The sequence below is a fragment of the Paraburkholderia fungorum genome, from assembly GCF_046027605.1.
Taxonomy (GTDB): Bacteria; Pseudomonadota; Gammaproteobacteria; order Burkholderiales; family Burkholderiaceae; genus Paraburkholderia; species Paraburkholderia fungorum_F.
Window position 1 is genome coordinate 1 of sequence record NZ_JAQQEF010000007.1, and the last position, 55,641, is coordinate 55,641.

Genomic DNA, 55,641 nt, shown 5'->3' on the forward strand with positions numbered 1-55,641 from the left:
AGGCCTCTTTTTCGTTTCGTCAACAACATTTTTTGCTTTCGCTTAAAACTTGTTGGCGCTACGGCCGCTGGTTCCTACCGCGGCGCTCGTTCACAAACGAGGAGGCGAACTATAGGTGAACATCAGCCACGTGACAAGGGTTTGACCAAAATCTTTTTTGGACGACTTACTTCCGGGTTGATTTCACCAAGGCAACCACCGGAATCGCTGCGGCCATAGCGGTATATCCGGCGTCGCTCGGATGGATATGATCACCACTGTCAAAAGCACGCTGCAGACGACTCGGTTGCGCCGGGTCACGGAGCGCAGCATCGAAATCTACAACGCCGTCGAAAGCGTGGCTGGCTCGAATCCACTGGTTGACCGCAAGCCGGATCGTCTCCCGCGGTGCCGGCAGCGATGCGGGCGTCAAGGTTGCGCCGAACACCTTCACGCCGCGGTGCCGTGCAGCCGCAATCACCCGCTGGTAGCCGCCAATCAGGTCGGCGGCCGTCACCGAGGTATGCGGGGAGTCGCAGTCAAGGCCATTACGAGCCGGCATCTCCGCAAAGTTGATATCGTTGATACCGATCAGCAGAATCGCCGTCTTGACGCCCGGGCGTTCCAGCACGTCCCGGTCGAAACGCCGCACGAGCGCGTCGCCGTAGCAGAGTGAGTCGCTCAGTAAGCGATTGCCGCTGATGCCCAGATTCACGATCGCCGTCGAATGGTCGCCGCTGCTGGCGAACCGACGCGCCAGCGCGTCCGGCCACCGTCGATTCTGGTTCAGGCTGGAGCGCATGCCGTCGGTGATCGAGTCGCCGATCGCGGCGACCGCAGCCGACGACGGCGCGTCCACCGACAACCCAGTCACCCACACATATTGCGTGAACCGGCCGCGGAATGATTCAGCAGAAGCGTCGGCGGTGTGATTTCCCGGTGCGGAAACGAAGTTCAGCTGGCTCGAGACTCGATGCCACGCCACGATCCGTTGTTCCGGCCCCATGAACGCACTAATCGCATAAGGCGCACCTTCGGCAATGTCGACAGGAGCCGGGTCGCTGTCCAACTCCGCACCCGGCGGTATGCTCACCGAGCTCTTGCCGCCAAACGTCACGCGCGCCTCGCCATTGCCTAGTGTCGCCGCGCCGCCCGCGGAGCGCGCGATGCGGAGTTCCTCGATCACGAGCGCTGTTTTGCCGTACTCATTGCTGAGATGGACTCGTGCGGATTTGCCCGACAGCGTCGGATAAATAATCTGCCGCACCGTGCGCCCTGCTACCTCTGGGGCACGATATAACGGCGGCAAATCCGACCGTTGCGGGATCGGCTGCAACGCCGTCGCCCATGCGGAGACCCAGTGTGTCGGGGCATCGGCGGCAAAAACAGTTGAGGAAACGGCAAATTGGCAAAGCAGCGCCGCGCCACATGCGGCGGCCAGGGTGCGAATGGTCATTCAGATGGTCGGTTCGAGGCGAAACGTGCATTGTGCCCGATCGCCATAACTATCGCGGCGGACCGTGCCAGCCCGATTCGGGCGATCACCGCCCTGGCAGTGGCGTTGCGGGCCGCATCGGAGCGCGAGAGCGATAAGGGTATTCAGTAGAGCACCTGGAGCCAGACGCCTTCGGGCCGTCCGGCACTAGAGCTCGAGGGACCACGGCGTAGCCCCTGCAAAGCAGCCGACCGGCGCCGACGCACAATCTCAGCCGAAATCAAGTCGCCCGCGCCGCAGCTTTCGATGCAAGCACAAAGGTATTCCAGATCAACCTGCTCCCGACGTTCCAATCATTTTCAGCGCAAGCGCTTCGGCCACTTCGATCCCGTCGATGGCTGCCGAGTAAATTCCGCCGGCATACCCGGCGCCCTCACCGGCCGGATACAAGCCCTCGACATTCATACTTTGATAGTCATCCCGGCGCCGCACGCGAATCGGCGACGACGTTCTCGTCTCGACACCTGTCAGCACGGCGTCATGCATGGCAAACCCGGCGATCTTCTTGTCCATCTCGGGCAAGGCTTCGCGGATGGCATCGATCACGTAGTCGGGCAGCGCCGTGCTGAGATCGGTCGGATGCACGCCCGGCTTGTAGGACGGCACGACCGAACCCAGCGACGTAGACGGCCGACCGGCGATGAAATCGCCCACCAGCTGCCCCGGCGCCATATAGTTGCCGCCGCCCAGTTCGAACGCCCGCTCTTCCCACTTGCGCTGGAAGGCGATGCCCGCGAGCGGGCCGCCCGGATAATCGTCCGGCGTGATGCCGACGACGATTCCGGCATTCGCATTGCGCTCCGCCCGTGAGTACTGGCTCATGCCGTTAGTGACCACGCGGCCCGGCTCGGACGTCGCCGCGACCACCGTGCCGCCAGGACACATACAGAAGCTATAAACCGCGCGCCCGTTGCTGCAATGATGCACGACCTTATAGTCGGCGGCGCCCAGCTGCTTGTGGCCGGCGAACTTGCCGAAACGGCTGCGATCGATCAAGCCTTGCGGATGTTCGATCCGAAAACCGAGAGAAAACGGTTTCGCTTCGATATAGACGCCGCGGTCGCTCAGCATCTGAAAGGTATCGCGCGCGCTATGGCCAACCGCCAGCACCACATGCTCACAGCGTAAATCCTCGCCTGTCGACAGTTTGAGTCCGCGGACCTTGCCCTGATCGATGTCGATATCGTCGACTCGCGCCTCGAAACGCACCTCGCCGCCCAGCTCGTGAATGGTCGCGCGCATCTTTTCGACCATGCTGACGAGCCGGAACGTGCCGATATGGGGCCGGCTCAGATAAAGAATGTCCTCAGGCGCGCCCGCGCGGACGAATTCATCGAGCACCTTGCGGCCATAGTGCTTCGGATCCTTGATCTGGCTATAAAGCTTGCCGTCCGAAAAGGTCCCCGCGCCGCCTTCGCCGAACTGCACGTTCGATTCAGGGTTGAGCACCGACTTGCGCCACAGCCCGAAAGTATCCTTGGTGCGCTCGCGCACGGCCTTGCCGCGCTCGAGAATGATCGGACGGAAGCCCATTTGGGCGAGAATCAGCCCGGCAAACAGGCCGCAAGGGCCCATGCCAATCACGACTGGACGCGGCGAAGTTAGCTGCGCCGGCGCTTTGGCGACAAAACGGTACGTCATGTCCGGCGTCACGCCGCAGTGCGGCACATCGGCGAGCCGCTTCAGCGCGGCTGCTTCATCCTTTACTTCGACGTCGACGATGTAAGTGAGCTTGATGTCGGCGCGCTTGCGCGCGTCGTGCGCGCGGCGGAACACGGTGTATCGGATGAGCCCGTCGTCGTCCACGCCGAGTTCAGCGAGGCGCGCGCGGACGGCGGCTTCGAGAACGCTTTCGGGATGATCGAGCGGGAGTTTGATTTCGCTTAGACGTAACATGTGTACCGGGGGCTGCAGGAAGGCCGCAAATCGCGGCCAATTCGCAATTTTATAGGTTAAGCGTCGGCGCGGGGCGACAGCGCAAGCGAAACGCCTCCGCCGCTGCCGCCTCGTCCCCCTATCGACAATCACGGTCCATCTTAAAAAATTTATTAACCGACCGGTCGGTTGGTTTATACTGCGCAGACACAGACAACTTCCGCTGAGAGCGTCCCCATGTACACGCAATCCCTGGATATCCCCGGCAACGTTGCCCCGCTCGATACGGCAGCGAGTTCGCCCGAGCAGGCGCAATTCGACGCGGTCATGGCCGCGGACGGCAAGATCGAGCCGCAAGACTGGATGCCTGACGCCTACCGCAAGACGCTGGTGCGGCAAATCTCGCAGCACGCGCATTCGGAAATCGTCGGCATGTTGCCGGAAGGCAACTGGATCACGCGCGCACCTAGCCTGAAGCGCAAGGCGATCCTGCTGGCCAAAGTGCAGGACGAAGCCGGCCACGGCCTCTATTTATATAGTTCGGCGGAAACGCTCGGCGTGTCGCGCGATCAGTTGATCGCAGCGCTGCACTCGGGCAAGGCCAAATATTCGAGCATTTTCAATTACCCAACGCCGACCTGGGCGGACGTGGGCGTGATCGGCTGGCTGGTGGACGGCGCGGCGATCATGAATCAGATTCCGCTGTGCCGCTGCACGTACGGCCCGTACGCGCGCGCAATGATCCGTATCTGCAAGGAGGAGTCGTTCCACCAGCGTCAAGGCTTCGACGCGCTGATGTCAATGATGAGCGGCACTGATGCGCAACGAGAGTTGGTACAGCAAGCCGTGAACCGCTGGTGGTGGCCGGTGCTGATGATGTTCGGCCCGAGCGACAAAGACTCGATCCACAGCAACCAGTCGTCGAAATGGGGCATCAAGCGCATCTCCAATGACGATCTGCGGCAGAAATTCGTCGACGCTACCGTCGATCAGGCCAAGGTGCTCGGCGTCACGCTGCCGGACCCGGACCTGAAGTGGAACGAAGCCCGCGGGCACCACGACTACGGCGACATCGACTGGGATGAATTCTGGCGCGTCGTGAATGGCGACGGCCCGTGCAATCGCGAGCGCCTTGCGACTCGCGTGAAGGCACACGACGACGGCGCCTGGGTGCGCGAAGCCGCCCTCGCCCACGCCGAAAAGCAGCGCCAGCGCGCACAACAGCAAGCTGCCTGACCGCAGCCGCGACAAGCCCGACAAAGTATCAGGAGATCTGCAATGAACAAGGAATGGCCGATTTGGGAAGTCTTCGTGCGCAGCAAGCAGGGACTCGACCATAAACACTGCGGCAGCCTGCACGCCGCCGACGCGCCGATGGCGCTGCGCATGGCGCGCGACGTCTACACGCGCCGCCAGGAAGGCGTGAGCATCTGGGTGGTGCCGTCGTCGGCGATTACGGCGTCTGCGCCGGAAGACAAAGCGGAGCTGTTCGAACCGGCTGGCGACAAGATTTACCGCCACCCGACGTTCTACACGCTCCCCGACGAAGTCAACCACATGTAAGCGCGGCCATGAATATCACGCCCCAACATCTGCAGTACGTGCTGCGCCTTGCGGACACCGCGCTGATCCTCGGTCAGCGCAATGCCGAGTGGTGCGGCCACGGCCCGATCCTCGAAGAGGACATCGCGCTGTCGAATATGAGTCTCGACCTGATCGGCCAGGCGCGCCTGCTGTACACGCACGCAGCCTCGCTGGAACAGCAGCTCACCGGCAAGAGCCGCACGGAAGACGATTACGCGTATTTTCGCGCCGAACGCGAGTTCGCCAACTACACGCTGGCCGAGTTGCCGCACTACGGCCCGCTCGCCGGCACCGCGCAAGCCGAGAAGGACTACGCGGTCACGATCGTGCGCAATTTCCTCTACTCGACGCTGATGGCCCATGTGTGGACCGCGCTCACGGCGTCCAAAGATGAACAGCTCGCCGCGATCGCCTCGAAGTCGATCAAGGAAACCAGCTATCACGTGCATCACGCGCGGGAATGGCTAATCCGTTTCGGCGACGGCACGGACGAGTCGCATCGCCGCGCCCAGGCCGCGCTCGACTATCTGCTGCCGTACACGCGTGAGTTTTTCAGCGCGGATGCCGTGGAAGACGCAATCGCCGCCGCCGGCATCGGACCGCTGACGCCGGAGCTCGAAGCTGCATGGCTCGAAGACGTCCGGGCCACGCTCGACGAAGCCACGCTCAGCCTGCCGGAACAGGTCAAACACATCACGACCGGCAAGCATGGCGAGCACTCGGAACACATGGGCTTCGTGCTGGCCGAAATGCAAAGCCTCGCACGCCAGCATCCCGGCGCCACCTGGTAAGCGCGTCAGCGCAACCCAACGGAACTCGACGATGACGACCTCGACTGCGACTGTCACGCCCACCGCCGACGCCACGCTCGAACGCGCATGGGCGGTGCTCGAAGCGGTGCCCGACCCGGAAATTCCGGTGGTGTCGATTCGTGAACTCGGCATTCTGCGCGACGTGCGCCGCGCCGGCGACGGCGCGCTCGAAGTCGTGATCACGCCAACCTATTCCGGTTGTCCGGCGATGTCGCAGATCGCCGAGGACGTTGCCCATGCGCTCGATGTGGCCGAGCTAAAGCCCTATCGGATCGCCACGGTGCTCGCGCCGGCCTGGACCACCGACTGGATGACTGCCGAAGCGCGCGAGAAACTGCGCGCCTACGGCATTGCGCCGCCCACGGGCAATTGCGGCAGCGCGGCGCCTTTGTCGCAGGAAAAAGTGATGCGCTTCGTGCCGCGCGCGCTGCCTGCGCCTTCGTGTCCCCGTTGCGGCTCAGCGCATACCGAGCGTCTCGCCCAATTCGGCTCGACGGCCTGCAAGGCCTTGTACCGCTGTCTCGACTGCCGCGAACCCTTCGACTACTTCAAACCATACTGATATGGCTACCCCGCAATTTCATCCGCTGCGTATCCGCGAAGTGCGGCCCGAAACCGCCGACGCGGTCTCGGTCGCCTTCGAAGTCCCTGTCGAACTGCGCGATCACTATCGCTTCACGCAGGGCCAGTTCGTCACGCTGAAGACGCACATCGACGGTGAGGAAACGCGCCGTTCGTATTCGATCTGCGTCGGCGTCACCGATTACGACCGTGACGGCGAACTGCGCATCGGCATCAAGCGCGTGCGCGGCGGGCGTTTCTCGAACTTCGCGTTCGACACGCTGCAACCCGGCCACACCATCGACGTGATGACGCCGGACGGCCGCTTCTTCACCCATCTGAACGCCGACCAGGGCCAGCAGTACATCGCGTTTTCCGGTGGCTCGGGCATCACGCCGGTGCTTGCGATCATCAAGACCACGCTGGAAGTCGAGCCGCGCAGCACCTTCACACTGGTGTACGGCAACCGCAGCGTCGATCAGATCATGTTCGCGGAAGAGCTCGAGGATCTGAAGAACCGCTTCATGAATCGCTTCGTGCTCTATCACGTGCTGTCCGACGATCTGCAGGACGTCGAGCTGTTCAACGGCGTGCTCGACCAGCAGAAGTGCGCGGACTTCATCGAGAACCTGCTGCCGGCCGATGCAATCGACGAAGCCTTCATCTGCGGCCCCGGCCCGATGATGGATGCCGCCGAAGCTGCGTTGAAAGCCGCGGGCGTGCCTTCGGAAAAGGTCCATGTGGAGCGCTTCGGTTCGCCGCTGCCGCAAGCGGGCGTGCCGCCGGTCGAAATCACCGACGACACACCAGCCGCCGACCTCGAAATCGTCCTCGACGGCAAACGGCGCAAGCTGCGTCTGCCGTATCAGGGCGTGAGCGTGCTCGACGTCGGCTTGCGCGCCGGCCTCGCGCTGCCTTATGCGTGCAAGGGCGGCGTCTGCTGCACCTGCCGCGCAAAGGTGCTCGAAGGTGAGGTCAAGATGGAAAAGAACTACACGCTGGAAGAACACGAAATCCGCGACGGTTTCGTGCTGACCTGCCAATGCCATCCGATCAGCGACCGCGTGGTAGTGAGTTACGACGAACGTTGAGTCGAGCGCCGCGGGTGACCCTGCGACGTCCGCGACGCTTTCAGCAGGTCCGCGATCCGCTTACACTAGGGGCCGCTCGTGATCGGACATCTGTTCCGATCGACGAGCGGCCTCTTTTGTCGTTTGCGTTCTTATTGCGTTTTTGCCAGCCCAAGCCACTGCCGATGAGCACGATCCATCTCACCAACGGCGACGTCGCCGCCGAATCACTCCGCGCCGCGCTAGCCGAGGCGGGCCGCGACGATCGCGTGCATGCGTTGCGCGACGATCTGGCGGTCGGTCCGCTGCGCGGTATCGATGATGGACCCTACGTGCGGGCGGAATTCTGGGACCGTGTCAGCGCGGACACCAGGCGCGACTTTCTTCGGGAATTCCGCGAACAGGCGGCAGCGCTGGAGAACATCGCGCGGGGCGACGCGAATCTGGTGGTCTGGCACGGCGAAAGCGCAGCCGATCAACTTATGCTGCGCCGCGTCTGCTACCACCTGCGCAACAGTCCGCAACGGCTGAATGAAGTGCGTCTGTCGATTCGCGACCTCACCGATCCGGGCGCATGGGCGCACAGCCGCAAAGATCGTGCGACCTCCGTCGGCATGTTCGCGCCGGCTGTATTGCAGGGGCGTCTGTCGGATGCGGCGCCGATTTCAGTTCTGCGCATCAGCCGGCTCGCGCTCGAATGGCAGGAAGCCAAACACGCAAACGGCGAGACGCGGCGCTGGCGCGACAACACATTCACGAGCGGCAGCTTCGCCGATCTGGACGCGCTGATTCTCGAACACGTCACCGGCGACTGGCAACCCGCCGCGCGTGTTGCCGCCGAACTGATGATTGCCGAACTCTGGTATCTGGTAAGCGACAGCATCGTGCTGTGGCGCTTCCGCGAACTGGCCGCGACGCGCCGTATCAAGCTGCGTGGCGACGCGAGCGCGTGGCGCACGCTGGACCTGTGCGCTGCGCTTGCCCCCTGTCCACACTAATAAAATAGACAACTATGGCCCGCACCCGAGCCCCCGACCACGAAACCCAGCGCGATCAGATTCTCGAACTAGCCGCGGCGAAATTCGCGCAGACCAGCTACCCCAGCACCTCGATGGCCGACCTCGCCGCCGCGAGCGGCACCTCGAAAGCGCGCCTGTACCACTACTACGCCAGCAAGGAAGCGATCCTGTTCGATCTGCTGGACCGGTACACGAAGCGGCTGATGCTGATCATCGCCGAGGTGGAGGGCGCGAGCCAACGTCGCGGACTGTCCGAGCGGGAAACCTTCGCGGAGCTGATCCGCGCGTTTCTGTCCGAGTACGAGACGTCGCACAGCCGCCACGTCGCTCTGCTGAACGACGTGAAGTATCTGGTCGACACCCAGCGAGAAGTTATCCTGAATCGCCAGCGCGACGTGGTCGCGGCGTTTGCGCGACAGTTGGCGCGCGCCTACCCGGAACGCGCCACGCGCGAAAACCAGACCGCCCTCACGATGATGGTGTTCGGCATGATCAATTGGACATTCACCTGGCTCAAGCCGGACGGCCCCATGGGCTACCGGGAATTTGCCGAGCAGGTAATCAATATGGTGGACCATGGACTCAGCGCCGCCGAAGTCTGATTGCGCATGGCAGCATCACCAACAGGGACAATTGCCGCGAGTTGTCCATCTGCGACAACTTGCCACGAACGCTCGTTCAATTTATTTTTCCTTAAAAATCAATAACCTAAAAATAGGTTACCGATTTTTTAGGCACTCGCTTCAGTTTTTATACGGGTTTTCCCTAGTGATGAGCCAGGGTTTCCGCTAAAATCGTTTTTGCGGTGCAGCACACCGCTCGATTAAAAGGAGAACCTGACCATGAACATGATTACACCCCGCGCCGCTGAGCCGATCGTCGCGCACGGTCGCCTGTCGCAGCCAGCCGGTCGTGCACCTGCTCTGGTCCGCGAACTCACCGCCGTCGACCGTGAACGACTGCTGACACACTTCCTTTCGCTCAACGAGGACGACCGCCTTTTGCGCTTCGGCCAGATCGTGCCGAACCACGTCATTGAAAACTACGTCCGCGCGATCGATTTCACGCGCGACACGGTTTTCGGCGTCTTCAATAGTCAGTTGAAACTCACCGGCGTCGGCCATCTCGCGTATCTGCCTGCCGAAGGCGACAAGCGCACCGCCGAGTTCGGCGTGTCGGTGCTGGAAAGCGTCCGCGGGCAAGGTATTGGCTCGAAGCTCTTCGAACGCGCCGCCATCCGCAGCCGCAATACCCATGTCACTACGCTTTACATGCATTGCCTGTCACGCAATTCGACCATGATGCATATCGCAAAAAAGGCCGGCATGAAAATCGAATATGCGTATGGCGAAGCAGACGCCTATCTGACGCTGCCGCCGGCGGATCAATCGAGCATCATCGCTGAGATGCTGCAGGAACAGGCCGCTGTGTTCGACTATGCACTCAAGCGCCAGGCGCGTCACGCGTCGGTATTGTTCGAATCGTTCTTGCCTGCAGCCGAGGCCGCTTAACCGGTCTGCGCTTCGGCAAAAAAAGGGCGGCCTTATGGTCGCCCTTTTTGTTTGTGACTCGCACCGCCCGCTGTAGCCCCACGCTCACAAAATCGGCAGCGCCGTCGTCTCCTTGAATTTCTCGAGCGAAAAGCTCGTCTTCACGTCGATGACAGATGGATGGTGCAGCAACTGGTCCTGCACGAAACGTGAAAAGTGCGCCATATCCTCGACCTGCACCCGCAACAGGTAATCCATGTCACCGGTCATGGCGTGACATGCGACCACTTCCGGCCATGTTTGCACCGCTGCGCGGAACAGATCGGCATGAGTGGTGCCGCCACGCGGACGGAGCGCCGGATCGCTACGCTTTTCCAGCCGCACGTTGACGTATGCCAGCAGATCGAGTCCAAGCTTTTGCGCATCGAGCAGCGCGACATAGCCGCGAATCACCCCGCTCTCCTCCAGCCTGCGGATACGCCGTAGACACGGACTCGGCGACAGATTGATGCGTTCGGCGATCTCCTGATTCGACAGCCGGCCATTTTCCTGAAGAATCGCCAGTATGCGTCTGTCGATGGCATCTATCTCTATATTGGCCATTTCCTGCCGTCCATGTAATAGATTGAGCTAGAAAATAGCGCAAGCGTAGCGTTGAGCGATTAAGTTCGCAAGTTTTCGCCGCTCACCGGCCATTACACTTGCGTCATTCAGTTCAGTCGCGCTCAATTGCGCACCCCGCGCCAGCGGTTAGCTTTGGATGGAAGGAGACAGACAATGCAGGTTTCAACTTGGGAAAACCCGGTCGGCACCGACGGCTTCGAGTTCATCGAATACACCGCGCCGGACCCGAAAGCGCTCGGCAAGCTGTTCGAACAGATGGGCTTCACCGCCGTCGCCCGGCATCGCCATAAAGACGTGACGCTGTACCGCCAGGGCGAAATCAATTTCATCGTCAACGGTGAACAGGATTCGTTCGCGCAACGTTTCACGCGCCTGCATGGTCCGTCGATCTGTGCGATCGCTTTCCGTGTGCAAGACGCAGCGAAGGCCTACCAGCAGGCTTTGGAAAAAGGCGCGTGGGGTTTCGATAACAAGACCGGCCCGATGGAACTGAACATCCCGGCAATCAAGGGCATCGGCGACTCGCTGATCTATTTCGTCGACCGCTGGCGCGGCAAGAACGGCGCTGAGCCGAACAGCATTGGCAACATCGATATTTACGACGTCGATTTCGAGCCGATTCCCGGCGCGAATCCGAATCCCGTCGGCCACGGCCTGACCTACATCGATCACCTTACACACAACGTCCATCGCGGACGCATGCAGGAATGGGCGGAATTCTACGAGCGTCTGTTCAACTTCCGGGAAGTGCGTTACTTCGACATCGAAGGCAAGGTGACCGGCGTCAAATCGAAGGCGATGACCTCGCCGTGTGGCAAGATCCGCATTCCGATCAATGAGGAAGGTTCCGACGTGGCGGGTCAGATTCAGGAGTATCTGGACGAGTACCATGGCGAAGGCATCCAGCACATCGCACTGGGCAGCAACGACATCTACCGCACCGTGGACGGTTTGCGCGCGTCGAACATCTCGCTGCTCGATACGATCGACACGTACTATGAACTGGTCGATCGCCGCGTGCCGAACCACGGCGAGCCGCTCGACGAATTGCGTAAGCGCAAGATCCTGATCGACGGCGCACCCGACGACTTGCTGCTGCAGATCTTCACCGAAAACCAGATCGGGCCGATCTTCTTCGAGATCATCCAGCGCAAGGGCAATCAGGGCTTCGGCGAGGGCAATTTCAAGGCGCTATTCGAATCGATCGAGCTGGACCAGATTCGCCGTGGAGTGGTTCAGGACAAGGCCTAAAGGCTGAAGACCGGCGCGGAATCTGAGAGATATAAAAAAGGCGAGGATCTTGCGATCCTCGCCCTTCGTCGTTTGTGCCGTTCTCCAAAGCCCGGAAAACGGCCGATTTTCAACCGACGCACCGCATCAGCGACGCATCACGAATTCTGGTCTTCCTCGTCTGCCTTGGTGGATCGCGCAAGGCGCTCCACCGCAATACGCGCGGGCGCGACTTGCGCCGTACTGGTGATCGCGTTCGACAACGTCCCTGCACTGCTCGAATTCGAGCGCACGGGCGCGCTCATGGCAAAGAATGCGGCCGAAACCATCAGGAAGGTCTGGATGTTTCTAGTGTTCATGCGTACTCCTTTTCTAACTGCCCTGCTGTCCTGAAGCCCCGCCGAATGCGGAGCGTTGCGCAGACATTGCTCGCAGGTGGGGTGTTAGACAGGCATTTCCACTGCGGTTCCGCAGATTTGTAGTTTTTACAGCTTGTTACAGTGGCATTGCGGCGCTGGATGCAATTCGGTGAAGCTCGATGCCAGGACCTTCCCCGGCGCGCTGCGGCGGGTTTTTACCAGTGCTACCATCACTTAAAACACGTCAATATGGCGACCCCGGCCCCAAGCATTCACAAGATGCCGCGGCCCCAAAAAAGCTTTGGTGATCCCAAACTGGTTGGAGGAGTACACATAATGAATGCCCCGCTAGACGCAGGTCAGCGAGCCTCGCTCGAAGCCGCGCTATCTTCCGTCACGCTCGACGACAAATACACTCTGGAGCGCGGCCGCGCGTACATGAGCGGCATCCAGGCGCTGGTGCGTCTGCCGATGCTGCAGCAGCAACGCGACGAGGCCGCAGGGCTCAATACCGCCGGCTTTATTTCCGGTTACCGCGGATCGCCGCTCGGCGGACTCGACCAATCCTTGTGGAAGGCGAAACAACATCTCGCCGCGCATCGCGTCGTGTTCCAGCCCGGCGTCAACGAAGACCTCGCGGCGACCGCCGTATGGGGTTCGCAGCAGGTCAATCTGTACCCGAGCGCCAAATACGATGGCGTGTTCTCGATGTGGTACGGCAAGGGCCCAGGCGTCGACCGTTCCAGTGACGTCTTCAAGCACGGCAATTCGGCCGGTTCGGCGCAACACGGCGGCGTTCTCGTGCTCGCCGGCGACGATCACGCCGCCAAATCCTCGACGCTCGCGCACCAGTCGGAACACATCTTCAAGGCGTGTGGGCTGCCGGTGCTCTTTCCGTCGAACGTGCAGGAATATCTGGACTTCGGCCTGCACGGCTGGGCGATGAGCCGCTATTCCGGCCTGTGGGTAGCCATGAAGTGTGTGACCGACGTGGTCGAATCGTCGGCTTCGGTCGATATCGATCCGCATCGCACGAAAATCATTCTGCCCGACGACTTCGCCATGCCCGAAGGCGGCCTGAATATTCGCTGGCCCGATGCGCCACTGGTGCAGGAAGCGCGTCTGCTCGACTACAAGTGGTACGCGGCGCTCGCCTATGTGCGTGCGAACAAGCTGGATCGCGTCGAAATCGATTCACCGCATGCGCGCTTCGGCATCATGACCGGCGGCAAGGCGTATCTCGATGTGCGTCAAGCACTCACCGATCTCGGTCTCGACGACGAAACCTGTTCGCGCATCGGCATCCGTCTGTATAAGGTCGGCTGTGTGTGGCCGCTCGAGGCGCAAGGCGCGCAAGCGTTCGCGCGCGGTCTCAAGGAAATTCTGGTCGTTGAAGAAAAACGTCAGATCCTCGAATACGCGATCAAGGAAGAGCTGTACAACTGGCCCGATGCGCAGCGTCCGCGCGTGTTCGGCAAGTTCGACGAAAAAGACGGAGCGGGCGGCGAATGGTCGGTGCCGATGGGCAACTGGCTGCTGCCGGCGCACTACGAGCTGTCGCCCGCGATCATCGCCAAGGCAATTGCCACGCGGCTCGACAAGTTCGACCTGCCGTCCGACGTACGCGCGCGCATTGCGACGCGCATCGCGGTAATCGAGGCGAAGGAAAAAGCCTTGGCGCGTCCGCGCGTCGAAGCTGAGCGCAAGCCGTGGTTTTGCTCGGGCTGCCCGCACAACACGTCGACCAATGTGCCGGAGGGTTCACGTGCGATGGCCGGTATCGGCTGCCACTACATGACCGTGTGGATGGACCGCAGCACCAGCACCTTCAGCCAGATGGGCGGCGAAGGCGTCGCATGGATCGGCCAGGCGCCGTTCAGCAACGACAAGCACGTCTTCGCCAATCTCGGCGACGGTACCTACTTCCACTCGGGCCTGCTCGCGATTCGCGCGGCAATCGCGTCGAAGGCCAACATCACCTACAAGATTCTCTATAACGACGCGGTCGCGATGACGGGCGGCCAGCCCGTCGACGGCGTGCTGACCGTCCCGCAGATCACGCATCAACTCGCCGCCGAAGGCGCGACGAAGATCGTGATCGTCACCGACGAACCGGAGAAGTATTCGGCGAACGTCGGCCTCGCACCCGGCATCGACATTCACCATCGCGACAAGCTCGACGAAGTTCAGCGCCAGCTTCGCGAGATTCCCGGCACCACGATCCTGATCTATGACCAGACCTGCGCGACCGAGAAGCGCCGCCGCAGGAAGCGCGGCACGTATCCGGATCCGGCGCGCCGTGTCGTGATCAACGAAGCGGTGTGCGAACGCTGCGGCGATTGTTCGGTGAAGTCGAATTGCCTGTCCGTGGAGCCGCTCGATACCGAATACGGCACCAAGCGCCAGATTAATCAGTCGACCTGCAACAAGGACTTCTCGTGCGTGAACGGGTTCTGCCCAAGCTTCGTGTCCGTCGAAGGAGGTCAGTTGCGCAAGCCGAAGGCGGCGTCGGGCATCGTCGGTGACGCGATGCCCCCAGTGCCGGAGCCCGAACTACCGTCGATCGCGCGCCCTTATGGTGTGTTGGTGACGGGCGTCGGCGGCACGGGCGTCGTAACGATCGGCGCATTGCTCGGCATGGCCGCGCACCTGGAAAACAAGGGCGTCACGGTACTCGACGTCACCGGCCTCGCGCAAAAGGGGGGCGCCGTGATGAGTCATGTACAGATCGCCCAGAACCCAACCGACATTCACGCAACCCGCATCGCAATGGGCGAAGCAAGTCTCGTGATCGGCTGCGACGCGATCGTCACTGCCAGCGACGAATGCGTCTCGCGGATGCAGGTGGGCCGTACCCGTGTCGTACTCAATAGCGCGCACACGCCGACCGCCGAACTCATCAAGAACCCGAACTGGCGCTTCCCGGGCAGCAGCACTGAAGCGGATGTGCGTGCCGGTGCGGGCGATGACGGCGTCGATATGGTCGACGCGAATCACTTCGCCGTCGCGCTGCTCGGCGATGCGATCTACACGAACCCGTTCGTGCTCGGCTACGCATGGCAACGCGGCTGGGTGCCGCTGACCTATCAATCGTTGATGCGCGCGATCGAGCTGAACAACGTCCAGATCGAGAAGAACCGTGCGGCATTCGAATGGGGCCGCCGCGCCGCGCATGATCTGGCTGCGGTGCGCAAGTTCGCGCAGTCACAAGGACGGGGTGCCGCAGCAGAGACGGTGAGCAGCAAGATCATCTCGCTGCACACGCCGAAGGCGCTCGATACGCTGATCGATAAGCGCGCGAACTATCTGGCCGCATGGCAAAACGACGCGTATGCACGGCGGTATCGGGATCTGGTGTCGCAAGTGCGGGTGGCGGAATCGGCGCTCGCTTCGGTCGACGACCAGTTGCCGTTGACCGAAGCGGTCGCGAAAAATCTGCACAAGCTGATGGCTTACAAGGACGAGTACGAGGTCGCGCGACTCTACAGCGACCCGGCGTTTATCGAAAAGCTAAAGGCGAATTTCGAAGGCGACTGGAAGCTGCACATCCACCTCGCGCCGCCGACGTTCTCGAAAAAAGACGCACACGGTCATCTGGTGAAGAAGAAGTACGGACCTTGGGTGTTCAGCGCCATGCACGTGCTCGCAAAACTTAAATTCCTGCGCGGGACCGCGCTCGACGTGTTCGGCAAAACGGAAGAGCGTCGCACGGAGCGTGCGCTGATCGTCGAATACGAAGCACTGGTGCGCGAGCTGATTAGCGGCCTGAGCGCGCAGAAGCGTGAACTGGCGGTCGAACTCGCGAATCTGCCGGACGGTATTCGCGGCTACGGGCACGTGAAGGAAAATAATCTGAAGGGTGTGCGGGTCAAGTGGAACGATTTGCTGACGCGCTGGCGTTCGCCGGAAACGGGAAAGACGCAGCACGCGGCATGATCTTGCCGGCTTGACCGGCTGGTTTGGCCTGAAATGGAAAAGGCGACTGTCCTCGCGGACAGTCGCCTTTTTTTGCCTGTTTCGACACGTGATGCGTGTGTACAAGAACAAGCGGTACTGCTCCTTTCAACAACACAACAACAACCAACCAAAAACAAACAACTACCAAACAGCAAATAAAACTACGAACTGCTACTTCGACTACCAACTGCTACTTCAACCACCAACTGCTACTTCAACCACCAACTACAACCACACACACTTACTGCCTTCACTGCAACCCATCGGTACCACTGTCTTCACCATCAGAACTACTACTGCCGCTACGAACTTCTCAACACCAGAGGAAGCGCAACACGTGGCGCGATGCAAGGATTGACCAGCCGACTGTTCCGTTGCCATCGCGGTGTGCCGCGCTTCAGAAGTAACTTTACAAAAGTGTCACAGCGAATCGAATAGGAGCATTCTTAAAACTTGCCTAGCTCACTAAGAATCTCTTAGACCAACGACCACCAAAATAAGAATGCACAAATAAAAAAACGCCACGGAATCAACTTCCGTGGCGTTCTCTCAGCTTTCCAGCGAACGCCGCAATGCAGCGCCGCTTCAACCATCAATCCAGCATTACTGCGCGTTCACCCGCTTGCGTGCGTTTGCCGAAGCCACCGCCGTCATGTTGATGATCCGGCGCACGGTCGCAGCCGGTGTCAGGATGTGCACCGGCTTTTCGGCACCCAGCAGGAACGGACCCACTGTCACGCCTTCGCCGCCGATCATTTTCAGCAGGTTGTACGTGATGTTCGCCGCTTCGACGTTCGGCATGATCAGCAGATTTGCCTCGCCGGTCAGCGTCGTGCCCGGGAACGCAGCCTTGCGGACTGCTTCCGACAACGCCGCGTCGCCATGCATCTCACCGTCGATCTCAAGCGTTGGCGCACGCTCGGCGATGAGCTTGCGCGCCGCGGCCATGCGTTGCGACGACGACGACGGCGCGCTGCCGAAGTTCGAATTCGACAGCAACGCAACCTTGGGCGTAATGCCGAACTTTTCGATTTCACGCGAAGCGAGCATCGTCATGTCAGCGAGCTGTTCAGCGGTCGGTGTTTCGTTCACGTACGTGTCGCAAATGAACAGATTGCGGCCCGGCAGCATCAGCAGGTTCATTGCAGCGAAGTTCTGCACGTTGTCCGCCTTGCCCAGCACCTGCTCGATGAACTTCAGATGCGTGTGGTACTGGCCGATCATCCCGCAGATCATGCCGTCCGCTTCGCCGAGGCGCACGAGGATCGCGCCGATCAGCGTGTTGAACTTGCGCATCGCAGCCTTCGCGACGTCCGGCGTCACGCCTTCGCGCGCGCCGAGTTCGTGGTACGCCTGCCAGCATTGCTGATAGCGCGGATCGTCTTCCGGATCGACGACTTCAAAGTCTTCACCGCACTTCAGCTTCGAGCCCATCTTTTTCAGACGCATCTCGATCACCGACGGACGGCCAACCAGAATCGGCCTGGCGATCTTTTCCAGCAGCACGAATTGCGCGGCGCGCAGCACGCGCTCGTCCTCACCTTCGGCGAACACGATGCGCGCCGGCTCCGACTTCGCAGCGGCGAACACCGGACGCATCACCATGCCGGTGCGGTACACCGTCGTGCCGAGTTCTTCGCGGTAGGCGTCCATATCCTTGATCGGACGGGTCGCGACGCCCGAATCCATCGCGGCCTGCGCGACAGCCGGCGCGATCTTGATGATCAGACGCGGATCGAACGGCTTCGGAATCAGATATTCCGGACCGAATTCGAGGGAGTGGCCTTCGTACGCCTTCGCGACCTCATCGCCCTGATCGGTTTCTTCGGCCAGCTCGGCGATTGCGCGCACGCATGCAAGCTTCATTTCTTCCGTGATCGTGGTTGCGCCGACATCCAGCGCGCCGCGGAAGATGAACGGGAAGCACAGCACGTTGTTGACCTGGTTCGGGTAGTCCGAACGACCCGTCGCGACGATGCAGTCCGGGCGCACCTTCTTCGCTTCTTCCGGGCGGATTTCCGGTTCCGGATTCGCCAGCGCCAGGATCAGCGGCTGCGAGCCCATTTCGGCGACCATTTCCGGCTTCAGCACGCCGGCGCTCGAGCAGCCGAGGAACACATCGGCGCCGCGGATCGCGTCGGCCAACGTGCGTGCATCGGTGTTCGCCGCGTAACGTTCTTTCGACGGATCAAGATTGCCGCGGCCTTCGTAGATCACGCCCTTCGAATCCGTGACGAGAATGTTCTTCTTCGACAGGCCAAGGTTCACCAGCAGATCCAGACACGCGATTGCCGCCGCGCCCGCGCCCGAACACACCAGCTTCACTTCGTCGAGCTTCTTGCCGACCACCTTAAGGCCGTTCAGGATCGCGGCCGAAGCGATGATCGCGGTGCCGTGCTGATCGTCGTGGAAGACGGGAATCTTCATGCGCTCGCGCAGCTTCTTTTCAATGTAGAAGCATTCCGGGGCCTTGATGTCTTCAAGGTTGATGCCGCCCAGGGTCGGCTCGAGCATCGCGATCGCTTCGACCAGCTTGTCCGGATCCGACTCGTTCAGTTCGATGTCGAACACGTCGATGCCGGCGAACTTCTTGAACAGACAACCCTTGCCCTCCATCACCGGCTTGGCGGCGAGCGGACCGATATTGCCGAGACCGAGCACGGCCGTACCGTTCGTAATCACGCCGACCAGATTGCCGCGCGAGGTGTACTTCTGCGCGTCGAGCGGGTCGTCGTAGATCGCCATGCAGGCCGCGGCGACACCCGGCGAGTACGCAAGCGACAGGTCGAGCTGGTTCGACAGCGGCTTGGTGGGGGTGACCGAAATCTTGCCGGGTTTCGGAAACTGGTGATATGCGAGAGCGCTTTGCTTAAGTTGTTCGTCCATTTTTTGGCCTGCGAGACGTAAGTAATCGGGCCCGGCACACCGCACCGTTGACGGCGCTTCGCGTCTATCGAACGGATAATCGACTGCGGCGGTTTTCGCATGCGCCGGTTAGGCGCGGCGTCGAACCTCGGCGGAGGGCAAGACGGTGCGGAGTGCTACGCGGGTCGGTTAGTGTACACCCCGGACGTGTCGATGCACTGAGTGGTTAACACGCCTCGACATCGGCGAAACAGGGCCCAGCAATGCTGCAGCGCGGCATCCGGCGGCCAGTTTGCTCACCGCCGTGCGTGCGTCATGCGCAGGTTAAGGAGGGAACAGAAGCGCGGGTCACGCGTGTGTCATTCGAGTTCGGCGCCGCGTCGTTCGGGGATCAGAAAGAGCGTCGCGAAGATGTCGAGCAGATAGATCGACGCGAGCAAAGCGAGCGCCGCGCCAAACGAATAGCGTGCGGCCAATGCGCCTACGACCACTGGCCCGAAACCGCCGACCGCCCGCCCGATATTGAACAGGACGTTCTGCGCGGTGGCCCGCGCAGCAGTCGGGTAAAGCTCGGAGATCAGCGCGCCGTAGCCGCCGATCATCCCGTTGACGAACACGCCCATCGCCACGCCGCCGATGAGCAGCGCCATTGGCGTGGTCAGATGGGCATAGATGAAGACCATCACCACCGCGCCCACCTGGTAGAACAGGAAGGTCGGCTTGCGGCCGAAACGGTCCGCGGCCACACCGAACAGCCAGATGCCGCACGCCATGCCGAGAACCGTCACCGCAGTCCACACGCCGGACTTGGTCAGCGAATAGCCGAAGGTCTTCGATAAATAGCTCGGAAGCCAGATCATCAGACCGTAATAGCCGAAGTTCTGCACGGAACAGAGAATCACGATGCCGATGCTGGCGCGCGCGGTGCGGCCATCGGCCACCAGCAATTTGACCGGCAGCTTGCGCATCCCGCGCGCGACGCGCTCGGTGAACAGCGCTGGCTCCTCGACGTGGCGTCGCACGAAAAACGACACCACGGCAGGCAGCAATCCAATCGCGAACATGCCGCGCCAGCCGATCACCGGCAGCAGAAGCGGCGTGAGCAACGCCGCCGCCAACACTCCGAGTTGCCATCCCAATCCAACATACGACGATACCCGCGCCCGCTGCGACGCCGGCCACGCCTCGGCGACCAGCGTCATGCCGATACCGAACTCGCCGCCCAGCCCAATGCCTGCGATGGTCCGATACGCCAGCAGGTCGGTATAACCCTGCGCCAGCGCGCACAGTCCGGTAAAGACAGCGAAGATCAGAATGGTCCACGTCAGCATCCGCACGCGGCCGAAATAATCGCTCAAGACGCCGAAAATCAGACCGCCCGCTACCGCGCCAATCAGCGTCCACGTGACGAGCGAACCGGCCTGCGCTGAACTCAGATGCAGATCCACGGCAATGGCCGGCAACATGAATCCGAGGATCAGCAGATCGAAGCCGTCCATCGCATAACCGAGCACCGAAGCGAGCAGCGCGCGGCCAGCATAGCCGCTTTGGGCAGGTTCACGCGTCTCGGTGGCAGAAGAAGCGGCAGTCATTGAAAGCATTCCGTAGGGCATGAGGGCGGCAAACATGCAAGCCGCCCGGGAAATTCGCGTGAGTGTAAAGGCGCCCCAAGCCACTCACAAGCAAGCCAAAAAACAGACCGGCAATCCGCGCGGAAAGCAATCGCAATGCGGCCCGGGGCAGAAACCCTGCAAGCCTCTTTCAGTGATGCCGTGATAACCGTCGCTCGCCTCCGACACCCACGACGGCCTCCTCGGGAAGGCCATTTCGGGTAAAATGTCGGCCTACGCGCGTAGCAAAACCGGGCTGTACTCCACTGACCGGTTGTGTATTTGCCTACCAAGGCGCCGCCCATCATGGCGCGGCATACCCCGCTTGCTGCGCCACCGGGCCTCGCGCCCGCTTCTCCCCGCTCACACCCAAGGATCTGCCCATGACAGGCTTCGATCGCCAGACGATCTCCGACACCACCGCCAAGATGCTGCTGGAAGTACAAGCAGTGCACTTTAACGCGGAGAAACCGTACATCTTTACGTCCGGCTGGGCGAGCCCGGTTTATATCGACTGCCGCAAGCTGATCTCGTATCCGCGCGTGCGTCGTGGCCTGATGGAAATGGCGGAAGCCACGATTCTGCGCGACGTCGGCTATGAACAGATCGACGCGGTGGCTGGCGGCGAAACCGCCGGCATCCCGTTCGCGGCGTGGCTGTCCGACCGCCTGATGGTGCCGATGCAATACGTGCGCAAGAAGCCGAAGGGCTTTGGCCGTAACGCGCAGATCGAAGGTCTGCTGACTGAAGGGCAACGTGTACTGCTGGTCGAAGATCTGACCACGGACAGCCGCAGCAAGATCAACTTCATCAATGCACTGCGCACCGCCGGCGCCACGGTGAACCACTGCTTCGTGCTGTTCCACTACAACATCTTCAAGGAAAGCGTGTCGGTGCTGAAAGACATCGACGTCGATCTGCACGCGCTTGCTACGTGGTGGGATGTGTTGCGCGTCGCCAAGGCAAACAACTACTTCGACAGCAAGACGCTCGACGAAGTGGAAAAATTCCTGCACGCGCCGGCCGAATGGTCTGCGGCACACGGCGGCGCCAACGCAACGCAGCAGTAAGCGCAGCCGCCCAATGCGGATGGAATAAAAAAGGCTGCCTGTCGATGAGACAGGCGGCCTTTTTTCATTGAGCTCGTCGAGCCGGACGAACAGACGGCCGCGGCTAGGACGGCGTGCCGGTATCGTCGACCGAATACGACGACAGATTCAGCAAGCCGTTGCTCTGCGCGTACTGGAACAACTCGGAATCGCGATCGATGCCGAGCTTGCGCATTGCCGTGTTCTTCTGCGTGCTGATCGTTTTGATGCTGCGATTGAGCTGCTCCGCGATCTCCTTGATCGTCATGCCGGACACGAACAGGCGCACAACTTCGAGTTCGCGCCGGGACAGCATCACTTCTTCGTTCTTGCCGCCGGCATTCATGCGCAGCGTATCGAGCGACGCCTTAACGGACGGGCTCATATATTCGAGGTTGCGACTGACGTGCTGCACCGCCAGCCCGATGTGGCTCAGATCGTCCGATTTGTTGACGACCGAGGTCACGCCGAGTTCACTCAGCCGCTTGAGCAACGCGGCGTTCTCCAGCATCGTTAGCACGACGATGGGAAGGTCGGGAAAATTGCGCCGCAGATAACCGATCAACGGCAAGCCATCGCCGTATTGACCGCCTGGCATGGCCAGATCCGTGACGAGCACGTCGCACGCCACCGTTTGCAGCACCTTGACCAGTTCGGTTGACTGTCGCGCGCGCGCGACGACCTGCAGACCTGGAAACTTGAGCAAGGCCTGTTCGGCGCCGAACAGAATCACCGGATGGTCGTCAGCGACCACGACCCTGACTGGAGCTTGCATTGCCCTCCCCTCGACGGATAAACCACTCTCCAAAACTTCTGACATGCCTTTCTATTCTTGGTACTTGGACTGATCGGGCACGCGTCTGTGTTCGTGCGGACAATTCCTCCGACTATAGCCGATTTCACGTCCGCCCAGCCCGCTGTCAGCAACAATGATCCGCCGCTAAGCGAATGTTAGACTTGATTCGACCTTGGGGCACAAAATAGGGACAATAATCTTCGCGAGGTCGACTGCCTCGCGCCCTGACAGGAGAACCGGCACATGCGCGCGCGTTGCCTGGTTGTTTCGCTTGCTTTGCTGTTCCGCCGTCTGCCGTTCCTCGCCTGCGCGATGCTGGGTCTCGCGCTATTGGCCACCTATAGCCCTGACGGGCTCGCCGAGGACGCGTTCACGCTAACCAGCGCCAGTTTCCATGCGGGCGGTACAGTGAGTACCGCTCAGGTTTTCGATCAGGACGACTGCAAAGGCGGCAATCGCTCACCGCAATTAACCTGGCACGGTGCGCCGCCCGGCACGCGCAGCTTCGCCATCACCGTGTTCGATCAGGATGCGCCCGGCCGCGGCTGGTGGCACTGGGCCGTTGCGGCCATTCCGGCCACCGTCGACAGCTTGCCGGAGAATGCCAGCTCGTCCGGTATCCTGAAGAAACTCGGCGCGGTCGAAGCGCGCAACGACTTCGATATCGACGGCTACGGTGGCCCCTGTCCGCCGCCAGGCAAACCTCACCGCTACGTCATCACGGTCTATGCGCTAAGCAGCGCGGATCTGCGCCTCGCGCAGGGACGCCCGGCACTTATGTTCGATCACGAAATCGGCACCGCCGCACTCGGCAGCGCGCGAATGGTGGTCAACTACGGACGGTAACGGCGTTCGTCAAAACCTGTCTCGAACGACATCGGCTGCGTGCCTGAGCGCGACTCACACCTTGGCGTGTGCAGAGCCGCGGCGAGTTCCGCCGGCTCCACACTCGGCACGCCAGTTGGCGCACGGCTTGCGTCACCTTGCGTCCGCAGCGGAACTGCTGTCATCCGCGCGCGCTAATGTGCAACGGCTGGGCGTAGGCGATGCTTGTCGAGGCGCGTCGCCGCGTGCGCGCACCGTTGTCGTGCTTAACCCCGCTTTTTAATTTCGCCGGAGAGTGCCATGTCGAAGATCGTCATCGTTTATCACAGCGGCTACGGCCACACGAAGAAAGTCGCCGAGGCTGTGCTGGCCGGCACGCTAGAAGCAGGCGCTGACGCCAAGCTCATGCCGGTCGGCGAAATCGACGACGCGGCCTGGGCAGAGCTGGCGGCTGCCGACGCCATCATCTTCGGCGCACCGACCTACATGGGCGGGCCATCCGCCGACTTCAAGAAATTCGCCGACGCGAGTTCGAAACCGTGGTTCAGCCAGGCTTGGAAGGACAAGATCGCCGCCGGCTTCACCAATTCGGCGACCATGAACGGCGACAAGTTCTCGACAATTCAGTACTTCGTCACACTGGCGATGCAACACAGCATGATCTGGGCTGGCACCGGCATGATGCCGTCGAACACCAAGGCGGCGACCCGCAACGACCTGAACTACGTGGGCGGCTTTACCGGCCTCCTGACGCAGTCCCCCGCGGATGCGTCGCCGGAAGAAGCGCCGCCCGCGGGCGATCTGGAAACGGCTCGCATGTTCGGTGTGCGCATTGCCGGCGTGACGGCGCGCTGGAACGCGGCGCCTCGATAACGCACCGTCTCCGAAGGTTCGCGTCGGACAGCGGCCACGGCCCGCAGCCGCGTGCGCTCACAGCAGATGGAGCGCACTTTACAAGGCGCGTCGGTGTGCTTGCCAAGCGCAGCTAATCTCCTCGGAACTTGATCGCATCGGCTCGCATCTGTCGTGTACAGGTCATGCCAATGTCACTTTCGGCGCGCATCGTCGTTTTTTCACGTTGTTTTGCGCACCCGCCGCCGTCAGGTCTTAAAATAGCGTTCCGGCGCGGTGTCGCGCCCCGTTTCCAGCAAGTCAGTGAGATCGAGATGAGCACGAAAGTTTTTGTCGACGGACAGGAAGGCACGACCGGCCTGAAGATTTTTGAATACCTGTCGCAACGCGCCGACGTGGAGATCCTGCGTATCGAAGAAGCGAAGCGCAAGGACCTCGAGGAGCGCCGTCGTCTCATCAATGCGTCGGACGTCACGTTCCTATGCCTGCCGGACGTCGCCTCGCGCGAGTCGGCCTCGCTGGTCGAAAACGATCACACCGTGCTGATCGATGCCAGCACAGCCTTCCGCACCTCCGCCGAGTGGGCCTACGGCCTGCCCGAACTGGCGCGCTCGCAACGCGAGCGTCTGCGCACCGCGAAGCGCATCGCCGTGCCAGGCTGCCATGCGTCGGCCTTCGTGCTCGCCATGCGTCCGCTCGTCGAAGCGGGCGTCGTAGCGCCGGAGTTCGCGGCGCACGCTTATTCGATCACCGGTTATAGCGGCGGCGGCAAGAAGATGATTGCCGACTACGAAGCCGGTGGTAATGACAAGCTCAAGAGCCCGCGCCCGTATGCACTCGGCCTCACGCACAAGCATCTGCCGGAAATGGCTGCGCATACGGGCCTGAAATCGGCACCGGTGTTCACGCCGATCGTCGGCGACTTCTATAAGGGCCTCGCGGTCACCACGTTCTTCTCGCCGAATCAGCTGGCCAAGAAAGCCACGCCGCAAGACGTCCAGGCGCTGTTCGCCGAGTACTACGCGGGCGAGGCCTTCGTGCACGTCGCGCCGTTCGATGCAGAAGCGAATCTCGACAGCGGCTTCTTCGACGTGCAAGCGAACAACGACACCAACCGTGTCGACCTGTTCGTGTTCGGCAACGAAGAGCGCTTCGTGACCGTCGCGCGCCTCGACAACCTGGGCAAGGGCGCGTCGGGCGCCGCGATCCAGTGTATGAACCTCGCAATCGGCGCCCCCGAGGAAAGCGGCTTGAAACGCTGAGCTCGTTCCAGACGCAGACGGCAATTCGCCGTCAGTTTTCCGAAAGCCGGTCTTTGCAGACCGGCTTTTTTGTTTTAAAAACCTGCCATCAGAATTCCCGTATTCACGTTTAATCAGTAGTAGCCCGCATTACTTAAAAAAGAAAAATCGGACTACCCATTAACCGACGGTAATTCATTCCTGAAATCGACGCGCCCCGCATAGTTTTCCGCATAGGGAAACTCCGGATTTTTTCGCGAACGGTCGTTCGAAGATGATAGAGCCATTTTGCCGCAACGCTTGCCTGGCAAGGGTGTGCGGCGAAGCAACGATGCCGCCGCCGAACCCAAATTTACTTTTTTGTTTAAAAGGCATCGCCGGCTCCGCCTAGAGCGCGTGCGGCAAAAAATCGTGCTGTTTGAATCGGTCTTTTTAGACGGCTCATTCAATTGACAGGCATTAAACGCGCAGCGAAATTAGCTCGCACAAATACATGAAGGGAGACAGCAGCATGTCGCACGCCATTACACGAGGCTTGGCAATAGCCATTGCCTCGGCCCCATTCCTCATCGCTTGCGGCGGCGGCAAGGCCGACAATCCAGGCGCGATCAGTGCACCGCAATGCTCGGGATCGAGCTGTGGCGTGCAAGGTCCGCCGCCCACGGGTTCGAATCCGACAGCGCTGTGTCCCGCTACCGCCGACATTGTGAAGACCACCTTCCTGGGCGGAGCAGGCAGTGGCGAAGTGGTACAGGTCAACATCGACGCGACGGCGATGACGTACACGCTGAAGTGGCTCGAGTCCCCGATTCCATTGACGAGTGCCAGCGTCGAGGTGACGCGAGCCGGCACGCAGATCACAGGCGCGGTGATCCACCCGCCGACCGGCGCGTTGCCGACCGCGGAACAAATCCGTTGCGCATTCATCCTCGGCAAAGGCACCGGCACCGCGTCTGACGGCACCACTTACACAACGCCCGACTTCGTCGGCAATCCCAATCCGCCGACGATCCTCGTGGGCCAAGGCGTAGCCGGCGGCGGCATTCCGGGCGCGACAGTGGAATATGCCGGTGCCTTGGGATTAGGTATCGGTGCGGTGAACAAGCGCCACTTCGACTTTTATCCGTTCCTCGGCTTCGCCACTACCACGACCGACCTCACCAAACTGGTGGGCACTTACAACGGCTTGCTCTATCACCTCTCACCCACGGCGAATTACGAAACTGTCGCCACCAATTCGGTCGAGACATTCGACGCCAGCGGTAACTGCACGTCCTCGAGTCCCAGTGGATGCTTGACGACCGGCGCAGCACTCACACCGAACAGCAACGGTTATTTCGATAGCGCGAACCCGCCGCAGATCGTCAATGGCGGCACTCCCCCTCCACTCCGTACGGATAAATCCGGCACGGCTCACATGATCATCGGCCAGATCAACGGCGCCACCGTACCGCTCGTGGTCCGCACCGGGCACGTCAAGATCCTCTCATTGTCGGTCGACGACGAATCCGGTATCGCCATGCTCGCGGCAGCCACGCCCCTCGCATCCGGCGGTTTCGACGGCGGCTATGTCGGCGCGGATTCGAACTTCAAGTCCACCGCGACGTTGATCCAGGGCGGCGTTGGCACCTTCATCAATCCGTCGACTTCGGCCGCGGAAGACGGGTTCGGGCTGGGTTACGGTCTGCCGAGCCCCGGACTGGTCGGCGTCCAGCAAGCGAACGGCCAGACCGGTCTCGCCATCGCCTCCGGCGGCCTGTACGCGATCGAGATCCAGGGCACGGTCAACCAGGGCATCACGCCGACGTCGGCCAATTCGGACACGCCGAACGCCCCTTACTTCGGCATCGGTGCGCAAATCAGCAAGTAACCAGGCAAGAAAGCGAAGCAACAGCAGTTCGCACTACGAGACATAAATAGAGCAAATGGTGGCCGGACTGGGAGCCGGCCACACACAACGAGAAAATTCTGGAGGCGGTATGAAATGGAGAATCCTTTCGGTGCTCGCTCTTGCAGCCCCGTTGCTGGGGGCGTGCGGTGGTGGTGGCGGCGGCGATGGACCGGTGACGGAGGTTCGCCTGTGTCCTTCGTCGCTCGACTTCGGCACGGTGTTCACGGGTGGAGGCGGTGACGGCGAGCTAGTCAAACTGCAGATGGACACCACCAAGATGACGTGGCAAATCAGCTATATCGAATCGCCGATCCCGGCAACCACCGGCACCGTCGCACCGACGCGCGCCGGCCAGACTGCAAGCGGCACGCTGACCCAGGAAACACAGCTGCCGACCAACAAGCTGAACCAGTGCGCCTTCCGGCTGAACGGTGCAAGCCTCGACCCGAGTCGTCCGGCGCGGATTTTCGTCGGTGAAGGCGTGGCGGGCGGCACGATTCCGGGCGCGGAAATCTCCTTTGGTGGGGTTCTCGGCGTGGGCGCCGTGCCCGACACCAAGTTCCCCTACTACCCGTTCATCGGTTTCTCGTCGATTGAAACGAATCTCGCGAATGTGGTCGGCACCTACAACCAGCTCGGCTATCACCAGGTTCCGTCGCAGAGCTTCGCGCCGGTCGCGGTCGATTCGAAGATCACGATCAATGCCGACGGGACGTGGAGCGAGTGCGACAACTCCGGTGTGAACGCGGGCAAGTGCCAGCAGCCGGGCACGAACTTCGTCGCATCGAGCGACGGCAGCGGCGCGTTCGAAACCGACAAGTTCCTGGGCCAGGCCAAACCGACCCTCGCCACGACGCCGAAAGCTCGCGGCTACATGATCGTCGGCAAGCTGCGCAACCAGGTCGTGCCGATCCTGGTGCGGACCGGCGCGGCGAACTCGTCAGTGACGACGCTGGTGAATGGCGAACCCGGCCCGTATGCGGACGACGAATCGGGCATCTCGATTCTGGCGCCCCAGACCTCGATCGCGGTGAACTCGCAAAACGGTGAGTACATCGGCGTGGATAGCCAGTTCGACTATCGCTCCACCGCGCTCGAAGGCGCGCAGGCCACGCTGCTGGATCCGTTCAACGCGTCGCAGGCATCGCTCGCGACCGCGCTGAATCTGGACTTCACGCAGACCGTGCCGGGCGTTGTGACGACGACACAAGTAGGCGCGTCGACGGGCACCAAGCCGACCGGAAAGATGATCTTCACCGGTGGCGTGTTCGGCTACCTCGATCTGACCAACGCGGCCTCGCCGTACTTCACGATCGGCGCCTTCGTCCAGTAATGGACGCAACACGCGCCGCCGACACGCAACTAGGCGTTCGCGTGCCGGCTGCTGCGCGCAGTCATCGCGCAGCAGCCGGCGTCCACCGGGTATTCAGCGCATCGGCCGGGCAGCCAACCCGCCGTCGCTCGCCGCGCGCGCTCAACGCAACGCGCGCCTCAGGAGGAACAACATGAAAAAACTCTATCTGGCGATACTGGCCGCCTGCCTGTCAGTCAGTGCGCATGCACAACACGCGGGCGATAACGTCGCCGTGCTCGGCTGGTTCCACGTCATGCCGCAGGATTCAAGCACGCCGCTGACCACCAACGTCGCCCCGACGCCGATCAATACGCCACTGCGTCTGCCGAACTCGTTCACGTCCAGCGGCACGGGCTTGTCGACCAATAGCGCCGATACGGTCGGCCTCGTATTCAGCCATTACCTCACCGATCACATCGCCGTGACGACGGTGGCGGGCGTGCCGCCGGTCTTCAAGATCTACGGCCACGGCACCATCAAGCCGCCGGGACCGGCAGGGGCGCTCGGCCAGCAGGACCTCGGCGATCCGCAGGCCAATCCGATTGTGAAGAGCGTGCGCCAGTGGAGCCCGGCGCTGCTGTTCCAGTACTACTTCAATGAGCCCACGGCAAAGTTCAGGCCGTTCGTTGGTATCGGCGTGTCGTATAACTGGTTCTCCGACGTTCAGCTGAGTCCGAACTTCGTCACGTCCACCCAGAACAATCTCGGCGCGGTGCTGGCTGCCGGTGCGGGCAAGCCTGGGCAGACGCAGGTGTCGGCGAAGGCTTCTTCGTCGTGGCAACCCGTGTTCAATGCGGGTCTTGCGTACAACATCACCGACCACTGGGGCCTGGTGGCATCGGTCACGTACATCCCGTTGAAGACGACCTCGTCGGTCATCATCAAGGCGGCGGACGGCACGGAACTGGGTGTCTCGAAGGCAGAACTGAAGGCCGACCCGATCATTTCCTTCCTGGCCGTCTCGTATAAGTTCTGAGTTCGGTGCGGACGCGACCAAGCCGGCTGGTCCCGCGGGGGCCAGCCGGCTTGGTTTTCTTGCACGGGCGGCGAGCGACCCTGGATCGGCGGCCCGACCGGTGAGCTGAATACTCGGTGGATGCGGGCTGCTGCGCGATGACTGTGCGAAGCAGCCGGAGCGAACGGGAGGACGCCGGAAATTCAGGCAAAAAAAAGCCCGCCTAAGTTGGCGGGCTGAATCCATATCAGAGGAGACATGGAGGAGACAAGACGAACTATAGCAAATGCTTTGGTGCGTCGCAACATTCAAATTAGGGTTGACCCTCGTCGTTGTATAAAAGCAACAATTTTGCGTGGCGCTTTGCGGATGGCGGCGACCGTAGCCGGCCGCCAGCATTCGCAGCCGCTCAGCGCCCCGCCCGCCGCGCCGCCACCTGTCCCAGCACAGCAAAATCTTTCTCGCCGTCGCCATGCGCCACCGCTTCGATCAGGCTGTCGCGCACTACGCTTGCGATCGGCAACGGCGTCGTGACCGCATCAGCGGCCGCCAGCGCGAGACGCAGGTCCTTCAATCCGAGACGCGCCTTGAACAGCGCCGGCTCGTAACGCTGTTCCGCGATCATCTTGCCGTAGCCCGCATAGACCGGCCCCGGAAACAGGCCGCTCGTGATGACGTCGAGGAAGTCCTGCATCGCAAGACCGTGGCCGGTCACCAGGGTGGCCGCCTCGCCAAGTGTCTCGACGGCTGCGCCCAGCATGAAGTTGGCCGCAAGCTTCATCACGTTGGCCTGCTGCGGCAGCGAACCGATACGCCACGTTTTCTGGCCGATGGCGTCGAAAATCGGTTGTACTCGATCGATCGACTCGGCCGGCCCGCCCGCCACGATCGTCAGCTTGCCGGCAGCGGCGACGTCAGGCCGCCCCATCACCGGTGCGGCGACATAATGGACGCCGCGCGAGGCATGGGCCGTCGCCAGTTCCTCGGCCAGCGCCACCGAGATTGTCGCCATGTTCACGTGGATCAAGCCGCGCGGGGCGTGTTCCAGCAGCGACGCGGTGATGACTTCGCGCAGCGCGGTATCGTCGGCGAGCATCGAGAACACGGCGTCGCCCGCAAACGCTTCAGCCGGCGTCGCCACGACGCGTGCGCCTGCGTCGACGAGCGGCTGCGCGCGTTCCGGTGAGCGGTTCCACACGCGCACCTGATGCCCGGCTTTCAATATGTTTGCAACCATCGCGGCACCCATCTCGCCGAGACCGATAAAACCGATGTCCATCTGTCACTCCGTCTTCTAAAGAACTGGAAGTAAAGCACACCCATGCGACACGTGCAGGACAGCGCGCAATTAAGCCCGGTGCGATACTGTTGCGATGGTCACCGCGACATTCCGCTTCTACGAGGAGCTGAACGATTTTCTCGCCCGGCCCTTGCGCCGGCGCGCGTTCAGTTACGCCTGTGCGCCCGGCGCAAGCGCGAAACATATGATCGAAGTCCTTGGCGTGCCGCATACCGAAGTCGAACTGATCCTGGTGAATGGTGAATCGGTCGGTTTCAATCATCTGCTATCCGACGGCGACCGCATCGCCGTTTATCCGAAGTTTGAAGCGCTCGACATCCAGCCGCTCTTGCGCGTGCGCGAACATCCGCTGCGCGCGGTGCGCTTCATTGCCGATGCGCATCTAGGCGGTCTGGCCCCGCTGCTGCGGCTGGCCGGCTTCGACACACTCTACGACAACCACTATCCCGACGCCGACATCGAAGCACTCGCCGCCGCACAGCAGCGCATCGTATTGACGCGCGATCGTGAGCTATTGAAACGGCGCTCCATCACGCATGGCTGCTATGTGCGTACGCTGCGTCCGCATGAGCAACTGCGCGAAGTGTTTGAACGGCTCGATCTGGCCGGCAGCGCGCAGCCGTTCCGTTTGTGTCTGATGTGCAATGCGCCGCTGCGACGCATTGCCAAAGCGGAAGTCGGTGATCGGGCGCCCGATGGCGTGCTGGAACGACACCACCAGTTCGTCACCTGCGACGTGTGCCGGCGCGTGTTCTGGGAAGGCACGCACTGGCAACGAATGCGTGCGCTGATGGACAGCGTGGCCGGCGCGCCGGAACGTCACGCTTGAGCAGCCAGACCTCGCGCGCCCCGAACGCCGCGCCAACGCCCTTCGAGTGCGGAATCGCCGCGGCTCGCTCGACCCGCGGCGCGATGCGTACAATGCGGGATCACTTATCTGGCAGAGGCCTTCCGTATGGCGATGAAAAAAACCGACCTTGAAAAAAACAAGGCACTCAAGCTGAACAACGCAATGAAACTGTCTACCGCAGACCGCTTCGGCAAGGCCGCAGCCGCCGAGCCGAAGCTCGATCGCCGCGAACAGCGCAAACTCGACCAGGCGCACGGCCTCGTCGCGTTCGCCTGCAAGCTGAATGGCGACCTGGTCACTGAACTGAAAGAACGGGCCGCCACGCATCCGGACGGCATGACCGGACTGCTGAACGAGGTCATCAAGCGCGGCCTCGCGGGCTAAACGCCGCAGAACCCGCTGCTCAACGCAAAAAGGCCAGAGCATGAGCTCTGGCCTTTTTGCTGGCGACTTTAACAGACCCTACATTGCACTCGCCGGCTAGCGGCGCGCCGAAGAGAGCCGGCCGGATTCGCCCGACGCAACCAAGCGTGAGCTTAGTTCTGCGTGCCCTTGTCGTTCGTGCCTGCAGCCGAAGCAGCCGACGAAACCGGAGCGCGCTTGCCGTGCGTCTTCAGCTTCTTGATGTGGTGCTTCTTCGGCGTGCTAGCTGCAGCGGCCGGCGCTGCTGCGTCCGATGCCTGTGCGAAAGCTTGAACGGAGACCAGCGCGATCGAAGCGGCTGCGAGCGAGACGATAAATTTTTTCATGTGTTGTTCCCCAAACCTGGACGACTGAGTCAGTGTGAATGAAATAGCTGCGCGGTGAAGCAGACAGGGCCTGAGGCGCCTTACCGCTCCCCGCGGGAGAGTATTACGCAGTGTAGGCGGTTTGTCATGCCCAAAACTCGATATGTATTTTCCGGGAGACAGCTTGCTTTCGTGATGCTTTCACTCATTAAATAGGGCGTATTAGGGAGATTACCTAGTCGCGCTTTCAGAGCAGATTTCGCAGCAAACTGGCGGTCTCCTGGAGAGTCGGCAGTACCCGATGCAGCGCGGCATTCGCCGACTCCTGGCCGATCGGCATGCTCACGCTGATCGCCGCCACGACCGCGCCATGCCGGTCACGCAATGGCACCGCGACACCGCGCATGCCCAATTCCAGTTGTTGGTCGGTTACGACATAACCATCGCCGCGGATTTCGCCCAGCACTTCGCGCAGGCGTTCGACGGTTGAATAGGTGTGCGGCGTGAATACCTTGATCGGATAGGACGCCAGCCATTGTTCGATGCTTTCCGGCGCCTGGAAGGCCAGCAGGACCAAACCCGCGGACGACAACGGCGCGCTGGCTCGCGATCCGAGCACGAAGCCCACCGCCATCGCCCGGTTGACGCCATTGCGCGCGACGTAGACCACGTCGTGTTCGTCGAGGATCGCCACCAGCGCGGTTTCCTGAATAGTTGCGGTGATGCGCTGAAGAAACGGCTGCACGGTGCGCGGCAAGCGCGCCGAATCCAGATACGATTGACCAAGCCGCAATACGCGCGGCGCAAGCCAGAACAGCTTGCCGTCGGTATCCACATAGCCGAGCTCGCGCAGCGTCAGCAAATAGCGGCGCGCCGCCGTGCGCGACAGTCCGGTGCGGGCGGCCACCATGGACGGTGTCATGCGCGCGTGCTCTTCGTCGAATGCTTCGATGATCGCCAGCGCCTTCGCGGCGCCGGCGATCCAGTCTTTCTCGTCCATAGCGTCTGCCTGAAAGTCGGGCCGCCCGGTGGGTCAGTCGTGTCTTGAGCCGTCCGGCCATTGCGCGATTATCGCGCGAGTGGCTCGCCGTGCGACCGGCCGGGTTGTTGCGGCGTATCCTGCGCGCGTGCGCGCGGATAAAATCGGCGCCTCGCCCTGCACGCCTTGTTAGAACAACCGAATTCAAAAAACCGCCTTTGAAACCTGATACACGCCAACACCTGCGCGCCAATCTGCTAATGCTGATCGCAGCCATGATCTGGGGCTCCGCGTTCGTCGCGCAACGCCTGAGCCTCGATGCGATCGGGCCATTCCTGTTTACCGGACTGCGTTTTCTACTCGGCGCGCTGGTCGTGCTGGCCATGATCGTCTGCGTGCGGCGCTCCGCGCTTGCGGAATTGTCGAAGCGAGAACCCGGCGGCGCACGCGAACTGTTCGGTGCGGGTGTGCTGCTGGGCCTCGTGCTGGCTGCGTCGATTTCGTTACAGCAGATCGGCCTGCAATACACGAAAGTCGCCAACGCCGGCTTCATCAGTTCGTTGTACGTGGTGATCGTGCCGCTGTTGGGCGTGCTGTTTCGGCATCGAACCGGATTCGGCACGTGGCTCGGTGCGACGCTCGCTGCGCTCGGCATGTACTTTCTGAGCGTCAACGAGCACTTCTCGATTCTGTACGGCGACTGGTATCAACTTGCCGGCGCGTTGGTGATTTCCGTACAGATGATGCTGGTTGGACGCTTCGCGCTACGGCATGACCCACTCATGCTGGCGCTCGTGCAGTTTGTGACTTGCGGGCTCGCATGTCTGGTCGTCGGCCTCGCGATCGAGCCGGTCAGTCTCGCGGTGATCGAACGTGCCGCGCCGACGATCCTGTATGGCGGGGCATTGTCGGTGGGCATCGCTTATACGATCCAGGTGGTCGCGCAAAAGCATGCGACGCCGTCCCATGCCGCCGTGATCTTCAGTATGGAAGGCGTTTTCGCCGCGCTCGCCGGCTGGCTCGTGCTCGGCGAAACGCTGTCGGCGCGCTCGCTATTCGGCTGCACGCTGATGCTCGCGGGTTTGATCGTGTGTCAGGTGATGCCCGCCTGGCGACGCGCAAGCGAGCGTTCGCCTCACGCCTCGTGAGGTTTCAGCCAATCGCCCCATTCCGCGCCGAAACGCGTGAGATATTTGCGCAAGCGGTCGGCATCGTTCGGTTGCTTCCTGGCTTGCCGCGACACGGCAAATAATGTGCGGCCCGCTTGCGACAGACTCGCCGACGCCTTGCATACCTCAAGCACACGCGGCAGTTGGAAGCGCTCGAACAGGTCGTAGTCGTCGGCACGCGACCGCTTGACGGCGGCGTCTGCCGTCAAGCGGCGCGCGGATACGCAAAGAGCTTGGGAGTATCGGCAGTGGGTGGAAACACACACCAGCAGCCGTCGTCATGACGAAAGAAAAAGAGACCGCGGGACCCGCCTTCGAGAGAAGTCTCCACGCGCACATAGCGCCTGCCGCCCAGGCGGGTGCGACTGAATTCAGTGACGTGAACCGGAACCGAAGGGCCCGGCGCCAGCCATTTCTCAACCAGGAAACGCAGCGACTGTTCACTTGCTGCTCTCATGATCCGCTCCGGACTGGCTTGTCGTGACGCGTGTCGCGTGCGGCTTCGTTGCTTTCGTCGCTCTCGTGACCCTCCTCGTCATGCTCGGAGGAAGCCAGCGATATGGCCCGGTTAGTAGCCGCCGCCCGTAACGTCGTGCAGTGGCTGGCATGCCTGATATCGGAGAGAAGACGGACTAGCTGTCGTGCTGTTCTGCGTTTCATTACTCACCCCCGCACTGCACAAATAACTTCAGAAAACACTTTAACTCTATGCCTGGATAGGGCGTTGCTGAAATGGTTTTGACTAAATAGCAACAGTTGCGCTTGCAAAAAACAGAGACGCAATCTTTGTACCTTCCGACTTCAATGTGCGCGCCTCGAGACGTCCCGGTCTGTACGGTGGCGAGCGAATGGCGTCGACGAAAAGGTTCGCCGCCGCTGGGCGCAATATGGGCAGCTACGCAAGTTATCCACAATGACCTATGAATAACTTCGGGATAGCGCATCGGAGAGCCTGTGCGCGGATTCTTGATAAGGCGCGGCGGCGGACAAGCCCCGTCAAAGTTATCCCAGCTTTGCAGTTTTTCTACAGTGATGTTCCGCTGGGTTGTGGTTTTCCCATCACCTTGATGTAACGGCGAATTTGAGAGTTATCCACAGACGGGGTTAACCCTTGTTAACTACTACTACATATATATATGTATGAAGTAAAAGACATAGGATAAGTACCGCAGCGTGATGAGATCAAAGGCTGATCAGGTCTTGATCGGCCCGGATCCGCAGTCTCAAGAAGGCGTCAAGGTGCGACGCCGGCTCCGCTTGCAGGTTGCACGGAAGCAGCCTTGTCGATTGCATCCGGCATCTCGGGAACTGGCGTGGGAATCGACGCTTCGACCGGCACGGGCAACATGCGGGTCTCAATGCGGCTGTTTGCAACCGGCTGCGTGCGCACCACGGTTTGTAAATAATGATCGACGAGACCGAAAAAGCGGTCGTAGAACTTGCCTGATGGGATGGTCTCGCTCGAAATCTTGACCATCGCATCGCTGTTCGAGCGGATCGGCAGTGACAGTGAACCGAGCACGCTCAGTCCCACACTTGCCGAGGTATCGCTTTTCTTCAGCGCAAAGCCGTTCTGGACAGCGTTGACGTAAACGATGCTCGTATCGCTCGCCTCTTCCCCGGGCGTACACACCACATGAAACTCGACGACGATGTGCGAATCGCCGGTCGGCTGAAAATTTTTCGTTCCGTCTACCGTATCGGTGCGCGTCATCGTCGTCAGATAGCCTTGGCTCAGCAGCGCGCGGCGCGCGGCCTCGCAGGTATCCGTAGTGTTTGAGTTGAAATTTCGAGCGTAAGGGCTTGCGCCTGTTTCGAATAATTCCTGCTGGAATTTCGGCTGTGGGGCGCTGCTACAGGCGGCAAGTGTCAACAGGCCGAGCAGCGCAGCGGCAGTGGCCCTGGAAAACGAGATAAGCATGGTCGATCGGAAAAGGCGCAGCGTGAGCTCGAATGGGAATGCATTGTAGAGCGGTTGCCAACTGCGCGTAAAAGGCGCGCAGCGCACGCCCCGCGCCGCCTTATGCGGCGTAACAACTCATCTCCGCGGGCTTCAGTCAGCAAGCGCTACAGAGACTCAGCTACAGAGACTCAACAAGAGGAAGGAAGCTTCAGTTCAGTGCGGCGTCGCAGGCGAGGCGTTTTGCAGCGCCGCGACGCCCTTCACGCCGGGGCCATTGGTGGCAGGTATCGTGAAAGCGTCGGCCCAGTTATCCGGGGCCGCACAGCGGTCGGCCTCGCACAGAGTGCCTAGCTCGTCCGGACGCGATGCGACGTCCTGTGGCGCAGCGACGCCGGCAAAATCTTCGACGCGCAAGCTGACCTTCTGCGCGTAGGCCTGCGATCCGCCATAACTCTTGAGTGCGGCGTTCATGTCGCCATTTGCAGAGCGCATGTAGCCGTACAGGATTGCTGAGCCCACCTCGATGTTAGTGGTCGGCTCCGTGAGGTCCTTGACGTTCCTCAGCAGCCCGCGATGGGCGCCCGGCACCACCTGCATGAGCCCGGTCGCGCCATTGGCGCCCTTGGCTTTTTCCTTGAAACGGGATTCGATCGAAATGATCGCCAGCAGCAGTGCCGGCGGAAGTGAATATTTCGAAGCGGCGGACTGCACCGCGTCAGAAATCTTTTGAGCTTTTTCCTTCGCCAGACCGAATTTCTGCGTCAGATACGCGGACATGCGGTCATTGTTTTCGTCGGCCGACGCGGCTTGCATCAGGCCGAGCGAAAGCACGATCAGGCAAAGTAACCGGCTCATAACGAAGGACAGGGAAGGAAAAAGGATTGAACCATTATAGCTCTGCCCCCAAAAGAGACACGAAACCGCCAAAATCCTCAGAGGAAAGCCCGCAAGATGGTGATTTCTGAGTGTGTGAACATGGGTGTTGCGGAAGATTTGCGTGCAAACACTGACTTTGCACGACAAGCCGAACGCCTGGAAGTTGAAGTCGTTGAGTCAGCAGATGAGAACCCTCGAAGCACAATTGATCGATATAGCGGGGAGGCGCAATTGCCGGCCACCGGATTGCCGGCCGGTTCTGTGTTTCCGAACCATAATCCGTTAGTTGCAATTCACACGGAGGCTTTAATCGAAGTTTGCTGAGCCATCACCGTCATTGCGCGTAGCGACGATGCAAGGCTGTCGCCACCTCCGCGAAACGTGCGCGCAACTCCGGTGGTGCCAGCACGTCGGCCTCGGTGCCGAAACGCAGCAACTCCGCGCACGCCTGCCTGACCGAACCAACCGGCAAAGTGACCGTGCGCCAACCGTCGGCGGGATCCGGCTCACCGATTTTTGCCCCAGAGCGTGCGAACGGCGAGACGAAAACTTCGAGCATCTGCATGCCCCATGGCGAGAGGCGCAACGTTGCCTCGCTCGTGTGCATCTCTTCGGACAAACGCCGCGTGCTGTCTTGCCAGTAAGCCGCCAGATCGAAAACGGCCGGACGCTCGAATGTTTCGTTCAGCATGCTTAATTCGAGAATGCGCGAAATACGGTAGATGCGGAGATCCGTGCCGACGCGGCCAACCACATACCAGGCCCCGCTTTTCAGCACGATGCCGAGCGGTTCGATGCAGCGAAACTTTTCGGCTTTCCAACTCTGATAACGAATCTGCAGCGGGTGCTGTTCCCACACAGCTTTGGCGATCAAGGGCAGATTCGCGGGCTGATCCGCTTCGGAAAACCAGGCCGGGGCATCGAGGTGAAAGCGCGAGCGCATGCGCTCCGCGGTCGAGCGCAATTCGGCCGGCAACGCTGCGAGCAACTTGATCTGCGCGCCAGCCATCACGGCGCCGAGTCCGAGTGCTTGCACCGGTCCGGGCAAGCCGGCGAGGAACAGCGCCTCCGCTTCCTGCGAAGACAGCCCGTTCAGACGCGTACGGTATCCATCGAGCAGACGATAGCCGCCCTCCGCCCCACGGTCGCTCTGGACGGGAACGCCTGCGGCGCTCAAGGCGTCGATGTCGCGATAGATCGTGCGCAGCGAGACGGCGCATTCGTCGGCAAGCGACTGGGCGGTCACACGTCCACGCGCTTGCAGTGTCATCAGGATGGACAGGAGGCGGCTGGCTCTCATATGGGCAAAGTGTAGGCATACCTGACACAAACTGACAGGTATGAAGGCCTAGTATGGCGGCATCCGGCGCCGGATAGATGGCGGCGTTCCCCACCGATATTCATTGACCAGGAAAGCTCCTGCCATGACCACAGATCGTACGATCACGCTGTTCCACTCGCCGCAATGCCGCTCTGTCAGCGCACTCACGCTGCTCGAGGAGCTCGGCGCCCCGTATCAGCTGAAGGTGCTGAACATGAAGGCAGGCGAGCAGCGCAACGCGCCCTATCTCGCGATCAATCCGCTCGGCAAAGTGCCGGCGATCCTTCACGGCGACGCGCTGGTCACCGAACAGGTCGCCATTTTTATCTATCTGGCCGACCTGTTTCCCGAAGCGGGTCTCGCGCCGGCGCTCGACGATCCATCGCGCGGACCGTATCTGCGCTGGCTGGTGTACTACGCGGCATGTTACGAACCGGCGCTCGTCGACAAGGCGATGAAGCGCGACCCGGCGCCGCTTGCCACCTCGCCTTACGGCGACTTCGATTCGATGCTCGGCACGCTGACGAGCCAGTTGCAGGCAACGCCCTATTTGCTCGGTGACACGATGTCCGCGGCGGATATCTTGTGGGGCATCGCGTTGCACTGGGGGATGATGTTCAAGCTGGTGCCCGAAACGCCGGTCGTGCGCGAGTATGCCCAGCGTATCTGCTCGCGGCCGAGCTTCATGAAGGTGAGCGAGCGGGACGCCGCGTTGGCGGCCGAGCATGAGGCGGCGGTCAAAGCCGCCGGATGACGCTGCTTACGGCGAGGCCCGTCGCGATGATCCGGGACGCAATGCACGCGGCCGCCAGCTCACTGACCGGGCTTCCGGTTGAATGCGCCGGGATTTGAGACAATGAAGGCCGCCGGTGAATGTCTTGCCGGGACAACTGGGCGCCACCTCGGCCTTGCATGCCGGTGCCGCCCCATTGAACAAGAGATGTTTTCAGGTATGAGCAAGACCTCATTCATTCCCAGCGTCCCCGCGACGTCGGAGGAAGATTTTGAAGTTTCGGCCACGTCGAAGCTGGCGGGCTACCGGCGTTTCTTCGGCGTGTTGAAAGTGGTGCGCACCACCGACGGCCGCGTGCTGTTTCCGTTCGACGGCGCGCCGGAGCTCGGCCCTTACGCGACCAAGCTGGAGGCCGTCGCGGCGGCGCAGGTATATGGCGAGCACATCGTCACTAGCGACCTCGCGCGTCCAGAGCTGTGAGCGGGGCAGCGTGGCTGAGGTTTTGTGGCCATTCAGATTGATTGCTTAGCCGGGTCGTTTGGGATTGTCATTTTGAGGTGGTCACTTCGGGAGCAATGGATGTCTCGTCCGCACAAAGTGCGCTCGTCGGCCGCGGTCGTGTGGACAGCGGCCGCGCTGATGGCCGCTTGCTGTCAATCCGGCTTCGCTCAGGACGCTGATGGCCATGCTGGTCAGACGGCGCTCGGAGAAGCCGAGGTCATTCACGCCCAGGTCCACATCGTCGCGATCTATGCGGCGACCAACAGCATCACGCTGCGTGGTCCGCACGGCAATCTGGCTGATGTCGACGTCGACCCCCGGTTGGCCGACGTCAGGAAACTGCGGGTCGGCGACACGCTGAATGTCGCATACCAGCAGGCGCTCCTGCTTCAAGTCGACAAGGTGACAACCAGGGGTGTTCGTGAACGCATCGAGACGACAGCGGCGATACCGGCTTCAGCGGGATACGCGTCGTCGGCGCATCGGGTGCAGGTTGTCGCGACGGTGCTGAAGATCGACCGCAAGAGCCGGATGGTGACGCTGCGTGGGCCGAAACATCGGCAGGTGCTGAGGGCGGCGGAGCGCATTCCGCTCGACGAGTTGAAAGTCGGGGATAGCGTGCGGGCGGAGTTTATTTCGGCGGCTGCGGTGGAGCTGGTGAGGGAGTGAGCGGTGGGCGCTCCCGTATGCGGTTGCCGAACGTAACGCCGCACTACATTGTTGAGCGGCTTTTGCGTACGCACGGAGAATCTGGTGCCCAGTCGGCGAGCAGCAATAGCCTGATCTAGTTCATACGGAAGGACATGAAGCTTTGCAACATGCCTTCCCAGGCGCCCCACCTCGTTTGAGGCGGAGCGCCGACCTTCTCAGAACAGGTACATACCGGCCACGAAAATCACGCCGGAAAACAGAAGCGCGGTCACGCAGTAGCCCATGATGTCCCGAACGCCCAAACCGGCGATTGCAAGTGCAGGCAGTGCCCAGAACGGCTGAGCCATATTCGTCCACGCTTCGCCGTAGGCAATTGCCATCGCGGACTTGCCGAGGTCCGCGCCAAGTGCCTGCGCTGCCGGCATAACAAAGGGACCTTGCACCACCCAATGACCACCGCCAGACGGCACCGCGAAATTGATAAGCGCCGAACTCAGGAACGCCAGAAGCGGAAATGTGTGGACGTTCGCGATGTCGACGAACCACTTCGTAATTACGCCAGCCAGCCCCGAATGGTCCATGAGGGCCTGAATGCCGGCGTAGAACGGGAACTGGATCATGATGGCGGAAGCACCTTTCGCTGCACCGGCTACAGCGCGCGCGTATGCCATCGGCGTCTTGTGAAGCACGATACCTGCTGCGAGGAACACGAGGTTCACGGTATCGATATCAAGAACGAAGCCTTTCTTGATGAATCGGATCACCAGAAACACGGCGCACAACGCCGCCACCAGCAGCGCCAGAATCCGGCTTTCTTCCATTCTCTCCGCGAACGTTGCGTTAGGCGGAAGTTTGCGTTCAACGCTTGGCGGGTCCTGCAAAAGCGCCGGGTCCACCGTGACGACGTCCTCCGGCTTCGGCATCATGAGTCGCGCCAGAATCGGCAACAGAATGATGAGGCCAAAGGTGATAAATGCGTTGTAGCCGGTGAATATGGTGTGCGATACCGGGATCAGACCTACTGTCTTCTCCATCGGATTGCCTTGGGTCGCGGCCACTAGCGGCACAGAGCCAGACAAACCACCATGCCACGTCAGGAACCCCATGTAGGCGCTTGCAACGAGGAGGCGGTAGTCCGTTCCCGGGACACGTCTCGCGACCTCACGCGCAAGCATCGCACCAAGGACCAGACCGAAGCCCCAGTTAATGGCACAGGCGACTCCGCCCACAAACGCCACCAGCATCACGCCTTGGCCGGGTGTACGCGCGGAGCTCGCCAACGCGACCAACATCCGTTTGACAGGGCCAGAGCTCGCCAATGCATGGCCGGTCACAAGTATCATCGCCATCTGCATCGAGAACGCGAGCAGATTCCAGAAGCCGGAACCCCATAGCATCACAAGGTCCGCAGGTGCCTTCGGCGTCAAACCAAGCGCGAGCGCGAAGGTCACGATGGTCAGGAGGATGGCAAAAATCAGGGGGTCCGGCAAAAACCGATGCACCACCTGAGTAAAGAAGGCGGAAATTCGCTGAATCAAGTGTCTACTCCTCGTCACCAAGATGAACTCGGCCTACTGTCATTGTTACGGGCGGTAAGCAGAGCGCGGCGATTCTTGCACACAACGAAAGATTCTGCAGCGACGAATGCCACGACTGTTGCCGTGGCTAAAGACAGCATCGATTGAGAGAGCCGCCCTTGGTGAAGCAAGCTGGCCACGGGTTTAGAACTTCTCGGCCGCGCACTTCGGAATTGCTCCGCCAGGTCGACGAAGTTAGCGATTCCCGCGCACGTGACTGGGTCCGCTTCCGCACACCATAACTTTTTAGCGTGGTGAGTTGCGGGATGGTCGCTTCGTCATGTGGTCCGCCGGTAGCATGCCCGGCAATGCATCCACAAAGAAATCTGCCTGTAGGGCGGCACCAGCCAGCACGTCGTACTGCGCGAAATCGCGCACACCGGCTGCCAACAGAATTTCGTCGTCGAGGAAGAAGTTTCCAGAACACTCTTTGGCTGGGCGCGTCAGAATATAGTGAGCCGCGTCGGCGACTATCTCAGGCCTGCGGCATGCGGCCATCATTTCTTTACCGCCAATCTCGTTTTGCACAGCAGCCGTCGCGATAGCGGTTCGAGGCCATAACGAATTGACCGCAACGCCTCGGTCTTTGAACTCTTCGGCAAGAGCCAGCGTGAATAGGCTCATCGTGTATTTTGCAATGCTGTATGCCGGAAAATCCTTGAACCACTTCGCGTCGCTGACCAGTGGTGGCGACAGCGTCAGGATGTGCGGGTTCGACGAATTGAGCAGGTGAGGCAGACATGCTTGCGCGCACACGAAGGTTCCTCTGCCATTGACCCCATGCATCAAATCGTACCGTTTGACGGGTGTGTCAAGCGTGCCGGTTAGTCGAATGGCGCTGGCATTGTTGACGAGGATATCGATACCACCGAACAACGCAGCGGTCTCGGCAACCGCCGCCTTCACGCGTTCTTCGTCGCGAATATCCACCACCAGCGGGAGTGCCTTGCCGCCAGCAGCTTCAACAGCAGCCGCCGCAGTATGAATCGTCCCCTCGAGACGCGGATCTGGGTCGGCGGTCTTTGCACAAATCACGATATTCGCGCCGTCGCGTGCCGCTCTGAGCGCAATCGCAAGTCCGATGCCGCGACTGCCACCAGACATGAATAATGTCTTGCCAGCAAGGGTCATTGTCGTCTCCGGAAGTTTTACAGAAGTATGCGCTTCCGGCGTCGTCGGCGCGCAGCGGCGGTACGCAGACCTCCTCCACCATAGAAATACGCGCGAACCCGTAATGGGCGGCAGGCAGCGCAATTGGATTGCCTTTTGCAATTGTGATTTGACGCTATCGGCATAGAAAAAAGATAGGCCACGTCTAAACTGAGTTTGTCAGCGGCGTGCGTCCCACCGGACTCGCGGCGTTCCTCGAATCCTGCTGGAGATTGCATCATGAAAACCAAACTTGTTGCGGCCTTACTCATTGCTGCTACCACTGCCATCGCTTCACCTGCGTTTGCCAGCGGTTATGGTCCGGCGCCTTCTTACCGGCCTTCGGTGGGCGCTCCTGCGTCACAGCGAGGCCAAAGTGCTCAAACCGTCGCGGCTGAACGCAATGATGCAGTTGGCTCTGTCAATGACTCGTATGGTGGCGTGGTGGCTTCAACCTCTGAGTCTGGCAGTCGTGAGCCGGCCGAGTCTGTTGGCCGTGTGTACAACGGCCACTAATCGAAGAACTGTTTGCTGACCGCGGCTGCAAAGAGGTAATCAAAATGTTGAAGATTTTCGAAGCTGCTGTGGAAGTGGGAGCGGTGATCCTGTATCTGACTCCCGCAATGATTGCGGACGCGAGGGAGCGCGAAGACGCCTTCGCTGTGACCATGGTGAATATCCTGCTCGGCTGGACGGTCGTCGGTTGGTTCGCAGCGCTGTTGTGGGCTCGACATCCGGTGGGCAAGCACAGTCTGAAGCACTTCACGAGGCGGGCGCAACGCAAGGTCGCAAAGGTGACGATTGATGCACTTGTTGCCCGAGTGGAAGGTCGCGCGGGTGCAATTCCTGTGTTGAACCGTCGGCTGGTGCCAATCGTCGCGCGTATTGATCTAAGCAACCGCCACCGGCACAAAGTTTAAGTGTGTTCACGGACCAGAGTTGAGCGTAGGCCGTGACATTTGAGGGAATGGGACCGTACAGAGCCCTTCATTCGAACTGTTGACGATGGAGAGAGTTTCAGACCATCCGATGCGTTTTGCTGGAGATTGAAAATGGATGTGCCAGTTACCGAAGAGCAAATTCAAACGCTCGCGTTTTATCTTTGGGAGAAGGACGGAAGTCCCGACGGACGTTCCCAGGAGTATTGGGGAAAAGCACGGCAGCAGCTAGGCGCAAACGGCTCGCTGGCAGAGTTGGAGTCAGATACCAGCCCGGTGTGAGTAGACCTCCCCAGCGGAGGTTCCGCGTAACTATCCAGGTGACGGCTGCCCGGCCGTGAGTGTTCTGGAAGCCATTGGCCGATGTCGATGGGCTATCCTGTTGCTCTACTACAACCTGGATAGGCCCCCGCGCGCCATGGCTCTCTCTCCGTTGCCTCCACTCGCATGTCTACAGGCATTCGACGCGAGCGCCCGTTATTTGAGCTTAACTCGCGCGGGACGGGAACTGCATCTGTCGACCAGCGCTGTAAGCCGCCAGATATCTCAACTCGCGATGCAAATCCCGATGTGGGACCTGCGCATCATCGTGCGGGACCATTTTGGAGCCGTCTCGCCAGCTGAGTACGACGTGGGCATTTTCTATCTGCGCAACCGCGAGGTTCCCGGAACACACATCCGGAAGCATGATTCCCGATAGCATTGACGTCGTCGTCACGTTGACAACCAGCAAGTCTCCGGTCTACACGCAACCGGCGCGACCTGGGCGTCTCGTCGTCGGTGTCGGCGCTTTCACAGCCGACGCCGCCGAAATCAGCAAGGAAACTGTGGACGGAAATTCTTTGGTCGTCGACGACCCGGTTGGCGCAAAGCATGAAGCGGCCGACCTGATCCAGGCCAAGGTCGATTGGACCTCAGTTCATTCGCTTGCCGGAGGCGTCCACCTGGTCGCTCGCGGTTCCGAATGGCGGATAGCAGCAATGTGCTCACCGATTTCATCGAAGCAAATATGAAAATGACACGCACCATTTCGACTGTTGAAGTCCACACCGGCGGTGAAGCGTTCCGCATCGTTACAAGCGGTCTGCCGCGTCTTCCAGGCGAAACGATCGTCCAGCGGCGCGCTTGGCTGAAGGAGAACGCAGACGAAATTCGCACGGCCCTGATGTTTGAGCCTCGCGGTCACGCGGATATGTACGGTGGTTACCTGACGGAACCGGTTAGTGCGAACGCGGATTTCGGCATCATCTTCATGCACAACGAAGGCTATAGCGACCACTGCGGGCACGGGGTCATCGCGCTTTCCACAGCAGCGGTCGAACTGGGCTGGGTGCAACGTCAGGTACCGGAGACACGCATCGGTATCGATGCACCGTGTGGCTTCATCGAAGCGTTCGTTGAATGGGACGGCGAGCACGCGGGCAATGTTCGCTTCGTCAACGTGCCGTCCTTCATCTGGAAGAAAGACGTTACGGTTGAGACGCCATCCTTCGGTCCGGTGACAGGCGACATCGCGTTCGGCGGTGCATTCTATTTCTATACCGACGGTCAGCCTCACGGGCTCGAAGTGCGCGAATCGTCGGTAGAGGAACTCATCCGTTTCGGCGCGGAGGTTAAGGCCGCTGCCAACAAGGCGTTCCCTGTCGAACATCCTCATATACCCGAAATCAACCATATCTACGGGACCATCATTGCAAACTCGCCTCGGCACACGAGCTCGACGCAAGCGAATTGTTGTGTATTCGCCGACCGTGAGGTCGACCGGTCGCCGACAGGCTCGGGCACGGGTGGCCGGGTCGCTCAACTCTATCTACGTGGGGAACTGAGAAAAGGTGAGACGTTGGTGAACGAGTCCATCATCGGCACGGTGTTCAAGGGACGTGTGTTGAGTGAAACGACCGTGGGTGACTTTAAGGCTGTCATCCCCGAAGTTGAAGGCAATGCATTCGTCTGCGGCTTCGCCAACTGGATAGTGGATGAACGAGATCCGTTGACATACGGGTTCCTCGTTCGATAGAGCAGCGAAGTAGTGATTGCTTCGACCAGGATGGATACACAATAGGCGAGCCAGTTGTGGCCAGCAAAGCCGCCGGCGGCGAAAAGGTCAGATAAACTCTCTGTGGACAGCATTCAACGCGACGGAGATAGGCATGACAAACGCATCCGGGGCGAATACCGGCCAGCACGCACCTCCTTCGGAGGCACTGCGGGTTCTGGCCGAATATCTTGAGCTGTCGCTCGATGCAGGCGCCAGCCTGATTGTCATGCGTCACACAAGCGATACTGCGACCATCTATATAGGCGACGCAGCGGGGCCACGGGAGGATTTGAAGCGGCGCGGAACGATTACAGCGTCGATTGCTAACGACATACAGGACGTGACGCGGGCGGGGGCGAACCTGATTGAAGTCGAAGGCAGAACGTACCGATTCTTTCGCAGCTTTGCGCACCTGGACGAAGATGCCGCGGTCGTATTCTCTTTGACCTAAGGGAATAGGTTTGGGGCGGCATGTGAGGCGTCAGCTCGAGAGTGCAGTCCCGCCCGCCGGGCCACCGCCGTTGGCAACGTTGGAAAGACTCGCGATCAACTCGCCAACAATCGGCGATGATGTCCTATGGAGCCATAGTGTCATGGACCGCTCTGAATTCCTCCTGAGCACGCGGCAACTGGCAGCGGCAGCCGAGATTCTTGCCAAGGCTGGTCCGCTGGATTCACGATTCGATGCGCTCCAGATGCTCGAGTTCTTTCGCCGGTACGACCACCCGGGTCTCAGCTTGAACGTCGTTGCAACCTCCAATGACGAGCTCTTCGCGAGCACAGGCCACGCTGCCCTGACAATGGCCGGCCGCGATGAGTTTGCCGCCGCGCATGAGCTTCTCAAGCAGGCTCGGTCGTTGTTGCCCGCGGTATGAAATGAGTTGCTGGGAGCCGAAGTCGCTATGTGGTCAGAGCGCGTCGTGGCAAAGCGCCATCATCCGCTGGACCATGGTGCTTGACCCGTTGAGTTCCATTTCGCTGGTGAAGAGCGCATTCACGCTAGACAGTCGGACTGCGACGCCAGCCTCGAGCAAGTCCTTCCTGGCAATCTTCAGAGCAAGTTGGCCGATACGAACCCTGTCCAGCCAGTCCATCTTTAGTTCATTTTTCTCTAGCCATTGGCGGCAGCACCCAACAACGTGGTCGACTCGCCATTCATTCGTCAGTGCGTACGACGCAGCGGCAATCGCCACCAGGAAACATAGCAAATCGGGACGCGCACTTTCGTGCTCTTTAAATTCAGGTTTGGTCATGTCTATCGGCCTGCCCGCTGCGGTTAAGCAAACCCAACACATGTGGGCGAGAACGCGCGAATCAATGTAGTTGTAATTGGCCCTTTTTTAATTGCAACCACATCGCTGGCGACAGGCGACAGATTAGCTCAAGAATCGCGTCTCAAGGGAGCGCGGCCCGTTTCGTCATGTCGCGCATGAGACTGGTGTTGCCGTTCGACAGCATGGAGGATGATAACGAGCGTGAGCCGATCGGTGCCGGCACTCGGCAGGAGCAATTCTCGCTCCCCCGCAACGAGCTTTCCGTCCTCTCGGCCACTCAGGAACTCCTGGTCAGTCAACGTGAGGGTTTGCAAAGGGATAGGAGTCAACTTGCATGTCAATTAACGGTGTCACAGTTACTGCGGCGGCTACATTACCTGAGGCGGGCAATAAGCCAGCGAATGCTGCGATGCCAGTCCCGCAGCCCACCGCAACACAGATAGCAGCGACGGCGACAAGTGAAGACACACGCGTTGGAATGGAATTAACGAAATCCTGCAAGACGCTCATGATGACGACCTCCCGTTGGCGCAGCCCTAGTTGCAACGACCGTGCCGACGGAGAGAGTAGTTTCTGTGCTGCCATTCGTGCCGGGCTGCCTGCCTTGTTGATGCCCGGCATGAGCGGGCGAAAGGACGACCCGGTGTTGGGTTCAGACGAACGTTTCAGCTTGTATGTTGCGTCTAAAGCCAACACGTACGCGAAGCGCGGGGCTAGGTCAGGTCACTAGTCGTCGCTCCAGCGGGGTGAACGTGGCGGCCGTCCCTACCTGGCGGGCCATGTGGTACGGCTGTAAGTTACCGATGGTGGCGGATAGCTCCCGACATCCATTCTGTGCGTGCAGCGTGGAATTGCGATTTCGGGGACGCATGCAGGCCAGGTGGGACGCAAGGTTCGCGACGAGCGATTCCATCAACGGGCGACCTACACAGCCATGTTATGGGAATCGACGCGAAGCACATTTCCCTCAGGCGCTATTTGCCGCGAAATCTCCGGCAAATCTGCCTGAGTTGGTGTCTCCGGATAGCGCGCATGAAGTCGATTTTCTATTACCTATCGCGGGAGCAGAGTAATGCAGTTGGCAAGCGGAGCGATGACACCAGCGCCACTATGGGACGTATCAGGGTTGGGACTCCGACGTTTGGGGCACAATGAGCTTGCATCTGCGCTGGAACTTCCTTGATTCAACAACCAATGAGACTTAAAACCGTTGTCGTTGTCATCGCAGTGCTAATCCTGTGCTACGTTGGGGCGGTTTTTTTGAAGCAAGTGTTGGCAAGAGGTCGCAGCGGCTGGTCTCGACCGCTGCATCGTTGCTATCGAGCCTAAAATATAGACGCTTGGCTCAACCCGGATGTGTCGGACCTGGAGGCGATGTACGCGATACTTGATGACAGAGACCCGCCGTACTACGAGCACAGACTTGCAGCATAGCGATTGGCTACCACCGATCGCTACGCCCGCCTCACTCCACCGTCACAGACTTCGCCAGATTCCGCGGCTTATCGACATCCGTTCCACGCGCACAAGCCGTGTGATACGCCAGCAGTTGCAGCGGTACGACGTGCAGAATCGGTGACAACAAGCCATAGTGCTCCGGCATCCGGATCACATGCAGCCCTTCATCATTCACGATCTTCGTATCCGCGTCCGCGAACACATAGAGCTCACCGCCGCGCGCGCGCACTTCCTGAATATTCGACTTCAGCTTCTCCAGCAGCGCGTCATTCGGCGCCACCGTCACCACCGGCATCGCTTCAGTCACGAGCGCCAGTGGCCCATGCTTCAACTCGCCTGCCGGATACGCTTCCGCGTGAATATAGGAGATCTCCTTGAGCTTCAACGCACCCTCGAGCGCGATCGGGTAATGCAAGCCGCGACCGAGGAACAACGCATGCTCTTTGCGCGAAAACTCTTCCGACCACGCAATGATCTGCGGCTCCAGCGCCAGCACGCTATTCAACGCCGCCGGCAAGTGGCGTAGTTGCTTCAGATACCCGGCTTCCTGCTCCGCGCTCACCTGCCCACGCAGCTTCCCAAGCGTCGCGGCCAGCACGAACAGGGCAACCAGTTGCGTCGTGAATGCCTTGGTCGACGCCACGCCGATCTCGCGACCCGCATGTGTCAGGAACGACAATTCCGTCTGGCGCACCATCGCGCTCGTGCCGACGTTGCACACCGCCAGCGTATGCTTGTGCCCCAGAGACTGCGCATGCTTGAGCGCCGCCAGCGTGTCGGCGGTTTCGCCCGACTGCGAAATCACCACCACCAGCGACTTCGGATTCGGCACCGACTCACGGTAGCGATACTCGCTGGCAATTTCCACCTGGGTCGGGATCTTCGCAATCGACTCGAGCCAGTACTTCGCGGTCAGACCTGAGTAGTAGCTCGTGCCACATGCCAGAATCAGCAGGTTGTCGATATCCGCGAACACCTTGTCGGCGCCTTCGCCAAATATCGACGCGTCGAACGAATCGGTTTGCGGGATCGTGTCGGTAATCGCGCGCGGCTGCTCGAAGATTTCCTTCTGCATGAAGTGACGATACGGGCCGAGTTCGACCGCGCCGCCATATGCCGCGACCTGGCGCACCTCGCGCTGCGCTTCGTTACCGTCACGATCGGCGATACGCACGCTTTCGAGCGACAGTTCACAAACGTCGCCTTCTTCAAGGAAGATGAAGCGCTCGGTACTGCCGGCAAGCGCCAGCGCATCCGAAGCAAGGAAGTTCTCGCCGTTGCCGAGTCCCACCACCAGCGGCGAGCCTTGCCGCGCGCCGACCACCGTATGCGGCTGATCCTTGTGCAACACCGCGATCGCGTACGCGCCGTGCAATTGCGCAACGGCTTCACGCACCGCCGCGAACAGGTCGCCGCGATACAGGCTGTGAATCAGATGCGCGATAACCTCTGTATCGGTCTGCGAGACAAACGTGTAACCCTTGCCTCGCAACATTTCACGCAGTGACTCATAGTTCTCGATGATGCCGTTGTGTACCAACGCGAGCTCATCTCTCGAGAAGATCGGGTGCGCGTTGTCGGTCACCGGCGCGCCGTGCGTCGCCCAGCGCGTATGCGCAATGCCCGTGATGCCTTCGAGATGACTCTCACGCACCTGCTCGTCCAGATCCGCGACGCGCGCGACGCTGCGAGCACGGCGCGGCCCGTCGTTACCGAGTACCGCGACGCCGCACGAGTCGTAGCCGCGATATTCGAGACGACGCAGTCCTTCGATCAGGATAGGAACGATATTACGTTGCGCAACTGCGCCGACAATCCCACACATGGCTTATTCCTTTTCAGTGCTGGGTTTCAGGGAGCGCACTTCGCGCGCGCGTCACGCCCATCAACTTTTCTTCTTGGTCGGGCGTACATAGCCCGGCTTGCTTGTTTGAGTCTTCTCGTTCAGAACCAGCATGTCTTCTTCGACATCCTTCCAGACCGTCGTACCCGCGGCGATCGTCACGCCACGCTTCACGCGCACGGGCGCAACGAGCTGTGTGTCCGAACCGACGAACACGTCGTCTTCGATGATCGTGCGGGATTTGTTCGCGCCATCGTAGTTACAGGTGATGGTACCCGCGCCGATATTCACACGCGCACCGATATCCGCGTCGCCGATATACGTCAAATGATTCGCCTTCGAGCCATGACCGAGCACCGCGTTTTTCACCTCGACGAAGTTGCCGACGTGCGACTCGTCCTGCAATGACGCACCTTGACGCAGCCGTGCATAGGGGCCGAGCACGACTTTCGCGCCGACCTCGGCGCCTTCGATGTGCGTGAAAGCGTCGACGCGCGTACCGGCACCGATCGTCGCGTTGCGGATCACGCAGTTCGGGCCGACCGTCACGTTGTCGGCCAGGCTGACGCGGCCCTCGAACACACAGTTCACGTCGATCGAGACATCGCGGCCGCATTCGAGTGTGCCGCGCACATCGAGGCGAGCCGGATCGGCAAGGGTGACGCCGGCCGTCAGCAGCGCCTCGGCGACGTTGTGCTGGTAGATCCGTTCGAGTTCGGCAAGCTGCTGCTTGCTATTCACGCCGAGCGTTTCCCACTCTTCGTCCGGCTGCGTGGTGACGACTTCGAGCCCTGCTTCGATCGCCATCTCGACCGCGTCGGTCAGGTAAAACTCGCCTTGCGCGTTGTCGTTCTTCAACGCCGCGAGCCAGCCGCCAAGGCGCTCGGTCGGCGCGACGATGATGCCGGTGTTGATCTCGGCGATCTTGAGCTGCTCGGGCGTTGCGTCTTTCTGTTCGACGATTCGCGACACCTTGCCGTGCTGATCGCGCACGATGCGGCCATAGCCGCTGGGGTCGTTGAGCGTGACAGTGAGAACGCCGTAGCCGCCTTGGCCCGCGCGATCGGTCAGCGCCCGCAGCGTGCTGGCACGTGTGAGCGGCACATCGCCGTACAGCACGAGCGTGGGTTCGGACGGATCGAGCAGCGGCAGCGCCTGTTGCACCGCGTGGCCCGTGCCGAGTTGTTGCTCCTGCGCGGCGAACTGAACGTCTGGCGCCGCTACCGCTTGACGCACGGCGTCAGCACCATGTCCGACCACCACGACGAGCCGCGTGGGCTTGAGCGTGCGGGCAGTGTCGATGACATGAGCGAGGAGCGGCCGGCCAGCCAGAGGATGGAGCACCTTGGGAAGCGCGGACCGCATGCGCTTGCCGGTGCCTGCCGCCAAAATCACGATGTTCATGGCGTCGGCAAATAGACAAGTTTGGAGGCGACGATTCTATCATGCAGCCTATGACGACAAAGGCCGCTCGCGCGGCCCTCGCAGTGGGCGGAAATGCCGAAATCCCACATTTCCCGCACGTTTCCCGTGGGTTTCCCGCCTGTCTCTGAGACTCTCACATATCGTCGAACTGGACGATCGAGATCGTCTTCGAGGCGCTGAGCAGCGCACCGTCGCCGGTATCGGTCGAACACGGCTCTTCGTCGAAGGCGATATCGCCTTGTGGATCGGCCTCGCCCGTTGCGCGCAAACCGGCGAACGGAAACAGCTTATGGTCCATCAGGTGCGACGGCACGATGTTCGACAACGCATTGAACATGTTCTCGATGCGACCCGGGAAGCGCTTCTCCCAATCGCGGATCAGCGCCTTCATCTCCGCACGTTTCAGGTTCGGCTGGCTGCCGCACAAGTTGCACGGAATGATCGGGAATTCGCGCAGCTCCGCGTACTTCTCCAGATCGGTTTCCTTCACGTAGGCGAGCGGGCGGATCACGATGTTCTTGCCGTCGTCCGATTGCAGCTTGGGTGGCATGCCCTTCAGCTTGCCGCCGTAGAACATGTTCAGCAGCAACGTTTGCAGGATGTCGTCGCGATGATGGCCGAGCGCGATCTTGGTCGCGCCGAGCTCGCCCGCGACACGATACAGAATGCCGCGACGCAGCCGCGAGCACAGCGAGCAGGTGGTCTTGCCTTCAGGCACCAACCGCTTGACGATGCTGTAGGTATCCTGATTCTCGATGTGAAACGGAATGTCGAGTTGCTTCAGGTACTCGGGCAGTACGTGCTCCGGAAAGCCCGGCTGTTTCTGGTCGAGATTCACCGCGACGATGTCGAAGTTGATCGGCGCGCGTTCGCGCAACCGCATCAGGATTTCGAGCATTGCGTAGCTGTCTTTGCCGCCCGACAGGCAGACCATCACCTTGTCGCCTTCCTCGATCATGTTGAAGTCGCCGATCGCCTCACCGACCTGACGCGCAAGCCGCTTGAACAGCTTGTTGTTCTCGTAGGCTTCTTTCTGCTCGCGGCGCGTGAGCGGCGCTTTGACCGCTGAGGCGTGCGCGGCCTGGGCCGCTTCGGGGGCCGCGCCGCCGTTCAGGGTTTCCTGAGCATTCATGGCTCAATCCTCTTTGATGCGGAAGACTTCGACGCCCACCGCGTCGCAGTCAGGATAAACGTCCGGCTTTTCGGTCGACACACACACGGCACGCACCTGTGGATGCGCGAGCAATGCCTTGACGAGGTCGTCGCAGAGCGTTTCCTGCAAGTGAATATGACCTTGTTCGACGCGACGCGCGATGGTCGAGCGCATGAAGTCGTAATCGACGACTTCATTCAATTTGTCCTGAACCGGCGTGGACAGCGCGAGCGGCACGAACAGTTCGACGTTGATCACGACGCGCTGTTCGCCACGCTTTTCGAAGTCGTGCACGCCAATGTTGATGTGCACTTCGTAATTGCGCAGAAAGAGCCGGCGGCAATCGGCGAGCCGGGGATGCGAAAGAGCGGCAAACATGTTCGTTCCAGTCGAAAAAAGCGTGCGGGGCACGCAAGGGGACGCTTCAGCGCACGGGCGGTTGCCGGTTCGACCCGGCAACAGGCGCGCGCTGTTCAGGCGCCCGTCAAAAACATCACGTCGCGCGGCAGCGGCACCAGGTGCTGCCCGCCGTCGACCACCAGCGTCGTTCCGGTGACGCCCGCTGCATCGGCGAGATACAGCGCGGCGGCGACGATATCCTCCGGCCGCGAGGCGCGGCCCAAAGGCGTGGCACGGTGAGCTTCATCAAAACCCGCCGGCGTTTGATCGCCGGATTGCATTGTCAGACCGGGCGCGAGGCCTACCACGCGCACTTTTGGCGCCAACGCCTGCGCCAATGCAACCGTCGCTGTCTGCAACGCTGCTTTCGACAGCGTGTACGACAGGTAATCCGGATTCATGTTGTACAGCTTCTGATCCAGCACGTTGATGACGACGCCGCGCTGGCTCTCGTCGGTGCGCGCGGCCTCCGGCGTGGCCTCGAACAGCATACGCGCCAATACGAGCGGCGCGCCGAGATTCATCGCGGTCAGCTTTAGCAGCAGGTCGTAACCGACGTTGTGCGCGGTGTCTTCTTCGAAGCGCGACGCGTTGTTGACGATACAGGCCGGACGACCCAGCGCGGCGGTACAGGCGGGCAATAACTGCTCGACCTGGGCTTCGTCGCCCAATTCCGCGTGCAAAGCCACCGCCCGGCGGCCCAAGGCGACGATTTCCGCGACCAGCTCATCCGCTTCGGCCCGCGACGCCCCGTAATGGACCGCGACGTCCCAACCCCGCGCGGCAAAGCCGAGCGCGAGCGCGCGCCCAATACGGCGGGCGGCGCCGGTAATCAGCACGATGCGCGGCGTTTCAGGCGCGCGGGCGGCGGCGGTATCCAGAGAGACGGTCATTTACAATGCGGGGATGAATCCGAAAGCTCACCAACCCGACAGTTTACCTGCTCCCGGCCCGAGCGCGCTTGCGCAGTCCGAAGCGCTGGTCGCACAGATCCGCTCGGAGCTCGACGTGGCCGGCGGCTGGCTGCCGTTCGACCGCTATATGGAGCGCGCGCTGTACGCGCCGGGACTCGGCTATTACAGCGGCGGCGCCCGCAAATTCGGCCTGCGCGGCGACGACGGCAGCGACTTCGTGACGGCGCCGGAAATGTCACCGCTATTCGCCACGACGCTGGCGCGCCCGCTTGCCGAAGCCTTGCAGGCGAGCGGTACGCGCGACGTCATGGAATTCGGCGCCGGCACGGGCAAACTGGCTGCCGGATTGCTGAATGCGCTCGACGCGCTGGGCGTCGAATTCGATAGTTACTCGATCGTGGATTTGTCGGGTGAATTGCGTGAGCGCCAGCGCGAGACGATCGAAGCCGCTGCGCCGACGCTGGCCGCGAAGGTGCGCTGGCTGGACGCGTTACCGGAGCGTTTCGAGGGCGTGGTGATCGGCAACGAGGTGTTGGACGCGATGCCCGTGCGGCTCTTTGCTTTTACCGGCGGCGCCTGGCATGAGCGCGGCGTGGTGTGGCGCGATGAGGCCTTTGCGTTCGACGACCGTCCGGTGTCGGCCGTAGCGGACATTGCGTTTCTGGCCGAGATAGAAACTGGCGGCGACGACTACGTGACCGAGACGCACGACGCCGGTCGGGCGTTCACCCGGACCATCTGCACGATGCTCACGCGCGGTGCGGCATTCTTTATCGATTATGGTTTTCCGCGTCACGAGTACTACCATGAGCAGCGCGCACAGGGTACGTTGATGTGTCATTACCGGCATCGGGCGCATGGCGATCCGTTTGTTTATCCGGGCTTGCAGGACATTACCGCGCACGTGGAATTTACCGGCATCGCCGAAGC

Annotated in this window: 54 protein-coding genes and 3 pseudogenes (1 of these 57 only partly in view); 33 read left to right on the top strand and 24 right to left on the bottom strand. The window is 60.9% G+C overall.

Features of this window, described 5'->3' with window-relative positions:
* Window positions 1-166: 166 nt before the first annotated feature.
* Window positions 167-1,435 carry an SGNH/GDSL hydrolase family protein gene (locus tag PQR53_RS13590; protein ID WP_408454328.1) on the bottom strand — a complete coding sequence of 423 codons (1,269 nt, stop codon included), beginning with the start codon at window positions 1,433-1,435 and terminating at the stop codon, window positions 167-169.
* Between the two features lie 309 nt (window positions 1,436-1,744).
* Window positions 1,745-3,370: an NAD(P)/FAD-dependent oxidoreductase gene (locus PQR53_RS13595; RefSeq protein ID WP_408454331.1), complete on the bottom strand. Its 1,626-nt coding sequence runs from the start codon at window positions 3,368-3,370 to the stop codon at window positions 1,745-1,747.
* A gap of 216 nt (window positions 3,371-3,586) precedes the next feature.
* On the opposite strand from PQR53_RS13595, the gene paaA reads away from it, so the two are divergent.
* From paaA to PQR53_RS13635, 8 genes are all read left to right on the top strand, one after another.
* Window positions 3,587-4,585: a 1,2-phenylacetyl-CoA epoxidase subunit PaaA gene (gene paaA, locus PQR53_RS13600; RefSeq protein ID WP_408454334.1), complete on the top strand. Its 999-nt coding sequence runs from the start codon at window positions 3,587-3,589 to the stop codon at window positions 4,583-4,585.
* Window positions 4,586-4,627: 42 nt separating this feature from the next.
* The gene (gene paaB / locus PQR53_RS13605) at window positions 4,628-4,912 is read left to right on the top strand and encodes a 1,2-phenylacetyl-CoA epoxidase subunit PaaB (RefSeq protein ID WP_007179854.1); all 285 of its coding nucleotides are present in this window, start codon (window positions 4,628-4,630) and stop codon (window positions 4,910-4,912) included.
* An 8-nt stretch (window positions 4,913-4,920) separates the two neighbouring features.
* Window positions 4,921-5,724 (top strand): 1,2-phenylacetyl-CoA epoxidase subunit PaaC, encoded by an 804-nt coding sequence (paaC, locus tag PQR53_RS13610; RefSeq protein ID WP_408454337.1) that lies wholly within the window; start codon window positions 4,921-4,923, stop codon window positions 5,722-5,724.
* 31 nt (window positions 5,725-5,755) lie between these two features.
* A complete protein-coding gene (gene paaD / locus PQR53_RS13615) occupies window positions 5,756-6,307 on the top strand; it encodes a 1,2-phenylacetyl-CoA epoxidase subunit PaaD (RefSeq protein WP_408454340.1) in 552 nt (183 codons plus the stop codon).
* A 1-nt stretch (window position 6,308) separates the two neighbouring features.
* On the top strand, window positions 6,309-7,397 hold the full coding sequence (paaE, locus tag PQR53_RS13620; protein ID WP_408454343.1) for a 1,2-phenylacetyl-CoA epoxidase subunit PaaE: 1,089 nt from the start codon (window positions 6,309-6,311) through the stop codon (window positions 7,395-7,397).
* Between the two features lie 164 nt (window positions 7,398-7,561).
* A complete protein-coding gene (locus tag PQR53_RS13625; protein ID WP_408454346.1) occupies window positions 7,562-8,374 on the top strand; it encodes a DUF1835 domain-containing protein in 813 nt (270 codons plus the stop codon).
* A 14-nt stretch (window positions 8,375-8,388) separates the two neighbouring features.
* Window positions 8,389-8,997: a TetR/AcrR family transcriptional regulator gene (locus PQR53_RS13630; RefSeq protein WP_408454349.1), complete on the top strand. Its 609-nt coding sequence runs from the start codon at window positions 8,389-8,391 to the stop codon at window positions 8,995-8,997.
* 240 nt (window positions 8,998-9,237) lie between these two features.
* Entirely contained in the window at window positions 9,238-9,906 is a 669-nt protein-coding gene (locus PQR53_RS13635) for a GNAT family N-acetyltransferase (protein WP_408454351.1), read from the top strand.
* 84 nt (window positions 9,907-9,990) lie between these two features.
* On the opposite strand, the gene PQR53_RS13640 is transcribed toward PQR53_RS13635, so the two are convergent.
* Entirely contained in the window at window positions 9,991-10,488 is a 498-nt protein-coding gene (locus PQR53_RS13640) for an Lrp/AsnC family transcriptional regulator (RefSeq protein WP_408454354.1), read from the bottom strand.
* 174 nt (window positions 10,489-10,662) lie between these two features.
* On the opposite strand from PQR53_RS13640, the gene hppD reads away from it, so the two are divergent.
* Window positions 10,663-11,760 carry a 4-hydroxyphenylpyruvate dioxygenase gene (hppD, locus tag PQR53_RS13645; RefSeq protein ID WP_179734838.1) on the top strand — a complete coding sequence of 366 codons (1,098 nt, stop codon included), beginning with the start codon at window positions 10,663-10,665 and terminating at the stop codon, window positions 11,758-11,760.
* A 137-nt stretch (window positions 11,761-11,897) separates the two neighbouring features.
* Here hppD and PQR53_RS13650 read toward each other — a convergent pair whose 3' ends face one another.
* Window positions 11,898-12,098 carry a hypothetical protein gene (locus tag PQR53_RS13650; RefSeq protein WP_179734840.1) on the bottom strand — a complete coding sequence of 67 codons (201 nt, stop codon included), beginning with the start codon at window positions 12,096-12,098 and terminating at the stop codon, window positions 11,898-11,900.
* A gap of 336 nt (window positions 12,099-12,434) precedes the next feature.
* Between PQR53_RS13650 and PQR53_RS13655 the strand changes: the two genes are divergently transcribed.
* Window positions 12,435-16,034: an indolepyruvate ferredoxin oxidoreductase family protein gene (locus PQR53_RS13655; protein WP_408454356.1), complete on the top strand. Its 3,600-nt coding sequence runs from the start codon at window positions 12,435-12,437 to the stop codon at window positions 16,032-16,034.
* A 624-nt stretch (window positions 16,035-16,658) separates the two neighbouring features.
* Here PQR53_RS13655 and PQR53_RS13660 read toward each other — a convergent pair.
* Both PQR53_RS13660 and PQR53_RS13665 read right to left on the bottom strand, forming a co-directional pair.
* Entirely contained in the window at window positions 16,659-18,941 is a 2,283-nt protein-coding gene (locus PQR53_RS13660; RefSeq protein WP_408454358.1) for an NADP-dependent malic enzyme, read from the bottom strand.
* A gap of 338 nt (window positions 18,942-19,279) precedes the next feature.
* Window positions 19,280-20,512, bottom strand: coding sequence for an MFS transporter (locus PQR53_RS13665; protein WP_408454360.1), 1,233 nt, complete (start codon window positions 20,510-20,512; stop codon window positions 19,280-19,282).
* Window positions 20,513-20,913: 401 nt separating this feature from the next.
* Here PQR53_RS13665 and PQR53_RS13670 point away from each other — a divergent pair, with 401 nt between their 5' ends.
* On the top strand, window positions 20,914-21,600 hold the full coding sequence (locus PQR53_RS13670) for an orotate phosphoribosyltransferase (RefSeq protein ID WP_179734848.1): 687 nt from the start codon (window positions 20,914-20,916) through the stop codon (window positions 21,598-21,600).
* Window positions 21,601-21,703: 103 nt separating this feature from the next.
* On the opposite strand, the gene PQR53_RS13675 is transcribed toward PQR53_RS13670, so the two are convergent.
* The gene (locus PQR53_RS13675; RefSeq protein ID WP_408454363.1) at window positions 21,704-22,393 is read right to left on the bottom strand and encodes a response regulator; all 690 of its coding nucleotides are present in this window, start codon (window positions 22,391-22,393) and stop codon (window positions 21,704-21,706) included.
* A gap of 264 nt (window positions 22,394-22,657) precedes the next feature.
* Between PQR53_RS13675 and PQR53_RS13680 the strand changes: the two genes are divergently transcribed.
* The 3 genes from PQR53_RS13680 to argC all read left to right on the top strand — a co-directional run bounded on the left by PQR53_RS13680 (window position 22,658) and on the right by argC (window position 25,353).
* Window positions 22,658-23,260 (top strand): YbhB/YbcL family Raf kinase inhibitor-like protein, encoded by a 603-nt coding sequence (locus PQR53_RS13680; RefSeq protein WP_408454365.1) that lies wholly within the window; start codon window positions 22,658-22,660, stop codon window positions 23,258-23,260.
* Window positions 23,261-23,539: 279 nt separating this feature from the next.
* Window positions 23,540-24,112, top strand: coding sequence for a flavodoxin family protein (locus PQR53_RS13685; protein WP_179734854.1), 573 nt, complete (start codon window positions 23,540-23,542; stop codon window positions 24,110-24,112).
* 293 nt (window positions 24,113-24,405) lie between these two features.
* On the top strand, window positions 24,406-25,353 hold the full coding sequence (argC, locus tag PQR53_RS13690) for an N-acetyl-gamma-glutamyl-phosphate reductase (RefSeq protein ID WP_408454368.1): 948 nt from the start codon (window positions 24,406-24,408) through the stop codon (window positions 25,351-25,353).
* A 174-nt stretch (window positions 25,354-25,527) separates the two neighbouring features.
* Here argC and PQR53_RS13695 read toward each other — a convergent pair whose 3' ends face one another.
* Window positions 25,528-25,707: a hypothetical protein gene (locus PQR53_RS13695; protein WP_408454371.1), complete on the bottom strand. Its 180-nt coding sequence runs from the start codon at window positions 25,705-25,707 to the stop codon at window positions 25,528-25,530.
* A gap of 136 nt (window positions 25,708-25,843) precedes the next feature.
* Between PQR53_RS13695 and PQR53_RS13700 the strand changes: the two genes are divergently transcribed.
* The 3 genes from PQR53_RS13700 to PQR53_RS13710 all read left to right on the top strand — a co-directional run bounded on the left by PQR53_RS13700 (window position 25,844) and on the right by PQR53_RS13710 (window position 29,553).
* Window positions 25,844-27,202 (top strand): DUF2957 domain-containing protein, encoded by a 1,359-nt coding sequence (locus PQR53_RS13700; RefSeq protein ID WP_408454373.1) that lies wholly within the window; start codon window positions 25,844-25,846, stop codon window positions 27,200-27,202.
* Between the two features lie 109 nt (window positions 27,203-27,311).
* Entirely contained in the window at window positions 27,312-28,556 is a 1,245-nt protein-coding gene (locus tag PQR53_RS13705; protein WP_408454376.1) for a DUF2957 domain-containing protein, read from the top strand.
* 172 nt (window positions 28,557-28,728) lie between these two features.
* Window positions 28,729-29,553, top strand: coding sequence for an OmpW/AlkL family protein (locus PQR53_RS13710; protein ID WP_408454378.1), 825 nt, complete (start codon window positions 28,729-28,731; stop codon window positions 29,551-29,553).
* A gap of 388 nt (window positions 29,554-29,941) precedes the next feature.
* On the opposite strand, the gene PQR53_RS13715 is transcribed toward PQR53_RS13710, so the two are convergent.
* Window positions 29,942-30,811, bottom strand: coding sequence for an NAD(P)-dependent oxidoreductase (locus tag PQR53_RS13715; protein ID WP_408454381.1), 870 nt, complete (start codon window positions 30,809-30,811; stop codon window positions 29,942-29,944).
* A 94-nt stretch (window positions 30,812-30,905) separates the two neighbouring features.
* Between PQR53_RS13715 and PQR53_RS13720 the strand changes: the two genes are divergently transcribed.
* Window positions 30,906-31,661, top strand: coding sequence for a Mut7-C RNAse domain-containing protein (locus tag PQR53_RS13720; RefSeq protein ID WP_408454384.1), 756 nt, complete (start codon window positions 30,906-30,908; stop codon window positions 31,659-31,661).
* A gap of 126 nt (window positions 31,662-31,787) precedes the next feature.
* A complete protein-coding gene (locus tag PQR53_RS13725) occupies window positions 31,788-32,066 on the top strand; it encodes a hypothetical protein (RefSeq protein ID WP_408454387.1) in 279 nt (92 codons plus the stop codon).
* 152 nt (window positions 32,067-32,218) lie between these two features.
* Here PQR53_RS13725 and PQR53_RS13730 read toward each other — a convergent pair whose 3' ends face one another.
* Together PQR53_RS13730 and PQR53_RS13735 are read right to left on the bottom strand one after the other, a co-directional pair.
* Window positions 32,219-32,431 (bottom strand): hypothetical protein, encoded by a 213-nt coding sequence (locus tag PQR53_RS13730; RefSeq protein ID WP_408454390.1) that lies wholly within the window; start codon window positions 32,429-32,431, stop codon window positions 32,219-32,221.
* Window positions 32,432-32,657: 226 nt separating this feature from the next.
* The gene (locus PQR53_RS13735; protein WP_323047927.1) at window positions 32,658-33,410 is read right to left on the bottom strand and encodes an IclR family transcriptional regulator domain-containing protein; all 753 of its coding nucleotides are present in this window, start codon (window positions 33,408-33,410) and stop codon (window positions 32,658-32,660) included.
* Window positions 33,411-33,607: 197 nt separating this feature from the next.
* Between PQR53_RS13735 and PQR53_RS13740 the strand changes: the two genes are divergently transcribed.
* Window positions 33,608-34,537 carry a DMT family transporter gene (locus tag PQR53_RS13740; protein WP_408454393.1) on the top strand — a complete coding sequence of 310 codons (930 nt, stop codon included), beginning with the start codon at window positions 33,608-33,610 and terminating at the stop codon, window positions 34,535-34,537.
* On the opposite strand, the pseudogene PQR53_RS13745 reads toward PQR53_RS13740, so the two are convergent.
* The 5 genes and pseudogenes from PQR53_RS13745 to PQR53_RS13765 form a co-directional block, all read right to left on the bottom strand.
* Window positions 34,525-34,752: pseudogene (locus PQR53_RS13745) on the bottom strand (hypothetical protein); the annotation flags it as partial. The gene PQR53_RS13740 and the pseudogene PQR53_RS13745 overlap by 13 nt on opposite strands.
* A gap of 11 nt (window positions 34,753-34,763) precedes the next feature.
* Complete coding sequence (locus PQR53_RS13750) at window positions 34,764-35,015, bottom strand: hypothetical protein (RefSeq protein WP_408454396.1); 252 nt, start codon at window positions 35,013-35,015, stop codon at window positions 34,764-34,766.
* Window positions 35,016-35,792: 777 nt separating this feature from the next.
* Window positions 35,793-36,479 carry a DUF2242 domain-containing protein gene (locus PQR53_RS13755; RefSeq protein WP_408454399.1) on the bottom strand — a complete coding sequence of 229 codons (687 nt, stop codon included), beginning with the start codon at window positions 36,477-36,479 and terminating at the stop codon, window positions 35,793-35,795.
* Window positions 36,480-36,674: 195 nt separating this feature from the next.
* Window positions 36,675-37,316, bottom strand: a complete 642-nt coding sequence (locus PQR53_RS13760) for a lytic transglycosylase domain-containing protein (RefSeq protein ID WP_408454951.1) — start codon at window positions 37,314-37,316, stop codon at window positions 36,675-36,677.
* 355 nt (window positions 37,317-37,671) lie between these two features.
* Complete coding sequence (locus tag PQR53_RS13765; protein ID WP_408454401.1) at window positions 37,672-38,637, bottom strand: helix-turn-helix transcriptional regulator; 966 nt, start codon at window positions 38,635-38,637, stop codon at window positions 37,672-37,674.
* Between the two features lie 124 nt (window positions 38,638-38,761).
* Here PQR53_RS13765 and PQR53_RS13770 point away from each other — a divergent pair, with 124 nt between their 5' ends.
* From PQR53_RS13770 to PQR53_RS13780, 3 genes are all read left to right on the top strand, one after another.
* Window positions 38,762-39,412 carry a glutathione S-transferase family protein gene (locus PQR53_RS13770; RefSeq protein ID WP_408454404.1) on the top strand — a complete coding sequence of 217 codons (651 nt, stop codon included), beginning with the start codon at window positions 38,762-38,764 and terminating at the stop codon, window positions 39,410-39,412.
* 198 nt (window positions 39,413-39,610) lie between these two features.
* Window positions 39,611-39,871, top strand: coding sequence for a DUF6723 family protein (locus PQR53_RS13775; protein WP_408454406.1), 261 nt, complete (start codon window positions 39,611-39,613; stop codon window positions 39,869-39,871).
* Between the two features lie 99 nt (window positions 39,872-39,970).
* Window positions 39,971-40,561 carry a hypothetical protein gene (locus PQR53_RS13780; RefSeq protein WP_408454409.1) on the top strand — a complete coding sequence of 197 codons (591 nt, stop codon included), beginning with the start codon at window positions 39,971-39,973 and terminating at the stop codon, window positions 40,559-40,561.
* 197 nt (window positions 40,562-40,758) lie between these two features.
* Here the strand turns inward: PQR53_RS13780 and PQR53_RS13785 are convergent, their stop codons facing one another.
* Entirely contained in the window at window positions 40,759-42,081 is a 1,323-nt protein-coding gene (locus PQR53_RS13785; protein WP_408454412.1) for a TIGR00366 family protein, read from the bottom strand.
* Between the two features lie 285 nt (window positions 42,082-42,366).
* The gene (locus PQR53_RS13790) at window positions 42,367-43,251 is read right to left on the bottom strand and encodes an SDR family oxidoreductase (RefSeq protein WP_408454415.1); all 885 of its coding nucleotides are present in this window, start codon (window positions 43,249-43,251) and stop codon (window positions 42,367-42,369) included.
* A gap of 258 nt (window positions 43,252-43,509) precedes the next feature.
* Here PQR53_RS13790 and PQR53_RS13795 point away from each other — a divergent pair, with 258 nt between their 5' ends.
* The 8 genes and pseudogenes from PQR53_RS13795 to PQR53_RS13830 all read left to right on the top strand — a co-directional run bounded on the left by PQR53_RS13795 (window position 43,510) and on the right by PQR53_RS13830 (window position 47,120).
* Window positions 43,510-43,785, top strand: a complete 276-nt coding sequence (locus PQR53_RS13795) for a hypothetical protein (protein WP_408454417.1) — start codon at window positions 43,510-43,512, stop codon at window positions 43,783-43,785.
* Window positions 43,786-43,829: 44 nt separating this feature from the next.
* Window positions 43,830-44,189: a superinfection immunity protein gene (locus PQR53_RS13800; protein WP_408454419.1), complete on the top strand. Its 360-nt coding sequence runs from the start codon at window positions 43,830-43,832 to the stop codon at window positions 44,187-44,189.
* A 132-nt stretch (window positions 44,190-44,321) separates the two neighbouring features.
* Window positions 44,322-44,489 (top strand): DUF2934 domain-containing protein, encoded by a 168-nt coding sequence (locus PQR53_RS13805; RefSeq protein WP_408454421.1) that lies wholly within the window; start codon window positions 44,322-44,324, stop codon window positions 44,487-44,489.
* A 136-nt stretch (window positions 44,490-44,625) separates the two neighbouring features.
* Window positions 44,626-44,907 carry a LysR family transcriptional regulator gene (locus PQR53_RS13810; protein ID WP_408454954.1) on the top strand — a complete coding sequence of 94 codons (282 nt, stop codon included), beginning with the start codon at window positions 44,626-44,628 and terminating at the stop codon, window positions 44,905-44,907.
* Window positions 44,888-45,139 (top strand): annotated as a pseudogene (locus PQR53_RS13815) (delta(1)-pyrroline-2-carboxylate reductase family protein); the annotation flags it as partial. The gene PQR53_RS13810 and the pseudogene PQR53_RS13815, both read left to right, overlap by 20 nt.
* Window positions 45,140-45,216: 77 nt before the next feature.
* Entirely contained in the window at window positions 45,217-46,224 is a 1,008-nt protein-coding gene (lhpH, locus tag PQR53_RS13820) for a trans-3-hydroxy-L-proline dehydratase (protein ID WP_408454957.1), read from the top strand.
* 133 nt (window positions 46,225-46,357) lie between these two features.
* Window positions 46,358-46,696, top strand: coding sequence for a hypothetical protein (locus PQR53_RS13825; RefSeq protein ID WP_408454424.1), 339 nt, complete (start codon window positions 46,358-46,360; stop codon window positions 46,694-46,696).
* Between the two features lie 142 nt (window positions 46,697-46,838).
* The gene (locus PQR53_RS13830) at window positions 46,839-47,120 is read left to right on the top strand and encodes a hypothetical protein (RefSeq protein ID WP_408454426.1); all 282 of its coding nucleotides are present in this window, start codon (window positions 46,839-46,841) and stop codon (window positions 47,118-47,120) included.
* Window positions 47,121-47,153: 33 nt separating this feature from the next.
* On the opposite strand, the gene PQR53_RS13835 is transcribed toward PQR53_RS13830, so the two are convergent.
* The gene (locus PQR53_RS13835; RefSeq protein ID WP_408454429.1) at window positions 47,154-47,498 is read right to left on the bottom strand and encodes a hypothetical protein; all 345 of its coding nucleotides are present in this window, start codon (window positions 47,496-47,498) and stop codon (window positions 47,154-47,156) included.
* A 1,300-nt stretch (window positions 47,499-48,798) separates the two neighbouring features.
* Here PQR53_RS13835 and PQR53_RS38945 point away from each other — a divergent pair.
* Window positions 48,799-48,953, top strand: a pseudogene (locus PQR53_RS38945) (SOS response-associated peptidase family protein); the annotation flags it as partial.
* A 31-nt stretch (window positions 48,954-48,984) separates the two neighbouring features.
* On the opposite strand, the gene glmS reads toward PQR53_RS38945, so the two are convergent.
* The 5 genes from glmS to PQR53_RS13860 form a co-directional block, all read right to left on the bottom strand.
* Entirely contained in the window at window positions 48,985-50,802 is a 1,818-nt protein-coding gene (gene glmS / locus PQR53_RS13840; protein WP_408454431.1) for a glutamine--fructose-6-phosphate transaminase (isomerizing), read from the bottom strand.
* 60 nt (window positions 50,803-50,862) lie between these two features.
* A complete protein-coding gene (gene glmU / locus PQR53_RS13845; protein WP_408454434.1) occupies window positions 50,863-52,224 on the bottom strand; it encodes a bifunctional UDP-N-acetylglucosamine diphosphorylase/glucosamine-1-phosphate N-acetyltransferase GlmU in 1,362 nt (453 codons plus the stop codon).
* Window positions 52,225-52,378: 154 nt separating this feature from the next.
* Window positions 52,379-53,377 carry a tRNA 2-thiocytidine(32) synthetase TtcA gene (ttcA, locus tag PQR53_RS13850; RefSeq protein ID WP_179734900.1) on the bottom strand — a complete coding sequence of 333 codons (999 nt, stop codon included), beginning with the start codon at window positions 53,375-53,377 and terminating at the stop codon, window positions 52,379-52,381.
* Window positions 53,378-53,380: 3 nt separating this feature from the next.
* Window positions 53,381-53,776: a dihydroneopterin aldolase gene (locus PQR53_RS13855; protein WP_074281934.1), complete on the bottom strand. Its 396-nt coding sequence runs from the start codon at window positions 53,774-53,776 to the stop codon at window positions 53,381-53,383.
* Between the two features lie 95 nt (window positions 53,777-53,871).
* On the bottom strand, window positions 53,872-54,690 hold the full coding sequence (locus PQR53_RS13860) for an SDR family oxidoreductase (protein ID WP_408454438.1): 819 nt from the start codon (window positions 54,688-54,690) through the stop codon (window positions 53,872-53,874).
* Between the two features lie 13 nt (window positions 54,691-54,703).
* On the opposite strand from PQR53_RS13860, the gene PQR53_RS13865 reads away from it, so the two are divergent.
* A protein-coding gene (locus PQR53_RS13865; RefSeq protein WP_408454440.1) for a class I SAM-dependent methyltransferase crosses the window boundary here: on the top strand, window positions 54,704-55,641 show its 5' portion. Its footprint extends 253 nt past the window's final position; the window shows 938 of its 1,191 coding nt (coding positions 1-938); it begins with the start codon at window positions 54,704-54,706; its stop codon lies beyond the right edge, outside the window.

Excerpts from the sequence above, each read along its gene's own strand:
- PQR53_RS13590 (WP_408454328.1), bottom strand. The coding sequence starts at position 1,435 with ATGACCATTCGCACCCTGGCCGCCGCATGTGGCGCGGCGCTGCTTTGC.
- PQR53_RS13595 (WP_408454331.1), bottom strand. The coding sequence starts at position 3,370 with ATGTTACGTCTAAGCGAAATCAAACTCCCGCTCGATCATCCCGAAAGC.
- paaA (WP_408454334.1), top strand. The coding sequence starts at position 3,587 with ATGTACACGCAATCCCTGGATATCCCCGGCAACGTTGCCCCGCTCGAT.
- paaB (WP_007179854.1), top strand. The coding sequence starts at position 4,628 with ATGAACAAGGAATGGCCGATTTGGGAAGTCTTCGTGCGCAGCAAGCAG.
- paaC (WP_408454337.1), top strand. The coding sequence starts at position 4,921 with ATGAATATCACGCCCCAACATCTGCAGTACGTGCTGCGCCTTGCGGAC.
- paaD (WP_408454340.1), top strand. The coding sequence starts at position 5,756 with ATGACGACCTCGACTGCGACTGTCACGCCCACCGCCGACGCCACGCTC.
- paaE (WP_408454343.1), top strand. The coding sequence starts at position 6,309 with ATGGCTACCCCGCAATTTCATCCGCTGCGTATCCGCGAAGTGCGGCCC.
- PQR53_RS13625 (WP_408454346.1), top strand. The coding sequence starts at position 7,562 with ATGAGCACGATCCATCTCACCAACGGCGACGTCGCCGCCGAATCACTC.
- PQR53_RS13630 (WP_408454349.1), top strand. The coding sequence starts at position 8,389 with ATGGCCCGCACCCGAGCCCCCGACCACGAAACCCAGCGCGATCAGATT.
- PQR53_RS13635 (WP_408454351.1), top strand. The coding sequence starts at position 9,238 with ATGAACATGATTACACCCCGCGCCGCTGAGCCGATCGTCGCGCACGGT.
- PQR53_RS13640 (WP_408454354.1), bottom strand. The coding sequence starts at position 10,488 with ATGGCCAATATAGAGATAGATGCCATCGACAGACGCATACTGGCGATT.
- hppD (WP_179734838.1), top strand. The coding sequence starts at position 10,663 with ATGCAGGTTTCAACTTGGGAAAACCCGGTCGGCACCGACGGCTTCGAG.
- PQR53_RS13650 (WP_179734840.1), bottom strand. The coding sequence starts at position 12,098 with ATGAACACTAGAAACATCCAGACCTTCCTGATGGTTTCGGCCGCATTC.
- PQR53_RS13655 (WP_408454356.1), top strand. The coding sequence starts at position 12,435 with ATGAATGCCCCGCTAGACGCAGGTCAGCGAGCCTCGCTCGAAGCCGCG.
- PQR53_RS13660 (WP_408454358.1), bottom strand. The coding sequence starts at position 18,941 with ATGGACGAACAACTTAAGCAAAGCGCTCTCGCATATCACCAGTTTCCG.
- PQR53_RS13665 (WP_408454360.1), bottom strand. The coding sequence starts at position 20,512 with ATGACTGCCGCTTCTTCTGCCACCGAGACGCGTGAACCTGCCCAAAGC.
- PQR53_RS13670 (WP_179734848.1), top strand. The coding sequence starts at position 20,914 with ATGACAGGCTTCGATCGCCAGACGATCTCCGACACCACCGCCAAGATG.
- PQR53_RS13675 (WP_408454363.1), bottom strand. The coding sequence starts at position 22,393 with ATGCAAGCTCCAGTCAGGGTCGTGGTCGCTGACGACCATCCGGTGATT.
- PQR53_RS13680 (WP_408454365.1), top strand. The coding sequence starts at position 22,658 with ATGCGCGCGCGTTGCCTGGTTGTTTCGCTTGCTTTGCTGTTCCGCCGT.
- PQR53_RS13685 (WP_179734854.1), top strand. The coding sequence starts at position 23,540 with ATGTCGAAGATCGTCATCGTTTATCACAGCGGCTACGGCCACACGAAG.
- argC (WP_408454368.1), top strand. The coding sequence starts at position 24,406 with ATGAGCACGAAAGTTTTTGTCGACGGACAGGAAGGCACGACCGGCCTG.
- PQR53_RS13695 (WP_408454371.1), bottom strand. The coding sequence starts at position 25,707 with ATGCCTTTTAAACAAAAAAGTAAATTTGGGTTCGGCGGCGGCATCGTT.
- PQR53_RS13700 (WP_408454373.1), top strand. The coding sequence starts at position 25,844 with ATGTCGCACGCCATTACACGAGGCTTGGCAATAGCCATTGCCTCGGCC.
- PQR53_RS13705 (WP_408454376.1), top strand. The coding sequence starts at position 27,312 with ATGAAATGGAGAATCCTTTCGGTGCTCGCTCTTGCAGCCCCGTTGCTG.
- PQR53_RS13710 (WP_408454378.1), top strand. The coding sequence starts at position 28,729 with ATGAAAAAACTCTATCTGGCGATACTGGCCGCCTGCCTGTCAGTCAGT.
- PQR53_RS13715 (WP_408454381.1), bottom strand. The coding sequence starts at position 30,811 with ATGGACATCGGTTTTATCGGTCTCGGCGAGATGGGTGCCGCGATGGTT.
- PQR53_RS13720 (WP_408454384.1), top strand. The coding sequence starts at position 30,906 with ATGGTCACCGCGACATTCCGCTTCTACGAGGAGCTGAACGATTTTCTC.
- PQR53_RS13725 (WP_408454387.1), top strand. The coding sequence starts at position 31,788 with ATGGCGATGAAAAAAACCGACCTTGAAAAAAACAAGGCACTCAAGCTG.
- PQR53_RS13730 (WP_408454390.1), bottom strand. The coding sequence starts at position 32,431 with ATGAAAAAATTTATCGTCTCGCTCGCAGCCGCTTCGATCGCGCTGGTC.
- PQR53_RS13735 (WP_323047927.1), bottom strand. The coding sequence starts at position 33,410 with ATGGACGAGAAAGACTGGATCGCCGGCGCCGCGAAGGCGCTGGCGATC.
- PQR53_RS13750 (WP_408454396.1), bottom strand. The coding sequence starts at position 35,015 with ATGAGAGCAGCAAGTGAACAGTCGCTGCGTTTCCTGGTTGAGAAATGG.
- PQR53_RS13755 (WP_408454399.1), bottom strand. The coding sequence starts at position 36,479 with ATGCTTATCTCGTTTTCCAGGGCCACTGCCGCTGCGCTGCTCGGCCTG.
- PQR53_RS13760 (WP_408454951.1), bottom strand. The coding sequence starts at position 37,316 with ATGAGCCGGTTACTTTGCCTGATCGTGCTTTCGCTCGGCCTGATGCAA.
- PQR53_RS13765 (WP_408454401.1), bottom strand. The coding sequence starts at position 38,637 with ATGAGAGCCAGCCGCCTCCTGTCCATCCTGATGACACTGCAAGCGCGT.
- PQR53_RS13770 (WP_408454404.1), top strand. The coding sequence starts at position 38,762 with ATGACCACAGATCGTACGATCACGCTGTTCCACTCGCCGCAATGCCGC.
- PQR53_RS13775 (WP_408454406.1), top strand. The coding sequence starts at position 39,611 with ATGAGCAAGACCTCATTCATTCCCAGCGTCCCCGCGACGTCGGAGGAA.
- PQR53_RS13780 (WP_408454409.1), top strand. The coding sequence starts at position 39,971 with ATGTCTCGTCCGCACAAAGTGCGCTCGTCGGCCGCGGTCGTGTGGACA.
- PQR53_RS13790 (WP_408454415.1), bottom strand. The coding sequence starts at position 43,251 with ATGACCCTTGCTGGCAAGACATTATTCATGTCTGGTGGCAGTCGCGGC.
- PQR53_RS13795 (WP_408454417.1), top strand. The coding sequence starts at position 43,510 with ATGAAAACCAAACTTGTTGCGGCCTTACTCATTGCTGCTACCACTGCC.
- PQR53_RS13800 (WP_408454419.1), top strand. The coding sequence starts at position 43,830 with ATGTTGAAGATTTTCGAAGCTGCTGTGGAAGTGGGAGCGGTGATCCTG.
- PQR53_RS13805 (WP_408454421.1), top strand. The coding sequence starts at position 44,322 with ATGGATGTGCCAGTTACCGAAGAGCAAATTCAAACGCTCGCGTTTTAT.
- PQR53_RS13810 (WP_408454954.1), top strand. The coding sequence starts at position 44,626 with ATGGCTCTCTCTCCGTTGCCTCCACTCGCATGTCTACAGGCATTCGAC.
- lhpH (WP_408454957.1), top strand. The coding sequence starts at position 45,217 with ATGAAAATGACACGCACCATTTCGACTGTTGAAGTCCACACCGGCGGT.
- PQR53_RS13825 (WP_408454424.1), top strand. The coding sequence starts at position 46,358 with ATGACAAACGCATCCGGGGCGAATACCGGCCAGCACGCACCTCCTTCG.
- PQR53_RS13830 (WP_408454426.1), top strand. The coding sequence starts at position 46,839 with ATGGACCGCTCTGAATTCCTCCTGAGCACGCGGCAACTGGCAGCGGCA.
- PQR53_RS13835 (WP_408454429.1), bottom strand. The coding sequence starts at position 47,498 with ATGACCAAACCTGAATTTAAAGAGCACGAAAGTGCGCGTCCCGATTTG.
- glmS (WP_408454431.1), bottom strand. The coding sequence starts at position 50,802 with ATGTGTGGGATTGTCGGCGCAGTTGCGCAACGTAATATCGTTCCTATC.
- glmU (WP_408454434.1), bottom strand. The coding sequence starts at position 52,224 with ATGAACATCGTGATTTTGGCGGCAGGCACCGGCAAGCGCATGCGGTCC.
- ttcA (WP_179734900.1), bottom strand. The coding sequence starts at position 53,377 with ATGAATGCTCAGGAAACCCTGAACGGCGGCGCGGCCCCCGAAGCGGCC.
- PQR53_RS13855 (WP_074281934.1), bottom strand. The coding sequence starts at position 53,776 with ATGTTTGCCGCTCTTTCGCATCCCCGGCTCGCCGATTGCCGCCGGCTC.
- PQR53_RS13860 (WP_408454438.1), bottom strand. The coding sequence starts at position 54,690 with ATGACCGTCTCTCTGGATACCGCCGCCGCCCGCGCGCCTGAAACGCCG.